Genomic DNA, 52933 nt, shown 5'->3' with positions numbered 1-52933 from the left:
GTGAAGGACGTGCTGCAGAACAACGGCTTTTACCGGGAAGTGAATGGCAAAAGGATTGACCTGTCAGAAGATAAAAAACTGGCCTATTCAAATTCTGTAAACTCTGTTATCTATTTTGCCTTATTGCCTTATGGTCTGAACGATGCCGCTGTCCATAAACAGTACCTGGGGCAGTTTAGGCTGAAAAATATTCCTTTCCATAAAATTAAGGTAACGTTCAAGCCGGAAGGGGGAGGAACTGATTCTGATGATGAGTTTGTGTATTGGATACACCCCCAAACATATAAAGTACACTATCTGGCCTATAGCTATAAAGTCAATGGAGGAGGGCTGCGGTTCAGGGAAGCTTTTAACGACAGGAAAATCAACGGCGTGGTGTTTCAGGATTATATAAATTTTAAACCCCTGTCTGACACCGCTTCGCTGGAACACTTGGACAAAGCTTTTCTAACCGATAGCCTTAAAAAACTTTCAGCCATTCAACTGGAGGATATTTTGGTAACCATCAACAAATAATGAAAAAGAGAGAAGACAACCTATGTAAACCTATTGGCAGATGCTTTGGCAAGTGTAGCAGCTGTAAGCTGTAACAATACCAGCCAACCCAGAGATGAAACCCAGGCCAAGCTGACAACAAAAGCAGATGACAAGGAGCAAATCTCTGCCTCTACGGAATCTCAGCCAGATACCATCAAGAAAAGTATTGCGTCAGAAACCAACGGAAAGATAGGCAAGGCCAACGTGCAAATTACCTATCACTCACCGGGTGTGAAAAATCGGACAATCTGGGGCGGACTAGTAGCATTTGACCAGGTATGGGTGACCGGGGCACACAAAGCAACTGCTGTCAAGTTGGATAAGGCAGTAAAAATTGATGGCAAGGAAGTGGTAGCAGGTACTTATGCCTTATTCACTATACCGGGGAGAGAAGAGTGGACCATCATCCTGAACAAAGATTATGAGCAACACCTGGCCGATGACTATGATCAGAAAAAAGACGTTCTGCGGGTAAAGGTAAAGCCGAAAACGCTTGATCAACACCAGGAAAGACTTAAGTACGAGATACATGCTACTACTACCGAAGAAGGAGCAATCACCATTTCTTGGGAGAAAGTCCAAGTTTTCTTGCCAGTAAGCACGAACTTCTAATAAGGATTGTGGCAAGGGCAAACAGGTAGAGTTCCTTTCCTAGATAGGCAAAAGTGAGGTGGTCGGGTGAAACAGGAGAGAATTGGGTGCTACCTTCCCAATTCTCTCCTGTTTCACCCGACCACCTCAGATTTCCCTTTTCGCGTGGCTGCAAATAATGGTCTCGCCATCCCTCGTGGGCGTGATTCTCGGTGGCATCGCTTGGCTTGGGTTAAAGGGGGTGCCGGGAACCGCAGTGGGATGCGTGTGCGCCGCGGTAGGCGTAGGACTGGGCATCTGGTGGGCGGAGAAGGCCCGGAGGGGTAAAGTAACAGTAGCGTTTGTATCCCGGGTTCGTCGTCATCCCGAATTGCAGGAGCAGGACCTAAAGTAGAAGCAGCAACTAGGTCTAGCCAAACGGTCGTGGCTGTTGCAGAAGTCTCGCTACTGCATCGAGCAGCAGGGCGCGGCGCGGTTTTACAACCAAAGACACTGCTTCAAACGCGTTTCATGCGGTCTCCGCTCGGTAGCGTCCCCAGAGCGCTCGTCAAAAAAGTTCTGCAACAGCCACGACCGCTTGGCGCTACTACTCGGTGTGTACAGTGATTCCGAAACCGCTGTAGTTATAACGCAGGTATAAAAGGAGAAGAAGCCCAACCAAATAATGATGGGGCTTCTTCGCTTTGCGGGAGGCCTTAAGCCTATTCCCCGATAACGTACACCGGCACGGCCTGCGCATCGACGCCCCGGCCGGTTTCCTTCTTGACCTCTTTGCCATCCAGCAGGATGGAGCAGGTGATTTCCGAGGCCGCCGTGCCCCCGTCAATGCTGGCCAGGATGGTCAGGTTGTCACCCTGCTTCATGGTGCGCTTAAACTTATAGCTCACTGGCAGCGGCGTGTTGCTGAGCGTCGTGCTGCCACCGCTTTCGTTGGTGTAGCTCAGGTAATCCGATACAGTGGCATTGGAAGTAACCTTGTATTCTACCTGATACTCTTTTGGCCCCGAGGGCGTAGCATCTTTGTCTTTCGAGCAGCTGGTGGCCAGGGCCGCGCAGCTCAGCAGTAGATAGGCAAGTCGTTTCATAAGTCAGAAAGGGTGGTTAGCGGAAGTGATACCGCAGGCCGGCACTCGCGTTGCCGGGCCATTGGTCGATTAAAGGGTTGTTGAACAGGTAGCCTTTCGTGCCGGTAGCCACGAGGGAAAGGCGGTTGCCGAGGAAGAACTCAACTTCGGCCCCGGCTTGTGGGCCGTAGGTGAAGCGTTGCGGCTCGCTGGCATCAGCAGCCAGCTCGCCCGTGCGATTTTCGTTGGTGCGCTCGTAGCCGGCCCCCGCCCCGATGAGCAGATGCACGTAGGCAAACTCCCCGATGCGGAACAGTTGCGGGGCGATGAACAGCCGGCCCTGATAGGTCGAGTATTCACCCTGAGCGCCGAGGGTGCCGGCATCACGCAGACCACTGACCCGCAGGGCCAGCTTATTGGTGAGCATGGAAGTGTAGCTCAACTCGTAGTAGTCGCCCTTTTCAGAGCGCCCGAGGTGGGCACCCCAGCTGGAGATGTGTTTAACGTGGCGTTGAGCCAGGGCCGGCGATGTGCCGGCCCCAGCCAGTACAAGCGCCACAAGCAGGAGCTTTTTCATGCGGGTTTAGCGACGGGGACGGGCGCGGTCCATTTTAATGAGTGACTGTTGAACCAACACGTCGGCGTACACCAGTTCCGCCGCCTGGCGCGAGGGACCCGGCTGCGAGGATTCGGCCAACAGCCGGTCGGCTTCCTGGCGCAGCTGCATCGCCTTTATCATGTTGTCGTTTGAGGAGTTGAGGGCGGCCATCCGCTCGCCTTCCGTCATGGCGTAGCGGCCCGGATTCTTGAGCGTGGCATTCATTTCAATGCTTTGCTGCGTCATTTCGTCGGCAATCTTGTAGTAGCCGAAGGCAGTAGCAATCTTCTTCTTCTGCATCATCTCCTCGTAGGCGAAGGTCGAAACGGCGGCTTCTTCGCGCTTGGCCTGATACTGGGAAGAACTCATGCGGCCGCCTGCGGCCGTGGCCCCCGCGCCAAAGCGGGAAAACACGTCGTACACGGTGTTCAAATCCTGCTGGGGGTTGTTAAGCTGCAGGGCCTGCCGCAGGCGTTCGGCTTTCTGAAACACCGGCATGTACTGGTTGCTCTGGCCCCGGCCCGACATGGACAGCGCCCGCGCAAACAGCTCCTGCGGGTTGGATAGGCGCAAATCCTGAATGCTTTGCACCTTCCGTAAGTCGGCCTGCACCTGCCGTTGCAGCTGCAGCGTCTGGTCGGTAATGTCCTTTACCTGACCGGTAATATCCTTGGTGACGCCGGCAATCTGCCGGGCATCTTTTACTACCTGGTAGTTCTTGACGGTTTCGGTCCATTGGGCCAGCCGTTTGGCGAAGTCGCCAATGTGAATGCCCATGTGTAGCGGGTCATTTACCACGGCTTGCGCCGAGGCCTCCTTGGAAGAGAAAACCAGCGTGACGGCCAGCAAAGCGGGCAAAAGGAGCTTTTTCATAGTCGTAAGCTTTAAGGTGAACGGAAAGGAATCAGCGGCCACTCGCGGCTTCCGGCCCCAACTGGCCGGCCGCCGCCGTGGTAATCAGGATGGGGTAGCCATCGGGGAGCAGCACGTCGCGCAGCTTGGTGCGCGTTTTGGGCCGGGAGAGCACCGTCGCCGCGACGCGGCCCCCGACACCTACTACCGAGTTAGCGGCCGAGGCCGAGCGGTCGATAGCGGTACTGAGTTCCTGCGTGGTCTGCTGCTGCAGGTCGCTGCCGGCCATGGAGGCATCTTTGGCAATGCGCTTCACCGGGTCAATCATGATGCCGGGCATGTAGTTGAAGTCGTAGATGTCGGCATCGACCCGCGTTGGCCCGAGACGATTCACTTCCAGCGTCACGTTGTTATTGCCCACCGTGGCCACGGCCGCGAAGACCATGTTTTTGGGGAAGGTCACGCCGCTGACCACGGCATCTTCCAGCAGGCGCAGAATGACCACCGAGCCGGTGCGGACCTTCTGCTCCCCGTTGATGACGCACTTAAAAAACACGTCGGGTGTGAGCTGCTGTTGCTGCTGGTAGTTGCCCTGCGCCATCATGCGCGAGGAGCTCCCGCCCACCTTGACGGTATTGAAGCCATCCATGCCAGGGGCATTCATCCGGGTGGCCAGCAGCTGTGCGGTCTGGTTGGGGTCGCGGTAGCGTTTGCCCGTCATGCGCTCGTAGGCAGCGCGGGTTTCGGGCGGGGAGCTAGCCAGCATCGCCAACACGTCCGGGTCGGTTTCAAACGGGGTACCGTCCGCGTCCCGCGCCGGCACCAGGCTACGGGCAGCCGCAGAGGAGCGCCGCCGGCCACCGCCGCCGCTGGCCGTGATACGGCGACGGGGCACCACCAGCGTTTCCGAGCGGTAAGAGCCGGTACTCGGGTCCTGAATAGTCGTCTCGATGGTATCCACGTCGGCCGCGGCCACGCGGGCGGCCTCGGCCCGGCGGGCCGCCGCCTGCGCGAAAGCCTGCGCGCGCCGCCGCCGACGCAGCGCCTGCCCGGTCGTATCGACGGCAAACACATCGACCACATCTTCATCGGTTGGGGTAGCCGGGGCCGATTTAGCGTCCATCTCGGCGCGGCGCTGGGCCTCGATTTGGGCCGAAGGCGAGGCGACGGGCGAAACCGGCGAGGTTTCGGGCGAAGCAATTTCCGGCTCAATGTTGGCCGAGGCCGCCGCTACCGGCTCCTTTTCCTGTTGGGCGGCTTCCTTCGCAGACTTCAGCCACAGAAACAGGCCCCCGACCACGAGCACCAGCAGCAGGCCGGCAAAGGCCATCCAGTTGGTGCGCAGAATTTCGGTGGGCGTGCGTTTCCCGGCCACGGCCGCGGGCCGCTGCTCCTGCTCATTATCGGGGTTAGGCGGTCGAACGGCCGGTTGATTTTGGGAGGTGATGGGTTCCATAGGGATGGGGGCCGGCGGCCTTAAATGGTGGAGGCGCGGTTAATCACCCGCGAGGGCACCGGCAGCACCAGCACCCGTGCCCCGTTGAGTTCGCGCAGGGTTACTTCCAGGTAGCCGCGTTCCGTGGCCGCGTACAGGGGAATGGCGTAGGTCAGGTAGCCGGTGGTGCGGCCGGTGATAATCTGATTGGCCAGCCCGCCCGAGGGAGCCAGCGGCCGGCGCGCTTCGTTCTTTTTGCGGGCCAGAAACTTCTTCTGAGCGTTTTCCACCAACTGGAAGTCGGTGAAATCGACGTTGTAGTCGATGTTGGTCTTGTTGATGACCTTGAAGCGCAGGTAGGTGAAATCCTTGTCGTTGCGCACGTTGGCCAGCGACAGTACCAGGTCATTATCCACCACGGCTACCGCCTGATGCTCTTCCTTGGCCTTGCGCAGCTTGCTGAGCTTGCCCTCGACCCTGCTTTTCTTCTCCTCTTCCTTATCAAGTGCCAGCTCGTTTTCCGGGGCCGAGCCGGCCGCCGTGCCGATGCCGCTCATGCCCAGGGCCCCGTCCTTTTGAAAGTCGTAGAGTTGCAGGACCGGCCGGTTGACAAACACGAGACGCCCCATCCAATACTTCGAGCCGTAGCGAATCAGCATGGGCGTAGGGGGCGCATTCTTGCGTTTGGCGCGCACGAATACCGCATTGGCTTCGATTTTGACCAAGTAATTGTTGGCCATGCCCACATCGACGAGCGACACTGGGCCACCAAACACGAGGTAAGTAGTAGAGCTGTCCGAAACGGCCACGTCCAGCAGGGTTTCATTGGCCACTACCACCGAGGAAGGCGGGCGCTGGGTGCGGGCGGTTTGGGCCGAAGCACCAGTAGCAGAAAGTAGCAGGCCCAGCAGGGCCGGCAGGATATAGTTAGGCATGGTTGAAATCTAAGTTTAGGAGTTAGCGAGTAGGAGGGCCAGATGGCGCGGGTGTCGGGCCCGCCTCTGCTTCGGGGGCCGGTGCCAGGCCTCTTTGCGCTTCCTGGAGGCGACGTTGCCGGTCAGCTTCCTGCGACTGCAGCAGCTCCTGCTCTTCCCGCGTCAGGGTGGGCGCGTAGGGGATGTAGTCGAAGTTGGTGATGAGCAGCCCGTAGGGGTTGGCATCCGAGCGGTTGGTTTCGGTCAGGTTGAACTTGGCGGCCAGCGGTAGAGGCTCCTTTTGCTGGCCGCCGATGAAAATGCGCTGCTTGATGTAGACCTGCCCGGCCCAGGGACGCTTGCTCATGTCCACGAGCACACTATCCACCGTCACGACGTTGCGGGCCGCGTACCGCTCGTAGTTCTGCAGTACCTGGCCGCGGGTGAAGCCCTCGTAAATCCGGCGGCCCCCACGGCCCTCAATCAGCGGCAGCGCCGCATCGAGGTTAGCCTTGTAGGTGTATTGGTCGTGGCCGAACATGGTTTGCATGAACTGGCGCACCAAGTTGCGGGCCTCGTAGGCGGTGTGGGCATCCGTGCCGGCCGAAAGGGCCGCTACCGAGCCGGTTTGCGAGACGACGTACACGCGCTTACCGCTGTTTTCGTAAGCCCGGTACACCAGGAAGCCCGAGGCCAGGGCAACCAGCAGCAGGGCTAAAACACTCCCCAGCGCCAGGTTGCGCATGGTGGAGAAGGAGGTACTCAAATCTTTGGCGGAATCCATCGTATAACTGGTTAGAAAGTCAGGCTGGAAGGTTGAAATCAGGTCGTTTGGGCATTTTCTTCCCTACCGCCCCATTGAGTGAGCAGCAGAAAAGACCCTTTCAGAAGGGGGGATTTAGGTAGTCCAGAGGCCCGAGGCGCGCTGCCGGTAGGAAGGGTTCAGGGCGTCCGACATGGTAATGGAGGGCAGGCCCGAGGAGGCGGAACTACTTGCTTCGCCGCCACCGCCGCTGCCTCCGCCGCCACTGGGGCTGCCTGCGCTGCCGCCACCACTGCCGCCACTGCTACCGCCGCCGCCAGCGTTGCCCATTGCCCGACCCACGGCTGAGGCCAGACCGCCGCCGCCAGGAGCTGCCACCCCGGCCACCGTCGTAGCCGCGCCCATTGCCATCCCGGCCATCTGGCCGGCGAAGCCCTGCACGGCCGAGGAGCCGATGAACATGGACGTGAGGTAGGGCACGATGATGTAGAGCATAACGAAGGCCACCGACATGAGCATGAACTTGGTGTCATCCACCGATTGGGCAGGCCCGCCGCTGGCCAGGATGCCGCCCGCGACCCGCTGGGTATCGGCAAAAAAGCCGTACATGGTATCCAGGAGCACGAACGTGAGCCCCCACATCTGCACGGCGATGAAGTTCTGCAGCCACTTCATGGCCAGCTGGCCGAAGGCCGGAATGACGGAAAGCGTCATGGCGATAGGGCCGGAAACGTAGAGGAAGCCCAGGATGAACTGTTGCAGGAACGTCATTATTTCCCGGACGATAAGCACGGTGGTAGCCGTGAAGAGCCGCGTCATAATGCCCGAGAAGGTGAAGGAGCTGAGCGTGTCGGAGATGCTGCTAATCATGGCGGCCGCCCCCGATACAATGTCGCCCATCCCGATATTGTCATTGCTGGCTGCGGCCGCCACCGCCGGCGGCGTGGTCAGGGCGCTGAGGGCTTCGGCCGCGGACTGGTCGGTCGAGAACAGGGCCGTGAAGGCCGCTATGCCGGTGCCCAGGGTATCAATCAGGCTCTGGTAGAAAAAGAGCAGGAAGAATATCCAGGTAGCCTTGATAATCGGCCCCCAGTCCATTGCCAGGCCGCTACCGCTGATAAAGCCGCGCCCGATGGTGTAGAGCAGGGCGATGCCCATCAGCGAGGGCGTCAGAAACCGGCAGGCCGTGAGCACAATGGCTAAGGTCTGGTCACAGGCGCGCAGAAACCCCGGGTCGATGCCGTAGGCCACCATTAGAAAGTTGCCCATCATTTCCCCCCGAGCTTGCGGCTCTGCTTATCTTCGACAAACTGATCCACGGCGTAGTCGAGGCGCTGCACTTTCACGTCCTCGTACTGTATCTCCCCATCGGTGCCGACCACGAGCTGGCCGGCCTTGTCCACTTTAGGGCGGCGGTTGGTCTGCTGGTAGAACTTCACCAGCTTGTTGAGGTGGTTGCGCTCCACCGGCTTGGAAGTCAGGATGGCATCGAGCTGGGGTGAGGCCTCCAGGGCAAACACCTTCCCTTTGGCTCCCTGCTTGATGAAGAACTCGCGCAGGGCATCGGTCGAGCGCACCGACTTAATCAGGTCCATCTCGTGGCCCGTCAGGCCGAGCGGGGCCTGCAGCTGGGCCAGCGAGTCGGGGTTGACATGCCGCAGGATGATTTTGGTAGCCGAATTATTGATAATGGCCGGCCCTATTTTGCTGCTGGTTATCTCGGTGATGCCCTGGGTGATGATGGTCACCGAGCCGTTGGTTTTGCGAATCGTGCGGTACATCGACTCGATGAACTCCGAGAGCACCCCGCTGAGCATCGTCCAGGCCTCATCCAGGGCGATGTACTTCACGTCATCCGGGAACTTGCGGAACAGGTCCAGGCTCAGCTCGGTGATGAGCATGGCCACCACCGGGTACAGGTCGGGGTCGGCCTGCACTTTGGCCAAATCGAAGCAGATGAGCCGGTACTCGCTCAAATCCACGTCGCGCTTGGCGTTGAGCACCCGCTCGTAGCGCCCGCCGCTGATGTACTGACCCAGCACCAGGAAGAACTGGTGCATGTCGATGTACTTCATGTTTTTTTGGTACTGCCGGCGCGCCCCGTCCAGCGGGTCCGCTTCCTGCCCTTCGCCGAGCACCGACACCGGCTTTTGCATATCGGCGTCGTAGCGCTCCACGAAGCGGTAGAAGCTCTCCATGCCGGGAAACTCCTCATCCTTCTGCCCCAGCTTGTCGTGCTCGTTGAGATACACGTAGTATTCAATCAGAAACCGGCTGAGGATGGTACGCTCCGACTTATCCAGGCCCGTATCCTTGCCCCCTTTCCAGAGGGCGGCAATCAGGGCCAGGTGGAAGTTGGTTTTCTCGTCGTTGTAGAGCCACTTGTTGCCGTTGGCTTGGTCCCGCGGGACGATGAAAGGGTTGAACTCGATGGGCCGCTGCGGGTCGTACTCGAAGTAGGTGTTGTCGAAATTCTCCCCATTCAGGGATTGCAGCACGTTGCGGTAGGTGCCGCCCACGTCCATAATAATCTGACGGGCCCCCTTCTCGTAGCGCTGCACAATCAGGTTGCCGAAGGTGTAGGACTTGCCCGAGCCGGAGGGCCCGATAACCATGGCATTCTGATTGTCCAGCGCCGTGTTGAACAGGTTCACCTGCACTAGATTGCGGAAGCGGTCAGTGAGGTATTCGCCTACCGGATCGGTTTTGTAGGTCGCGGTCCAGTGCATGTAGCAGGCCCCCCGGTCGGCGGTGGTAGTCAGCCAGCGGTCGGGCACCTGGTTGGCGTTGCCCGGCAGCAGGCCGAAGAACACCGGCAGGGCCAGGTAGCTTTCCACGACGCTCTCCGTGCCGAACATGTAGCGGAAGGCGGCCGTGGCCCGCTCCACGTTTTCCCGCCGGCTGGTATCGTTGGTATCCCACAGCATAAGCGAGAGGTGCAGGCCCACAATCTGCTTGTTTTCGGCCCGGACCTCGGCGGTAAATTCCTCGACTTCAGCCGCCCGCAGGTGGTTATCCTGGGTGGCCAGGAAGGAGAGCGAGGCATTGAGCTTGCGGTCGGTATCCAGGCTGCTCAGCTCCGCGCGGGTATCCTGAATCATCAGGGCCTGCGTGAGCACATGCGGGCACTGGAGAATATGGGTGAGCGGGTAGAGCATGGGCGCGGTGACGCCGTAGCTGTTCTTTACGGCCGGGTAAGCGTCCGAGCCCTGCCCCACCATCGACAGAACATTGACCTTCTGCTCGCCCACGCTGAACGTGCCCAGTTCGTTGCCCATCTCGCGCTCCTGCCGGGTGGGCTGAGCGTCGAAATTGAGGTTGAAATACTGCAGGTACAGCTGGTGGATTTCCTGGTTGCTGAGCCGCTCGAAGGTGACGCCGCCCAGGTTCTTGATGCCCTGAATGAATTCGACCGCGCCGCTTTCGGCCACCTCCAGGGTTTGCACTAGCTGCGCAAACGGATTCTTGAGCACGGCCTCGCCAGCGCGGGCCACCAGGGCATTGACCGCGTTGGTTTTGGGCGACTTTACCGCAGCCGGCGCAAACGAGATGAACAAGTAAGACTTCTGGAACAGCACCAGCCGCTCGAAGAAGTGCTTGTTCATCTTGTTTTCAAAGTAGGTCTGCTGGGTTTTGTCTTCGCGGTAGGGCCGGTCGTAGTAGATGTCGGTTTTCTGCACGATGCTGCCCACCGGCAGGGCCCGCAGCACCCCGACGAGGGCGGCCTGGAAGGCCTCGTAGTCTTCGATAGTCCAGCTTTCCATTTCGGCCGGCTCGACCAGGAAGCCCACGCCGACGCGCCCATCCTTGAACACGACCTTATCGCCCTCGAAGCTATGCACCGGCATCACCGCGTTAAACGCGGTGGTTTTTGGCTTTTTTGTCATGAGCGGGAGTTGGTAAAGGCCCCACGGCCAGGCGGCGGGGCTGAATGAAGGTGAAGGAGAGCCACCCCATCAGGAAGCCGGGCGCTTGCTTGCGGCTCAGGTAGCGCAGGCCCATGATGAGGCCCAGTTCTGCGACGATGACGAGCAGGTAGATAATGCGGGGGATTTTGACCGCCATCCCCAGAAATCCGAGCAGCAGCACGGAACCGATGAACAGGCCAACCATGATGCCCAGGTCCTGAATATTCATTCCCAGGACCTGGGCTGGTCGCTCAATAGACTTGTAGGAGCGCATGAGAGTGGAAACTCAGGGCTTAGCGTACGCCACCTTCGCCGCCGCCTACGGCACCTACCAAGTCGTCCTTGAACAGCTGGAAGCCGAACCACAGGATGACCCCGCCGACGAGCCAGCCCAAAGAGCCGAGCGCATCCGGGGCACCCTGCACGAACTTCATGACCACGCGAATCAGGCCGATAATCAGGATAATGGCGAAGATGACCTGCACGATGCCTACGACGGTTTCCTGCACTCCTTCGAGGGCACCTTGGGCGCTACCGCTCTGGGCAAAAGCCGCCCGGTTGGACAACGCCAGGGCCGTCAGCACGGCGTAGGCGCGTTTCTCTGCTTTGGATGGTTGGTAGGCGTGTCCGGCAACAGCCAATTTCTTGGCCAGGGAAAGGGGGTTGGTGAACATGGGGGAAAGGGTGTTGGAAATGGAGTGTGAGGGCGCTTATCTCCCCGGAAGCGGTGGAAAACGGATTAGGCGCAGCGCAACAGCGGCTGGCTTACTGGCGCAGGGCGGGCGCGCGGCAGCGCCCGGGCCAGACAGGTCTGGCCCGGTGTTTAAAAGCAGCTCGGGGCGGCTGGGGCGGGCACTGGAAGAAGTGGGAAGGCCGGGGCGGCGGGTAGCGGGGATGAGTTGGGTAGCATAGCGAGAGAGTAGAAATGAGGATGGGGTAGCGTGCTCATAAGTAGGTCGGGGGCCGGCCGCCGGGGCCGGCTTACTTTCCGGGGTACAGCCCCGTCAGCGCCGCTTTATGGCTGGCGTTCCTGGCCGCTAGGGCTGCCCGCTTGCGCTTGTTTAGCTCTACCTGCTTGAGTTGGTTGGCGCGGTCGTTATTGGTCGGGGCAGCCGTCGTAATCGGGTTGTCATAGAGGGATTCCGGCACGGCATCATCTGCCGCAGCTTCCGGGACTGGTTGCTCGGTGGCAGCCGCAGCGGCCGTTTCAGTAGCTGGGGCAGGCGCTTCTTCCATCCCCACAGTGGTCGTGCTTTCCGGCTCGTCGATACCAAGCCTATCGAAAACCGAAACTGCCGCCGTGCCCAGCATGTGAACCGAAGAGAGTACCGGCGGCGCAGCATCGGCTGGCGTGGCCTCTGATTCCTGAGTGCCCAGTACCTCTGCTGGCATAGCGGCCTCATTCTCAGTTACAGCATCCGCCGCAGATTCCGTAGCTGCCAGCTCCCGCGCCGTGATTTGGTCGGCTTCCATGCGGTCCGCTTCCGCCTGTAGCTCCTGCTCCTCTTTGGCCCGGAAATCCTCTTCGGGCATCAAGCGCGAGATGGGGTTGTCGGCCGACAAGGGCGGCGCGGCTTCGGCCGGCGTGGGCGTTGGCTTTGGCCCATAGTGAAAGGAGCGCACCGACCGGTGGTTGCTGGTGGCTACCAGTACCTCCGGCTTGCCTTTCCCGCTGCCGGTGAAGCGCCACCACACCAGCCCCAACAGGGCCGCGAGGGGTAGAAGTACCAGCAGGAAGAACAGGGCAGCTTGCATACTGGCGATGCTTTACGCCCTGTGTTCTGATAAAGTTCTGAAAGATTTCTAAAGTAATTCTTTTAAACTTCTTAAGAGTTTCTGCGTTAGCCGCAGTAGTCCGTTTCCGCAGCCTCCGCACCCATCAAGCTGACCGGCGGCTAATCGTACTATTTTGGCTTTTTGAGTTACCTGTTTGCAGCGTTTAGCTGCAATTTGTGTCTTTGTGGATTCTTTGCGTAAGCATCTGTCCACTCACACCTTTTGCACTATAACACCAACTGTTTACATGGTACCATCTCCACACATTTCGGCCCCGCTGGGCTTCCCCGACCTAAAGCTTTCCGTCCCCTATGCCGACGCCATCCGCTACGCCCAGTTCCGCCTGTTGATGCTGGCCAAAGGGGAGTTGAAGTCGTTCTGCGAACAGCACGAGCTTCCCTACACCAGCATCGTGGGCCTGAAAAACAGCTCCCTCAAACGCGAAGAGCCGCGCTTACTGCAGCGCCTGCTCCGCAGCCTGGCCGTCGATACGGAGGTAATCCGCATCCCCCCCAACAGCCAGAGTCCCCGCTTCCTGTTTCCCACGGTTGAAGCCCTGACCACTTTTCAGCAGCAGCTCAAATGCTTTGACAGTGGCAATCCTCCCCTTCCCGAATCCGAAGCCCCCACGGGCGGCGCGGAATCCCCTACCCCGTAACCACGACCGGATAGCCTTCCTGGTAGCCGAGCGGTACTTCTCACCGCTTTTCTTTCCCCGCCCGGAGCTACTGGTCATTTAAGACCACCAGTAAGCTACCCGCGATGAATGCACCCCGTGAGAACGACCCCAATGAGCTTGACCGGTTCAAGCGTGATATTGACCTCGTAGACTACGCCGAGCGGCAGGGCTACCAGATAAAAAAGGAAGGCAAGCGCGGCGACTGGCACCAACTCGAAAAAGACGGGGAGGTGCTCATCGTCACGCGCAAAGACGACCATCAGGTGTACCTCAATACCGGCGACGACCGGGACAAGGGCAGCGTCATTGATTTTGCGAAAACCCGGGGCGGTGATGGCCACGGGCTGAATTTGGGGCAGGTCCGCCAGCAGCTACGCGAGTATCTGAATGACGGGCCTGCCCCAACTCGTGCCTATGCCCCGGCCGCCGACGTGACCCGGCTGAACGCGTTGCCCGTTGGCAACCCCGACCACGAGCGCCAGGCCGAGGAAGACCGCCGGACACGGCTGATTTCCGAGGTGCTGGGCGTGAAGCGGGAACTGACCGACCGCACGTACCTGCACGGCCGGGGCATCGAGGACCAGACCATCGACAGCCCGGCCTTTCAGGGCCGCATCTTCACCGCGCAGCAGAACGAGCATAAGAACACGGCCTTTCCCTTATACAACGCCGAGGGGCTGGCCAGCGTCGAGCAGAAGAACGAGCACTATAAAAACCTGCTCCCATTGCCTAAAAACGGCATTTGGGTATCCCACCCTACCGAGGGGAAAGGCACCCAGGTGGAGCGCATCATCGTCAGCGAATCGGCCATTGATTCGTTGTCCCACCACCAGCTGAAAAGTGGTCAGGACCAGAAAAACACCATTTACATTGCCACCAGCGGCACACCGACCGAGGCCCAGGTAGCCCTGATTCAGCGGGTGATTGACAAGCAGGAGCCCCGGGAGGTCGTCTTGGCCAACGACCGTGACGCCGGGGGGCGGCAGTTCAACATGAACTACCTGAACGAGCTGCACCCGGCCCGGCCGCTGGTGCCCGTGGCCGAGCAGGAAGCTTACAAAGAGCCAACGCGGCCGGTGGAGTGGCACGCCACCAGCGACAAGTACCATACGGGCTTGAAAGTGACTTATCACCACGACTCGGCCGAAGCCGGCGCGCAGCAGGTGCAGCAGCTTAGCGACCGGGTGAGCCAGATGAACGGCACCCAGGAAGCCGGACCCACCATTGCCCTGGAGGTGCAGCGCAGTTCCGACCGCGAGACGGTGCTGCGGTTGTCGGTGGCCAAGGCCGACACCGCGCAGTTGGAAGTGCTGACCCACGAGCTATACCGGCAGCGCGAACAGCTACGCCCGGAGCCGGAGCGCCAGCAGGAGACGTTTCTGCGCGTAGACTACCCCGTAGCGAAGGACTGGAACCGGGACCTGGAACTGACCCGGCAGGGCCTGAATGCCGAGCAAATCCGCGCCCAGGCCCAGCGCGACGAGCAGCAGCGCGAAGTGGAGCGCCAGCAGCGTCTTGCCGAGCAGCACCGCCAGGAGCAGGAGCAGCGCCAACTGGCGCGCCAGCAGGAGCAGCAGCGCCGCGAGAACACCCCGGCAGCGCAAGAGCAGCGCGAGGCGGACGACCGCCGATTCAATCAAGCCGTGCTGGGCGCGGCCGTCGCCAGTGCCGGCGCGGAGCCGGACCCGCGCCCGTTCCGCTCCTACCAGTCCGAGCAGGAAGCCGCCGCGCACACCGCGCAGTTTGTGCATGCCCGCGATGCGGGGTTGGTTTTGCTGAAAGAGTACATCAACGATAACCCCGCCCCCACCGGCCGCAAGGTGGATGAAACCGAGCAGCAGGAAAACCGTGACCGGGCGCGCTACGCCGAACGAAACCCAGCCCCGGCGCTAGCCACCGTGCCGGCCGCTGAGGAGAAAACCGCGACGTGGAAGATTGACGAAGTTGCCCCCAACACCACCGGCCGCGCCGAGGCTTGGAAGGAGGTGCTGGATAACAGCTCGTACAGCTACAAGACGAGCGAAATCCGCAGTACGATTGACGAGCAGGGCATCCGCCGCGCGGAGTTCGATATGACCTATCGTAACGACCAGCCCGATATTGCCATCATCCACGCCATCATTACGAACACCAACGCCCGGGCCGAGGCCGGCCAGGAAGTATATGCCGGCGTTAGCGTCAGCGAGAGCGAGGCCGACCGTGCAGCGCGCCAGGTAGTCGCCGAGGCCGCCGCCATTCAGCCCCACAACCGCGACCGGACCATGGACCAGGCATCGGCCACGCCGGCAGCCGAGGGGTCGCCGGGGCACCGGGCCGCCGAAGCAGTACCCGCGCCGCAGGGCGACGAGAAGCAGGTCGTTATCAAGGTGGACGAGGTTGCGCCCGCGCCGGGTGCCCGCGGCCAAGCCGAAGCCGTGAAAGAAGCCGTGGCCGGCAGCGGCGCGAAGACCGGCGATATTCAGAGTACGACTGATGGGCAGGGCATCCGCCACTCGGAGATGAAGGTTTCGTACCGAACCGACCAGCCCGAAATTGCCCGAATCAGCCAAACGCTCGATGCCGTGGCCAGCCAGCAGGGCAGCAGTGTGATTGAGCACAGCAGCGACCGGGCCGAGCGCCGCGAAATCAGCAAGGGCTACGAAATGGCCCAGCCGCAGCGTACCCAGGAAATCACCCGGTAGCCGGGCGCTTTGCGCCCGTCCACCGCGCCGGGTTCGGCGTTTTCATGCCGATCAAGAAAAGCCGCCCCGGTTCTCAGGGCGGCTTTTTTGTGCCGGCCTGAGAACCGGGGCGGGTTCATTCGTTATCGTTGCCACTAGTTTCCCGTTTCTAAGCCGTGAGAGCAGTTTTTCAATAGTAGCAGCGGTGCTAAAAGCAGCTAACTAATAGCTTTTATAAGCCAAAGATTCAGCAGTTGGGCGTGTCCCTTCGGGCCGGGCTATCCAGGGCTGCGGCTACGCCTTCGGTCCTTCGGACTAAACCCTTCCTATCCCTCACGCAACGGGCCACGCCGGAAAGCAAGTCTGCTGGCTCCACTGCCGTTGGTCGTTACGACTACTGACCCGCTTTCCGGCCGCTACGCAAGCCTGCTGACTTCACTCCCGCTGGTCGTTACGAATGCAGGCCCGCTTTTTCCCTCCCGCCCGAATACCAGAATTAGTGGCCTAATGCTGCCCAAACGAAATCGGGAAACGATTGGGGCAGTGGGGGAAAAAGGTGGCATAAATCTATGCAAAATGCGCATTAATAAATGTACATAATGCAACAGTAAGGGCATGATTTGCGTTTAATAAGTATATAACAACACATACAACAGCAACCGCTTATCATGAAAAAGACCACGAAAGCCGCCGCCAAGAAAGCCACCAGCAAGGCCACCACCGCCCGCCCCGACGTGTACCAGATTGTGACCGACCGCATCATTTCGTCCCTCGAAGGCGGCATCATTCCGTGGCGCAAGCCGTGGAACGCGGTTTATGGCTTGCCCCGCAACTACGCCACCGGCCGCGTTTATAGTGGTATCAACCTGTTTTTGCTGCATTTCAGCGGTGCCCTGCCGTTTTTCATGACGTTCAAGCAGGCCCTCGAAATGGGCGGTAATGTCCGTAAGGGTGCCAAAGGCCATCAGGTGGTGTACTACAACGTTTCCACCCGCGAGAACAAGCAAACCGGCAAAGAGGAGAAAATGCCCTTTCTAAAGTATTACACCGTGTTTTCGGTGGAGGATATCGAAGGCATTGCGTTTGATTTGCCCAAAGTGGAGAAGCGCGAATTTACCCCCAGCGAGGTAGCCGAAGGCATTGTGGAGGCGTGGGACGGTAAGCCCGCTATTCAACACCTGCATCAGCGCGCCTACTACTCCCCTTCGCTGGACTTTGTGAATATGCCCAAGCCGGAGACGTTCACCACGTCGGAAGGCTACTACCAAACGCTTTTCCACGAGTTGACCCACAGCACCGGCCACAAGGCCCGCCTTGACCGCGCCGACCTGACCGCCGGCGAAGGCAAGCAAAGCCTGAGCTATGCCCGCGAGGAGTTGACCGCCGAAATGGGCGCTTCGTTCCTGAGTGCCGCCGCCGGCATTGCGACCGAGCAGACCGAGGAAAACGCCGTGGCCTATATCCAAAGCTGGTTGGAGCGGCTGAAAAATGATAAGCAGCTAGTCATAAAAGCCGCTAGCAAGGCCCAGAAAGCCGCCGAGCTCATTCTGGGTCACACCACCGAGCCGGACGAGCCGCAGGCTCAAGAGCAGCCCGCCGAGCAGCTGCAGCTGCCGGAGCCCGGCGCGGTGATGGTGGCCGCCACGAGCGAGGCAGCGCCCGAACTTGACGCCATCGGCCGCGAGTACGCCGCCGCTGAGTTGAGCTGGCTAGCCGCCGCTTAGCTCTCAGGGCTGGGGTAGCAGCAAAGCCGCTGCTACCCCAAAGCTCCTAGCCCTAGCCATAATTCTAGCCCTAGCTCTAATTCTAGTCTCTTTCCTGATGAAAGCCAGCGAAGCCCCCACCATTCGGCACCCCAGTTGGAACCAGTACCGCAACCGGATAATAGCCGCCATCGCCGACGTGGAGGTAATGATGCAGCAGCTTGGCAAGGGCATCAACAGCGAGGTGCTGACCGAGGAGGTAGCCGAGCGCCTGATGATGGAAATAGACACGCCCGAGGCGTACGAGGCGCTGCTAAAGCTGGTTCGGGCGACCCGGGCAATAGCCCGCGAGGGCCTGCGCATGACCCGCGAGGAGCAGGGAGGCCAATACGCCTTGCTTCTCGTATGATTTCCTTCTCTTTTCCATCTTATGCTACCTACCCATGCCAGAATATAAGGATTTAGCCGTAGGCGAGGCCGTGTATTACCCCTTTGAGAAGGCGGTAGGGCTGATTTATGAAACCTATACGTTCGTTGACGGACCCGACCACCGGCCCGGCGTTTCGCTGCTGCTGAGCGACGGGCGCAACGTGGGCGGCTTCAATGCCGAGGAGGCTGACCTATACTTGGTGCCGCTGGGTGATACGGGCCTGCGCTACGAATTTGCTGACGTCGGCCAACTGGCCAGCGACTACCGGCGCGGCGTGTTTGCCGAGGCCTTCCACAACGCCCACGTCCTGCACCTCTCGCGCACGTTGGCCAGCGCCCCGCAGCGCTAGGCCGCCGGCCGGGCCTGACCAGCCCGGCCGCTTCTTCATCCCTAACCAGTACCCCGATGAGCCAAGCCGAGAAATTCGCCCCCATCGCCCTTACCTACGCTGCGCAGCAGGCATATTTAGCCATTGAGCAGCAACCCCGCAATAAGGCGGAAAAGCAACTGCTGGAGCAGGCGCGCCGCTATGTGCAGGCCCACAGCCACCAGGATGATTTGCGCGACCTGGCCGGCGCAATCCGGGAACTGATGGGTGACGCTTACCAGGTAGGGTGCGGCAGTTGCCACATCTGGATTAAGCGTACCCCGGCCGACGCCGGGCAGCTTAGCCCAGAGCGGCTGGCCGTCGTCGCTGACCGGCTGACCACGGCCTACCGGGATTGGTTCGAGCCCAGGTTGCCCAGCGGCCCCCGCCGCAGCATCCGCACCGAGCAGGGCTTGCCCGTTGCCGGGGTTGCAATCACTACCAGCACCCCTACGCGATGACTAAGCGCGTGACGTGCATACTACACGAGTAGCCCCGCCGCCATCAAGCCACCGAGCGCAGCAGCCTTCCCGGTTGTTGCGCTCTTTTTTTGCCCATTCCAGCGGGGGCAGTGGGGGAAAACGAAGTATAAAATACGCCATTAAAAATGTATAAAATGCATCTATTTTGGTACGTTTTGCGTTTAATAAGTAAGTAGGAAACGCACCTAAACCCCTTTCTGATATGGAAATTACCCCCGTTCCCCAGCCCGCCGCGCAGCCTATCGTTCTGGTTGGCCCGCACCTTTTCAATCTGTCCAATGTGCAGATGTTCTACGGCGGTGCCGGTGCCGACCTGGCCGTGGCCGCATGGTGGAAGAAGCTCCCCGCTACCGTGTTTCTGCAAGTCACCCAGCGCGGCGATTCTTTGTTGGCAACGACGGTCGGCGTCACCGCCCGCGGGCAGGTGGTGACGACGCCGGCCTACTACTTAGGCCCGTTCCGCATCGAGGGCACCGAACGCGTATTTTCTACCGTCCGGGAGCTAGGCGAGTACCTGTTGGCCCAGCGTACCGCAATGGTGCCGGCCGAGGGCACCGCCACGGTGCTGGGTTTGGATGGGAGCCTGACCGAGATACGCCCGACCAAGGGCAAAACCTTCAAATTCGACCAGCTACGGCCCCTCATCGGTGCTGATACGCTGGACATTCACTATTTCCAGCACGGCCCGCTTGCCGGCTATATTCTGGTAATCGACGACAACGGCAAATACAGCGGGGCCGCGCTCAATATGCTGGCTACGGCCGCTTGGTTCGATACCTATCCGCCCGAGCAGTACAGCCCGATTGGTGTAGTAGTCGGCACCGTTGTTCTAATGAAGTCCGAGCAGCTGCGCTAGTTACTTCCGGTAAGAAAGCCGCCCCCGACCGGGCGGCTTTTTTCGTGCCCGTTCCGCAGAAACCTGCTGATAAAAAACGCATAAATAAATGTACAAAATGCATCTATTTAAGTATGATTTACGTTTAACAAGTATAGCAAAGCTGCTCACCCTTTAGCCCTCTTTCTATGCTGACCGCCCCCACTCCCGCCCCCGTTGCCACGCTTTCCAATGCTGGCCTGATGCTGATGGTACAGTCAGCCCGCAGCAACCTACGGCGCGTGCTGAACCACCCGGCTTTCACGCCGGAGCGCCGCCAGAAGGCCGAGGACCTGATTAGCAAATCCACTGACGCGGCCCAACTGATGAAGTGGAAGGCCCTAGCCATTGCCGAGAGCGAGAAATGGGAAGACGCTCAGCTTGAAAAAGAAGCCCGTGAGTTAGGCCCAGCCGCTCACCCCAACTACCTCTATTAGTCCCTACCCAAGTCCTTACTCCGATGAAAAAGACCAGCCCAGAAATGCCTGCTTCCAACCAGCCAGTTTACCATTTCCAGCACCGCGAGGACGGTAGCCTTATTGTAGTCCGGGGCGAGTTGTCCGATTTCTACGGCTTCTATGATATAGAAGAGTTTGCCGGCACCGACCAACAGGATGCCGCGCAGCGGGCCGATGTCGGCAACTGGAAAGACCTTGCTGACTTCTTATACTTGGAAGTGCCCGCCGAAGGGGCACCGCGGATTCTTGAACTCGTCGCCGGCACCGTAGACCAAGTACAGGACGTGACTGCCCAGCACCCCGGCCCGTTTCGCATTCCGGGGCGGGTGCCCTTCACGGCCACTGACCAGGCCGACGAGTACGCGACGCTGAGCGACTTGGCTGCCGAAATGAAGCCCCAGCCCGCGCAGTACCGGGGGCGCATCGTGGCGCAGGGCGGGCTACTCCGGTGGTTTGCGTTTGAGGAGGAGATGGGCGGCAGCGGGGAATGCCCGTGGGAGCAGGTGGAGTTGAGCTTGGGCACCTACCCGCACGATTCGTACGCCTACCATTCCGGCAAGCGGGCCACCCCGGAGCAGAGCCAGGGCTACGGCACTGTGACCCTGTGGCAGCAGCCAGACGGGGCGCAGCGCTACTACGTCGAAACTGCGCCCGCCGACGGCCACGCCTTTCCATATATCGGGGCGCACACGCCAGCGGAGGTGCGTAGCTGGTATGATTTCCGGTTTACGCCCTACGCCCCGCCAACGGTCTAATTAAACTGGCCCATCCCCCGCACAGACCGGGAGTTGGGCCAGTTCTTTCTTCCCCACTGCCCCTATTTTGTTAGCTAAGGAATGGTGGCGCGATTACTTATTTATACAATGCCGGCCGGAAACAGACTGCAGTTGAGGTCTGACAACACCGAGTGTGGTAATTTATTAGGGCAACTGCGCCAGCGGGCCATATTTTGCCGTATTCCCCAATGAGGAATTTACCAGTGCATCAAGCAAAGAGGTAACTTTCCGGCTGGTATTACCCTTCATCCTCCTTATGGCATCGACTTCCGCGCCCGCGCCCATTTCCTTCAAGGTCACGTTAGACAACACCGACCTGACCATCAAGGCTTCGACACTGGCGGAGCTGCTGGACGGAACCCGGATGCTGAAAAAGGATATTGTCGCCCTGTGGAACATCAACCCGCGTACGTACGATAAGCGCCACGACCAGCCGGGCGGCATGACCCAGGACGAGCTACACAAGCTTGCTGCGGCCCTGAAAGTGCCGTATCTGGACATTGCTAAACTGGTGTACCAAGAGTGCGCGGCCGACCCCAACGCTCGTAAAACGCCACTCAACAAAGCCGAGTAACCTCTTGTGCTGCGATGAACATTGACGACCTGCTAGTTCCACGTCACCCCCTCCCGCGCCTGCACGAGCAGCAGGTACAGGCGTTGCAGCAGTTGCCGGAAACGGAACGCGCCGAGCAGGCGCAGCTGCTGCGCGTGGGCAATGCGGCGTACCGATACCACCAACTAGAACGTGTGGACACCTGTCATTTTAGCCAGCACATAATGCAAGCGAGTTCAACCACGGCCCTGTACGAGGCGGCAGTCTTGTCATAGCGGGTGGCGACAGCTCGATTCTGCTTGATTTTGAGAAAGAAGCGTTCCACTTTGTTGCGGTCCCGGTACAGGTTCTCGTCGATTTCACGCGCCTGGCAGCGGCTCTTTTTGGCCGGCACCACCGCCTCGGCCCCGGCCTGGGCGATGCGGGCCAGCACGGCGTTCGTGTCGTAGCCCTTGTCGCCGACCACCGCCTGAATCTGCGCCGGCAGGGCCTCGGCTATCCGGTCAAAATGCTGACAATCGGATTCTTGCCCGCCCGACACGTGCACGTGAACGGGGTTGCCCAGCGCATCTACTGCCGCGTGCACCTTCGTCGTCAGCCCGCTACGGCTGCGGCCAAGGGCCTCGGCTTTAGCGCTGCTTTTTTTTGCCCGGCCGCTTGGGGATGGGCTTTGACGGCGGTCGAGTCGACCAGCACCCACTCCCAATCCGGCTCCTGGATGGCACGAAATAGGTGGTGCCAGACTTTCTTGCGTGCCCAGCGAGCAAAGCGGCGGGCCACCGAATTCCAATGGCCGAAGCGCTCGGGCAGGTCGCGCCAGGGAATACCCGTGCGAATCCGCCAAAGCACAGCGCTGATAAATAGACGATTGGCGGCGGTAGCCCCGCCTTGCTTGCGGCAGTGTGCATCCAATAACGGCCCTAAAACAGCCCACTCCCGGGTGGTTAACTCGTGACGACGCATGAAACAAAATTACCACAGGTGTCCACACGTTCTAGCGGATGGCCATCTCACAGAAGATGATTTTCACCACTGGCTGACTGGGCTACCGCCCCGGATGCGCCAGGCGATGACCGCCGCCGGCTTCGCGGCCGCAAACAGCAGTTGGGCTTTTCGACGCCATGCGCTGGAACGCCGTGACCTCGGATACACGGCTTTTATGCAGCAGCAGCTTTCGGCCGAGGACTGGGATTTTCTGCAGCAGCAAGACGTTGAGCCCGCTTAGGCGCTGTTCTAGCGCTGGAGTAATAAATTCGCGCTAATCTCCAACAGAGGCGGTTTTTATGTTACCCGAAGGGTAAACTCACTTATTTCTTGTAAAGTGAAAATACCTCTTATTTTAGGGTCTTGAAAGCATGGTTAAACCCTAACCCCACTCGTTGTCATGGCTATCAAACCCGGACCAAAACCGAACAAACAAGATGGTACACCCGATGAAAGAAGGCGGGTTACTCCAGAAAATCAACCGAAGCACCCCGATTTAAAGCCTCACAAGCACAAGAAAGGCGCTTGATAGAATCACATCAGCAATCGAGTTGAAGCCGTGTCGTTGGAATTCCGACGGCCGGTCTTCTCCGCCCGCAACGCAAGAACCCTCGCATCAACTCTCAATAGGTTGGTGCGAGGGTTCTTAGCATTTGGCACTTCCGCCAGGGGCCGCATTTATCGGATAGCGCTCAATACTTAGATAGCGCCCATTTGGCGTGAAGGTCAGGAAGTAGCGCTCCGGGCGAGAATGGCCTGTAAATCGGCTGGGATGGGCATGGACTGCTCCGCCGGCACGTTGGCCCCGCCGGTGTTGCCGGTGGGGATGCGGCCGAAAAGCGAGAGCGGAAAGCCGCCGATGAGGCGCACGAGCTGGCCCAGGATTTCGCGCCCGTCGCGGGTGCGCAGGCCGTGGCGCAGCATCAGCAGGTGCGTGTGGGTGTGCGGCAGCGCCCAGCGCTGGCCCAGAACGTGGGCGCGTTCGAGGTGGACGAAGGCCGCAGCCATGTTGTGGCGGCCAGCAGCGGCGCGGGCAGCCTGCAGCTCAGCGCGGTAGTACGGGCGTAGGTGGGAAGGGAGACGGAAGTTGAGCATAGGGTCGGTGGCTCAGCCGGGTGGTGCCCGCTCAATTAACGCAACGCCGGCAGAGGCTACAACTGCGTGCTGATGACCAGCATTCCAGCGAGTACATACAGGAAGAAGCGTTGCAGCTTATGGACGGGTTTATGGTGTTCACACATGCGCCTGTAACAGCGGCTGCCTGGCTGCTGGTTCAGAATTTACTGGACTGTCGTGCCAACTATGTGGCTGCGGGCTTCCTGCTCCCCCTGCTGGCTTTCGTGCTGCACGTAATATTCCAGTTGGGTACCGGGGGCGAATGCATCCTGGTCGTGGTAGGGCGAACGGGCGTTGACGGCCACCCGCTGCCAAGGCCCGGCCTCTCCGCCCACGCGGCGGAAAACGTGGGCCACTTCCAGCATTTCTTTGGAAAAGGCCAAGTGCCGGCCGGTGGGTGTCAGCGTGAGGTCAATTTTTGCGGTGTGCATAGCGAATGAAACTTAGGGGGTAAGGGTGGGATGCGTTTGCAGCCAGCGCTGAAACTGCTTGATTTCCGGCTGTTGGTCGCGTACGATGCGCCGGGCGGCCTCCCGCAGCTCGGCGTTGCGGCCAAACGCCAGCTCCGCCTGGGCCAGGGCCACGCCGCTGCGGTGGTGCAGCGCCATAAGCGTGGCAAAGTCGGCATCCGGGCTGCCGGGTAGCACCGGCAGCTGACGCAGGGGAGCCAGTGCCGCCGCGATGCGCCGTACGAAGGGGTCTTTGCGGTTGCCCGGTCGGTACTCCTGCCCGGCGGGCGGTTCGCGCTTCAAAGCCAGAGCGAGTACATGGGTATCCTTTTCGTGGCTTTTGAGCACCTGCTGAGCCATTGCGCGCAAGGTCGAGTCTTTGCCCCGCGAGAGTTGCACGGCGGCCAGGCGCTGGGCCCCGGCGTGGTGCACGGCCATGAGGGCGGCAAAGTCCTCGTCCCAGCAGCCAAGTCGGCGCACCGCATCCAACTCGCGTACCATGAGCTGCAGGGAGTCGACCAGATTCAGGGGGGCAGCCGCCGTGGCTGGAGCCGGAGCGGGCTTGGCCGGACCATGGATTTCGGCTTCGTGCGCCGCCGAATCGTCGGGCTCGGAAGTACAGCCGCTCACGGCCAGGGCCATGAGCAGGGCCGCCAGTAGCCGCGCCCCGCCGAAACGGAAGCAACGGCCGTGAGCGGCAGCCAAGAGCGAGCAACGCAGGATATGGAGCATCAGCAGCAGAGTTACATATTCAGGGCCCCCAGGCCCGAGGCGTTGAGGCAGGCTTCCTTAAAGGCTTCGGCGTAGGTAGGGTGGGCGTGCGACATCAGGGCCACGTCTTCGGCCGCCCCGCGAAAGCTCATCACGGCCACCGCTTCGGCCACGATGTCGGCAATGCGCGCTCCTATCATGTGGACGCCCAGGATTTCGTCGGTGTCGGCGGCGGTGAGCACTTTTACCAGCCCTTCGGTATCGGCCCCGGCCAGGGCCCGGCCGGAGGCGCTGAACGGAAACGAGCCCGACTTATAGGCCAGGCCCTGCTCCTTCAACTGCTCTTCGGTGTAGCCCACGCCGGCCACTTCGGGCCAGGTGTACACCACGTTGGGAATGAGCAGGTAGTTGACGTGGGGCTTCTGGCCCGCAATCCGCTCGGCCACGAATACGCCCTCATCGGAGGCCTTGTGCGCCAGCATGGCCCCGCGCACCACGTCGCCCAGCGCCCAGATGCCGGGCACGTTGGTTTGCAGCTCGTCGTTGACTTTCACCCGGCCTTTCTCGTCTACCTCCACCCCGGCCGCGGCCAGGTTCAGGCCGTCGGTGTAGGGCCGGCGGCCCACCGATACCAGGCAGTAGTCGCCTTCCAGCTGCAGGTCGGCCCCGCCGGCCGCCGGAGTGGCCGTCAGCTTCACCGTCTCCCCTTCCCGTGTTACGGCCGTGACCTTGTGGGAGAGGTAAAATTCCAGGCCCTGCTTTTTGAGGGAGCGCAGCAGCTCCTTGCCCAGGGTGCGGTCCATGCTCGGAATAATGGCGTCGGTATATTCCACGACCGATACTTTGCTACCCAGCCGGGCGTACACTGACCCCAGCTCCAGGCCGATAACGCCGCCGCCCACGATAATCAGGTGCTTGGGCAGCTCGCGTAGCGCCAGGGCCTCCGTGCTGGTGATGACGCGCTCCTTATCCAGGGTGATGAAAGGCAAGGTGCTGGGCTTGGAGCCGGTGGCGATGATGATGTTCTTAGCCGTGAGCCGCTGCTCTTCCCCACTGCCCCCGTCCGTTGGCACGACGCGCACGGTGGTGGCATCCACGAACGAGGCCACGCCATGGAGGATGTCCACCTTGTTTTTCTTCATCAGGTACACTACCCCGTCGCACACCTTGCTTACCACCTTATCCTTGCGCTCCATCATGCGCGGCAGGTCGGCGCGCAGGTTGTCGGCGGCAATGCCGTGCTCGGCAAACTGCGCCGTGGCTTTGTGGTAGAGTTCGGTGGATTCGAGTACCGCCTTGCTGGGGATGCAGCCCACGTTGAGGCAGGTGCCGCCCAGGGTGGGATATTTTTCGATGATGGCCGTTTTCAGGCCCAGCTGGCCGCAGCGCACGGCCGCGATGTAGCCGCCGGGGCCGGAGCCGATGATGAGAACGTCGTAGGAAGAAGCAGACATGAGCCGGAGCAGGTTAAGGTGAAAAAGTAGCCAGACAGTTCTTACAGGTGCGTTTCATGCCGGGCGAAGTCGCCGCGCTCCACCTGAATGGTGGCGTGCTGTACGGCGTGCTTGCCCGTCACGTAGGCATGGGCGCGGGCCAGCACGTCGTCGTGCTGGGCACCTTCGGCCAGCACGACGTGGACGCTCAGGGCGTTGACCCCGGAGGTGAGCACCCAGGCGTGCAGGTCGTGCACGGCCGCCACGCCCGGCTCGGCCAGCAGGCCCTGGCGCAGGGCTTCCAGGTTCACATCGGCCGGGGTGCCTTCCAGCAGCACGGCCACCGACTCTTTGAGCAGGGCCCAGGTGCGGGGCAGAATGAACAGGCCGATGCCGGCCGAGAGCAGCGGGTCGGCGTAGTACCATTTGGTGGTGAGCATGATAGCGCCCGCGATTATCACGCCCACGGACGTAAGCAGGTCGCTGAGCACCTCGAAGTAGGCGCCCTTCATATTTAGGCTCTCGCCCGAGCTTTTGCGCAGCAGGTACACGCCGTAGAGGTTGACCAGCATGCCCACGCCGGCCACCCACATCATGGTGGTGCTTTCCACCTTGGGTGGGTTCAGGAAGCGGAAATAGGCCTCGTAGAGGATGTAGAGTGAAATCAGAATCAGCACCACCGCGTTGGTGAGGGCAGCCAGAATCTCGAAGCGGTAGTAGCCGTAGGTGCGCTCGGGCGTGGCCGGCTTCTCGCCGAAACGAATGGCCAGCAGGGCCAGGCCCACCCCGGCCACGTCGGTGAGCATATGGCCCGCGTCGGCCAGCAGGGCCAGGCTGCCGGTCCACCAGCCGCCGATGACTTCCGCCACCAGGTAGGCCAGCGTCGTGAAGAAGACGATGGTCAGGGCGCGCTTGTTGCGCGAGGCGGCGCTGCCGCTCATGCCGTGGGACCCGCTCATGACTGGGTTGCTTTGGTAGGTGAAACGGTAGGGCCAGCCGGCGCCGGGCCGCCCGTGCCCGGCGTGGCGTAGTCCATGCGCTGAATGCGCACCGCATTGAGGATAGCCAGCAGGGCCACGCCCACGTCGGCAAACACGGCTTCCCACATCGTAGCCAGGCCGCCGGCCCCGAGCACAAGCACGATGCCCTTCACGATAAAGGCCAGCCAGATATTCTGCCACACCACCGAATGGGTGGCGCGGGCAATGCGCCGGGCGGTGGCAATCTTACTGGGGTGGTCGGTCTGAATCACCACGTCGGCGGTTTCAATGGTGGCGTCCGAGCCCAGGCCACCCATGGCAATGCCCACGTCGGCCAGGGCCACCACGGGCGCATCGTTCACGCCGTCGCCCACGAAGGCCAGCTTGCGGCCCGCGTCCTTGTACTCCTGCACGTAGCGGGCCTTGTCTTCGGGCAGCAGCCCGCCGTGGGCCTCGTCAATGCCCAGCTCCTTGGCCACGCGCTGGGTGATGCTGTCCTTGTCGCCGGAGAGCATCACGATTTTGGTGATGCCGTCGGCCCGCAGCTCCTGCACCGTTTGCAAAGCGTCGGCTTTGGGCGCGTCGGCCACGGTCAGGTAGCCGGCGTATTTCCCATCAATGGCGGCCACCACAATGCTGTCAAACACCTGGTCCACTTCGGCCGGGTAGGCTACGTTAAATTTGGTGAGCAGCTTGGTATTGCCGGCCAGTACGTCGCGGCCCTCCACCCGGCCCCGCAGGCCGTGGCCGCTGATTTCCTCCACGTTTTCCACGGGCACGCCCGCCGCCGCCGCGCCGACGTGCAGCACCACGGCTTTGGCAATGGGATGGGTGGATTTGACTTCCAGCGCGCCCACCAGGCGCAGCATCTGGGCAGCGTCCATGCCGGCGGCGGGCTGCACCTGCTGCACGGCGAACACCCCCTGGGTGAGCGTACCGGTCTTGTCCATCACGACCGTATCCAGCTCGCGCATCACGTCCAGGAAGTTCGAGCCCTTAAAGAGGATGCCCGCTTTCGAGGCCGCGCCGATGCCCCCGAAGTAGCCCAGCGGAATGCTGATGACCAAGGCGCAGGGGCAGGAAATCACCAGGAACACCAGGGCCCGGTAGAGCCAGGTGCGGAACACGTAGTCATCGACCACGAAGTAGGGCACCAGCACCAGCAGCACGGCCAGCAGCACCACGATGGGCGTGTAGACCTTGGCGAACTTGGTAATGAACTGCTGGGTTTTGGCTTTGCGGCCCACCGCGTCCTGCACCATGGCCAGAATCTTGGCCAGCTTGGTGTCCTGGTAGGTGGCCGTGACCAGCACCTGCACTAGGCTTTCCTGGTTTATCATGCCGGCCAGCACTACCTCACCCGTCTGCTTGGTCTGTGGAGCCGACTCGCCGGTGAGGGCGGCCGTGTTGAACGAAGCCGGACCTTTCGCCAGCGTGCCGTCGAGGGCCACTTTCTCGCCCGGCCGCACCTCAATCACGTCGCCCAGCTGCACGGCTTTGGGGTCGAGCACCAGCGACTGGCCGTCCCGCAGCACGGTGACTTCGGTCGCCTGAATTTCGAGCAGGGCCCGGATGCTGCGCTTGGCCCGGTTCACGGCCGCGTCCTGAAACAGCTCGCCCACGGTGTAGAACAGCATCACGGCTACGCCTTCCGGGTACTCGCCGATGGCAAAGGCCCCGAGCGTGGCGATGCTCATGAGCAGAAACTCGTTGAAGATGTTGCCGCTGGGAATGCTGAGCACGGCCGAGCGAATGACTTTCCACCCGACCAGCAGGAAGGCCACGCCGTACCAGGCCAGGCGCACGTAGCCGGTGAAAAAGCCTACTTTATAGTAATCCAGCGCGATGCCGCCCAGCAGCAGCGCCAGGCTCACGCCGGGCCAGAGGTAAGGGTTCGCGCCCACGGGGCCATGGTCGTGGTCGTCGCCGCTGGCGTGGTCGTGGCCGGCATGCTCGTCGGCGGCCTTGCCCGCCAGGTCCACCACGCGCTTGCCGGCGGGATGGTCGTGGCCGGCGTGGTCATGGCCGGGCACGTCGTGGCCTTCGGGCGCGGCGGCGGCTTCGGGCGTGAGCTGGTCGCGGCTGAGCGCGCCCACGTTTTCGAGCTTGGCCTGCTTGGCCGTGTTCAGCTCTTCGTTGGTATTAGGGGAAGTAGGGTCGGGCATAGGAAAAGGGAATGTCAGGGTAAGTAATACAGGGACGGCCAGTCGGGGCTACCAGTCCACGAAAAAGCCGGCCACGCCCACCAGCACGAGTACTGCGCCGGTCAGCTGGCGCTCGTGCCGGGCCAGCCCGTCGAGGTTCAGGCGCCGCAGACTGCGGTGGGCCAGCGCTACCAGCACGCACATGGCCGATACGGAGGCCAGCAGGTACACGCTCATGAGCAGGGCCAGCGCGGCCGGGCCGTGGGTACCGGCGGCCAGAAAAAACGTCTGGATTTCCAGGCAGGGAGCCAGAAACATGGTGGCCGCCAGCCCCAGCACCACGCGGCGGCGCGGCGGGCGTTGGCGGAGTGGCCGGGGGTCGGGGTGGGTGTGGCCGGGGCCGGAAAAGGCGTAGAGCAGTCCGATGACGATAAGCAGCAGCGGGGCCACCCAGCCGGCAAACTGCGCGAAGCGGGCCGAGAGCCGCCAGCCCAGCAGGCCCAGGGCCAAGCCGATGCCTACCGTGCTCAGGACGTGGGCCAGCCCGGCCACCAGCGTCACGCCCACCGCCCGCCGCAGGGGCCAGCCTTCGGCCCGCGCCACGGCCAGCACCGGGGCCCAGTGGTTGGGAATGGCGGCGTGCAGCAAGCTGAGCACCAAAGCACCGGTGAGGAGTTCCAGCATACGAGTTACGAACGGGGCCAGAACAGGATAACGGCCAGGCCCAGCAGCACGACGGTCCCGCCCAGCACATCGAACCGGTCGGGCCGGAAGCCATCGAAGTACCAGGCCCAGGCAATGGACATGACGACGAAAACGCCGCCGTACACGGCGTAGGTTTTGCCGAAGGAAGTGGACTGCCAGGTGGCAACCCACCCGTACACGACCAGCAGCACGGCCCCCAACAGCCCCATCCAGGCCGGGCGGTCAGCCTTGAGCCACTGCCACATCAGGTAGCCGCCCCCGATTTCACAAAGGCCGGCGAGAAAGAAGAGGAATAAGGGCTGTAGGTAGCTCATCGGTTGGGGTAAGGGGCTGTGAACGGCGTTTGCCGGCCGGGGGCTATTCCTCCTCCTCGGCGTTTTTCATCTTGGCCAGCAGCGAATACGCTCCCTCCGTGACGAAGGTGCTGGTAGCGGCCACTTCCTTGGGCAGGGTGATTTCGGTGAAATTGTCCTCGCTGCGGCCCAGCGTGACGGGTACCATCCGATAGCGGCCGGGCGAATCCACGGCAAAGGCGAAGTTCTTGCCCTCGAAGCGCACCAGGGCCGCGTCAGGTAGCGTGGGGGCCTGGGTGCGGCCGGTTTCAATCATGGCCCGCACGTAGAGGCCAGGCAGCAGCGCGGGGTCGTTTTCCTGGTCGAGGTGGCCGTGCACGCGCACGGTGCGGTCTTCGCCAATGGCTTTGCCGACGAGGTACACCCGGGCCGTGCGCTCCCGGCGGGAGCCGGTGGAGTCGCTGGCCAGGGTGAAGCGAATCAGCTGGCCCTTCTGCACGCGGGCCACGTCGCGCTCAAATACGGTCAGCTCGACGTGCAGGTGCTCGGGGTCCACGATTTCAAACAGCGCGTCGGTGGCCGTCACGGCCTGGCCCACCGTCACGTTCACGGCCCGCACGAAGCCGGCCCGCGGGGCGCGGAGGCTGGCCGTGGTGACGATTCGCCCACCTACGGGCAAGCCCGCCAGCCGCAGCCGGGCGGCTTGGGCGTTGGTTTGCACCTGCAGGGCCCGGTAGTCGGCCTGGGCGCGCTGGTAGTTTTTCTGGGGCGCAACCTCCTGCTCGTACAGCTCCTTCTGGCGGGCCAGCTCGGTGCGGGCGTATTCCAGGCGGGCGCGGGTTTCGAGGTAGTCCTGCTGCAGCGTCACGAACTCCGGGTTGCGGATAGTGGCCAGCACTTCGCCCTTGCGCACGCGGGCCCCCTGCAGCAGCTCGGTGTTCTCCACGAAGCCCCCCAGCGGGGCCGTGATATTGACGGCGCTTTCCGGCGGCACGTCCAGCGTGCCCGTCACGGCCAGGCCCGCGCCCATCGGGCGGTCGGCCAGGCGGGCGGTTTTCAGACCGGCGGCCTGCTGCTCCGCCGGGGAGAGGGTCACCACGTCGGAGGCTTCTTCGCCTGCCGCTTCACCGCCGGCTTCTCTGCCTTCGGGCGCGGTGGCTTCCGCGTCCGCGCTTTCTTTCTTATCGGCACCGCAGCCGGCCAGGGTCAGGCCAAGCAGCAGTACCAGGGATGCAATCTTATTCATGGAATTGATTTCAGGGAGAAGAGATTACTGGGCTGCCGTGCCCAGCAGGTAGTCCAGGTCGATGGCGGTTTGGTTATGCGCCAGTACGGCGTCGAGGTAGGCCGTGCGCACGCTCAGGGCGCGCTCCAGGTTGAGCAGCAGCTCGGAGTAGGTAGTTTCCCCGGCTTTATAGGCCAGTTGGCTCAGACGCACGATAACGGCCGATTGGGGCAGGCCGGTTTGCTCGTAAAACTGCACCCGGCGCTGCTGCTCCTGTAGGCGCAGACGCAGCTCATCGAGTTGGGCAGCGGCTTCGGCCTGATACCGCTGGTAGGTAGTCGTGGCGACCTGCTCCTGCAGCTTGGCCGCCTGCACCCGCGCTTTCTGGGGGCCGCGCAGCAGCGGAATGGCCACGCCGGCCTGCACGCTCTGGAACCGGTCGCCGGTGCCGTAGGTCGTGGCCTGCCCGTCCACCTCGTAGGTGCCCCGCAGCGACTGGTTGGTGTAGCCTATCGTCACTTGCGGCAGCCCCTGGGCCTGCTCCACGCGGGTTTCGGCCCGGCGCTCGGCAATCTGCTGCTGCAGTACCCGGGCCTGGGGCGTGGCGGCCAGTACCGCCGTGTCCGCCGCTGCTCCGGGAGCGGGCAGCAGGCGCAGGACACTATCGGCAATGGCGACGGGCTGCGTGGTTTGCAGCAAGGCCTGCAGCTGACGCTGGGCAATGGCGTAGTCGGCCCGGGCCTGGATGAGCAGGTTTTGCGTCTCGCCCTGCTGAATCAGGGCGTTGGCCGGTTCCAGGCGGGCCACCTCGCCGGCTTTGAAGCGCAGCTGCGCGGCGCGCAAAAACTCGGTGTAGATGCTGTCCTGCCCGCGCAGCGTGCGCAGGCGGTGGCGGGCGTGTACGGCCTGCTCGTAGCTCAGGCGCACCTGCCGGCGCAGCTCGGCCTGCACCTGGGCCAGCTGCTGCTCCCGGCCCCCAATCTGGGCCTGACTCAACCCCGCCTGGGCTTTGTAGTAGCCTGGCAACGCCAGCGACTGGCCGATGCTGAGCACGTTGTCCGAAAGCGGGGAGTTGACCTGCCCGTAAGTGCCCAGAATCGTGGTACGGCCCACGTCAAAGGAAGTCCGGCGCAGGGCCTGTTGGGCTTCCAGGGAGCGTTGGGCGGCCTGCACCGTGCCGTTGGCCTGCAGCGCCTGCCCCACGGCCTGCGTGGATGTAAGCGGCCCCTGCGCCCGAGCCGGTACCGCGGCCAGCAATCCACCCAGCACGAGCAGCAGCACCGCAACCGGTACGGCCGCCGTCGGCCGCGGCTTTTCTTCTCCCGTTGGTTTGGACTTGCGCTCTGACAGGGCGTAGAGCACCGGCAGCACCAGCAGGGTGAGCAGCGTGGCCGTGACCAGCCCGCCGATGACGACGGTAGCCAGCGGGCGCTGCACCTCGGCCCCGGCCGACTGGGACAGAGCCATCGGTAAAAAGCCCAGCGAGGCCACGGTAGCCGTCATCAGCACCGGCCGCAGGCGCACCTGCGTGCCTTCCAGAATACGCCGGTAAAGGTCCGTGTGGCCTTCTTCCTTGAGCTGGTTGAAGTAGCCGATGAGCACGATGCCGTTGAGCACGGCTACGCCGAATAAGGCAATGAAGCCCACCCCGGCCGAGATGCTGAAGGGCATGCCGCGCAGCCACAACGCCAGCACGCCCCCAATGGCCGAGAGCGGAATGGCCGTGAAGATGAGGATGGACTGCTTAAAGGACTTGAACGTGAAGAACAGGAGCACAAAAATCAAGAGCAGGGCCACCGGCACGGCAATACTGAGCCGTTCGGAAGCCTTGCGCAGGTTCTCGAACTGGCCGCCGTAGGTGGTGTAGTAGCCCGGCGCGAACTTCAGCTGCCGGTCTACTTTGCCCTGCAGTTCGGTCACCACGCTTTCCACGTCGCGGCCCCGCACGTTGAAGGCCACCGTGATGCGGCGCTTGGCATCGTCGCGCTGAATCTGGTTGGGACCTTCCTGCAGCTCCACCGAGGCCACCTGCTCCAGGGGGATTTGCTCGCCATTGGGCGTCGCCACCAGCAGCTGGCGCACGTTGCCGATGTTCTGGCGCAGCTCCGGGGCCAGGCGCAATACCACGTCAAAGCGGCGCTCCTGCTCGAAAAGCTGGCCGGCGGTCTGCCCGGCAAAGGCCGTTTGCACGGTGCGGTTGACGTCTTCCGCGTTGAGGCCGAAGCGGGCCAGGCGGTTACGGTCCAGCTTGACCACGATTTGGGGCAGGCCCGTGACCTGCTCCACGTACACGTCTTCGGCCCCTTCCACCTGCCGCACCAGGCGGGCGGCCCGCTCGGCGTAGGCAGCCAGTTGGGTCAGGTCCTCGCCGTAGATTTTGAGCACCACGTCCTGCTTGGCCCCCGAAATCAACTCGTTGAAGCGCATCTGGATGGGCTGCTGGAAGCCGAAGGTGACGCCGGGAATCACGCTCAGCGCTTCGGCCATCTTGCCGGCCAGCTCCTCCTGGGTTTTGGCGGAAGTCCACTTTTTCTGGTCTTTCTCCAGAATCACCATGACGTCGGCCGCTTCCACGGGCATGGGGTCGGTGGGAATTTCGGCCGCCCCGATTTTGGCCACGACCTCCTTGACTTCGGGAAACTGCTTCTGCAGGATGGCCCCGGCCTGCAGGCTCCGGTCCACGGTGTAGCTGAGCGAGGAGCCGGTGAGCGTGCGCAGCTCAATGGCAAAGTCCCCTTCGGCCAGCTGCGGAATGAACTCCCCGCCCAGCGTGCGGAACAGCAGCAGCGCCCCGACGAACAGGGCTACGGCCGAGGTGAGCACCACGGCTTTGCGGCGCAAGGCCCACTCCAGTACCGGCCGGTAGCGGGCTTCCAGCCAGCTCATCATCCGGTCGGAGAAGTTGCGCTTCACTTCCGTCGAGCGGCTCAAAGCCAGCGCCGACATCATGGGCACATAGGTCAGACTCAGGATAAAGGCCCCGATGATGGCAAAGGCCACGGTCTGGGCCATGGGCCGGAACATCTTGCCCTCAATGCCGACCAGCGCCAGCAAGGGCAGGTACACAATCAGGATGATGATTTCGCCAAAGGCGGCCGAGGAGCGGATTTTGCTGGCGGCGTGGTACGTTTCCTCGTTCATCTGGTCGGTGCTGAGGCGGTTACCCGGAACTTGCAGCTGCCCGCCGTGCAGGCGGTGCACGATGGCTTCGACGATAATCACGGCCCCGTCTACCACCAGCCCGAAGTCGATGGCCCCGAGCGAGAGCAGGTTGCCCGATACGCCGAACAGGCGCATCATGGCGATGGCAAAGAGCATGGCCAGCGGGATGACCGAGGCCACGACCAGGCCGGCGCGCCAGTTGCCCAGAAACAGAATGAGCACGAACAGCACAATGAGCGCGCCCTCAATCAGGTTGGTTTTCACCGTGCCGATGGCGCGGCCCACCAGCTCGGAGCGGTCCAGGTACACGTCGATGGCCACCCCCTCCGGCAGGGATTTCTCCACCGTCAGCATCCGGGTTTTCACGTCCTTGATGACATCGTTGGCGTTGGCCCCTTTCAGCATGAGCACGATGCCGCCGGTCACTTCGCCTTCCCCGTTGCGGGTCATGGCCCCGTAGCGGACGGCGGAGCCCAGGCGCACGTCGGCCACGTCCCGCACCAGCACGGGCATGCCGCCGGCGGTGCTGCGCACCACGATATTGCCCAAATCGGCGGCGTTTTCGGCCAAGCCCTCGGTGCGAATGAAGTAGGCCGTGGGCTTCTGGTCGAGGTAGGCCCCACCCGCGTTCTGGTTGTTGCGCGAGACGGCCTGGTAGACCTGCTCGGTGGTGACGTTCAGCGAGCGCAGGCGCGTGGGGTCGAGCCGGATTTCAAACTGCTTGAGCTGGCCGCCGAAGCTGGCCACGTCGGCCACGCCGGGCGTGCCCAGCAGCTGCCGCCGCACAATCCAGTCCTGAATCGTGCGCAGCTCGCGGGCGTCGTACTTCTTCTCGAAGCCGGGCTTGGCCCGCACCAGGTACTGGTACACCTCGCCCAGGCCGGTGCTAACGGGAGCCATTTCCGGCCGGCCGATGCTCTCGGGTATCTGGCTCTCGGCCTCCCGCAGGCGCTCGGCGACCTGCTGGCGGGCCCAGTAAATGTCAATCTTGTCCTCGAAGACAATGGTCACGACCGAGAGGCCAAAACGGGAAAAGGAGCGCACTTCCTCGCGGCCGGGAATGGTGGCCAGGCTCTGCTCGACGGGGAAGGACACGAGGCGCTCGATGTCGCTGGCGGCCAAGGAGGGGGCCACCGTGTAGACGACAATCTGGTTGGTGGTGATATCGGGTACCGCGTCAATCGGCAGCCGGCTCAGCGAGTAGCCGCCCCAGGCCACCAGGGCCAGGGTCAGAATCCCGATAATGAGCTTGTTGTGAATGGAAAAATGAATCAGCCGGTCAAACATCCGTTGCTGTGGGGGTTAGGTCTAACACGTTCAGTGAATACCTGCTCGCCCGGCGGTTCCGGCTACTGGGCGCGGGAACGGCGGGGATGAAACGCACCCGTAGGAGCCAACGCCACGCGTTGGCAAGCTCCGATGAGCCGGCTCCGCACGGAAGCAAGCCGCCCGGGCAGGGTGGTCAGCAGGAAAAAAAGGAAAGTATTAGGCCTGGGGCGGCTGCCACACAGAACCGAGGGCCCGCGTCGGGGAGCCCACTAGCAGCCGGCCGTGCTGGGGGCTGGTGCCCCACTCAACCGACTGGGGGTAAACGGCTACGGCCGTGCCTGGCAGCGTGACCACGATGCCCCCGCAGCAGTGGCACTGACAGAGTGGCGAGCACCAGTCGCCCAGGGCGTCCGTGCTGTAGTCCGAGTGCGTAGCCGCTGCCACCGTCGATTGCGCCTGGTCCTGACACACGGCTACCTCATCCGTGCAGGTTATGCAGGAGAGGAAGGCAAAGTAGCAGGCAAAAAATAGGCTGAGCAGGCGCATGAAGCGGCAAAGGTACTAAATCCCGGGAGCCGGAGTTGCTTCTACCGCAAAACGCCGGGGAAGGTTCCCAACCAGATAATCAGAAAGCATTAACGGTCCCACAGCCAGAGAACGGTTATAGCAACGTGAGAGAAGACTTTAGCTCAGCCATACGGTGCATACACAGAAACGGGATTTTACGGCGTATTTATTTCTTGTCAAACCCCAGCGCGGCTTGCACCACCTGCCGGGCCAGCAGAGCATCCTTCTTCTTCTCCTCGCTGATTTGCTTGCCGACCCGTACGAAAACGGCGTTGCAATATTTCTGCTTGTCGTCAATCTTCTTCTGGCTGTTCTCCTTGAGCTGCCACTCCCGCAGCAGCTTGCGGGCTTCGACTACCTCCATCACTTTGAGGTAAAGCGCGATGTTGCGGTCAGTTACTTTGAACTCCCGTAGCCGGTCAATAACCGGGCGTAAGATTTCGTCGGCCAGCCACGAGGCCGGGATAACGGTAGACTGCTTGTGCAGCAGCTCGAAGCGCAGGCCCACAATCTTCTTCCGGCCCCGGCCCGCCCGGTTGGCTTCCAGGATAGGATTGTAGACGAAGGCGCAGGGCGTCCTTTCCAACTCCTTTTGTGCCCCCAACACCGTTTTCTTAATCAATTCGTTGGTGTCGGCGTGCTTCATCACCGGGTTGCCTTTCCGGTCCTTTTTGGGGGAGCCGTACTTATCCATTTCCTGGCCGCAGTCCATGAGCAAGCGGTATTCCTCCAGTGATACTTCCCACCAGCCGGTATCCCGAAACGCGGATAGTATCTCAAAGAACCGCATGCTGTACCAGCTATGCAGGCCCATATAGCCATCCAGCTTATAGGTCGAATACTGACCAGCAATCTGAACGAAGTAAGGGGCGAGCTGCGGGTTCAGAATGATGGTAATGATGCCATCCTTGAAGCCTACGCGTCGTTCCTTGGTCGTATCCAGCAGGTGCCGGATGTACCACTCGCTCCCGTCCAGGCTCTCAAATTCCCAGGTGACGTGCGCCAGTTCGTAGATAGCCTTTTTCAGGAAGGAATATGCCGTGTCCGTATCAATGTCGGTGCCCTCGACCACGGAGGAAACCCGCAGCTGATAATAGTCGCGCAACTGCAAGTCATCTTCCTTGATTTGCTCCATCACCCGCGCCATAATGCGCTTGCCGTACACGGAAATTCTACGCTGATGGGCGAAGGTGGCCGCCCAATGCTGCTTGACCCGCGCCAGCGCTTCGGGCTCATACTGCAGGTCTAGTTCCAGCATGGGAACGGGCAGGGTAACGCGGGGTAGTCGGTTTCCTAACATCTAGCCGATAGGTTACGGTTGCAGCCACCAGAGACACTTTTGCCTCATCCAGTGATATCAGGCCGAAACATACGGCTAAAAAACCAGCTTGTGTAAAAGTGCGCAGGTTTATTACCTTAAAGAAGCAGGTTTATTACCTTAAAGAAGCAGGTTTATTCACTCAGATTCACCTTAAAGAAGCAGGTTTATTACCTTAAAGAAGCAGGTTTATTCGATTTACTCCTTATTAGTTACTATTAGAGTTTAACTTACCATCTTCTTAAAATAACCTACAACTTTGTTACGCGAGAACGAGAAGCATTTAGGGTATAAAACTGTGTGGACAAGTCGAGAATCAACAAAACAAGACAGTCCAAAAAAGCATATACGCGAATAAACCTGTTTGTACTTTTTCAAGATTTAATTATCTTTTATTGCTATATGCAATTGGCTGTTGTACTAGCTTAATTACTACTCCAGCCCCCACCTTACCGTCGGCCGGGACCAGTCGAGCCGGGAAGAGCCAAATTAGTGCCTCAAGAGGCTGCAGAATCGACTCGCAGCTGCTCAAGTAGCGCTGCTACCATCCGACCGCCAAGCCGCGCACAGGGCAAGTTTTAGCTATTCTCCGATGAAGCCAAGAACGGGTGCGGCATTCACTACCCATGGACCTTGGTTACAACTGTAGTCCAAAAGTTAAATGAGCGGCCATACTGCCTGCTGAAGCTAGGCTTATTGTGAACTCACCTAGTGGTACTCTGCAAGTCAAGCGTAGCAATCAGGGCCAGGATTTTCTTTTCCTGTCGCGTGGCGTCCGGCTGAGAAAACACCTCGTGCAGTAAAGCTCGTCGGTCTTCGGCTTTGCAGGCGTTAAACGACGTCAACACACCGGCGTCGTCTAGGCAAGCTAGTACCTCGGCTTCGCGGACCAATACTGGGTTAGGCTCACGGTAGAGCGTGACGCGCACCGTGTCGCCAGCTTGCTCTCCGTGAATGCTGGCGGATGGCAGCATTCACGGAGAGCATTTTGTCTTGATTTTTGCGCGAGGCCAAATTCCGTGATTCAACCGTGTAGTCATCTATTGTGCCCGACACCTTGATGTGACCCCACGTACCGGGAATATCACGCGAGTTCGGGATGATAAGGTGATAAGTCCAGGCTCCTTTGCCCGGCCAGTGCTGAAGCACTAACTCTTGGTCTCTCACGATGTAGCTCATAGCTACCAAGACCCCCAGAACGGGGGAAATGTTGCCAGACAACCAGAATGGAGGATTGAGCAAAATCTTTCACTTGGCCACGGTCCGTCAACTCTTGGTTCAAGCCACAATGAGATCAATACCACCATGCACTAGCCTACTTGGGGGCAGTGGGGAAAAAAGGCTGAACAATATTAGTAAATCATGCTTTTATAAATGTATGTTTTGCAAATGAGGGTGCGTCTATTACGTTTAATAAGTATAAGCAACAACGTAATAAAACGCCCATTTAGCCATGGAAAGTACCAATCTGTACCGCCCCGCCCGCCGCATCCCCACCACTCGTCTGGCTAAAATGCGCGCCACCCACGCCGCCAAGAAGGCCGCAACTGAGCAGGCCCGCCAGGAAGCGGCCCAACTGCGCCTGGCCACGCCCGAGTTTACCGCCGTGCCCAGCCTGAAAGCCTTGCCGGGCGGGCTGCATTGGTCGGCCCAGCAGCCGGTGCCCCCAGTCGGGGTGTACGTGAGCGCTAACCAAGGCGGGAAGGTCGAAACGGTGAAGGTGTTGGGCTACTGCCACGCCGCCGGCTTTATCGGCCTCGTGACCCAGCCCTTCCACCCCGGCAGCCGACGTGCCCACAAGATGCACCCCCGCGCCCACTGCGTTTTCGGCAGCCAGCTTGCCCAGGCAGCCTAGCACCAGCAGCCGGATAGCTCCCAATCTATTTTCTCAATAGGAAATCTACCGCTATGAATACTACTCCCGCGCCGAAGCAGCCCCAGATTAGCCCCTGCCAGTGGCTGAATTCCGTGACCCCTTGCCCGCAGTGGCTGGGCTATCCAACCCGCCTGAGCCTGCCAATCAACCTCGATTGGTCGGGAGATTCGGCCGTGCCTGAAATCGGCTCACGCGTTCATATTCACATGAACGGCTTTGGTCCAGCCGTCGTGCGGGCCTATTTCCACGCCGACGGGTACTTGGGCGTAATCTGCCAGCCGGACGAAATGCCCGAATGGTACCAAAAGCAGGCACCCGGCGTAACGCTAGGCCATTTCTTCGGCCGCGAGTTGGAGCCACGCCGGCCTCAGTCCCCGCAGCAGCCTGCGCAACCCGTGCCCAACTGCCAGGCCGAGGAAGCCCTCACCGGCACCGCGCAGGATTGGATACCGGAGTACCCTCCCCAGGAGGAGCCGGACGACAACCAAGACAGCGGGGAGTACCCCGAGCATCCCGGCGACGAGCAGCGCGACCAGTAGGTAAGCCGCAGGGGTTTCCTCCTTTTTCCCCAACTGCCCCTCCCCTCTTTCAGTGCCTGCTGGCCGGTTGCTGCACTCATTTTCTTGGGCAAAATGCCACTACTTTACCCGCGCTTGCGTTATATTCGTGTACCCTTTGCCTCCTGCCATGAACTCCCCAGTAACCAACTTTCTCGCCCAGCTGACGACGCCGGAGTTTCAGAAATCCATTGGGGAGCAGTTGCGCGCTGAGGCAGCTGCCGCGAACACCTTCCTCTCCTACCGGGACGAGCAAGGCCGTTACGTGCATGAATACCCTGCCACCGGCGAGGTGTACGAGGTTTCGCTGACCCAGCCACAGACGCGCCGGCTACTGCTTGACGCTGTAGGAGCCTAGTGAGCGAAGCGCGGCCGGTGGAGCAGCAACCAGTACTCTATGTGTTCGCCGGCCCAAACGGCGCAGGGAAAAGTACCTTGTTCAATGCAATGGCGGCTCGTAGTTCATCGGTGGAACAGGTGAACGGCGACGTATTGAAACAGCAGAATCCCCAGCTCAACGGCTTTGACGTGGAATCGATGACCGCCCAGCGCATCAAAGAGCTACGTGACAGCAGGGTTTCTTTCTCGGTTGAGAGCAACTTGGCCCAGACCAACGATTACAAGCTGATTCATGGCGCTAAAGCAGCCGGCTACCGCGTTGAGCTGGTGTACGTCAGCTTGGAGTCGGTGCGCGAGTGCCAGGACCGGGTACTGAGCCGAGTAGCCAAGGGCGGGCACGACGTGCCCCCGGCCATCATCGAGCAGCGGTACCACCAGTCCCTTTCCCTGTTAAAGCAGAACTACAAGGAGTTTGACCGCATCGAGCTGATAGACAATACCAGCCGGCCATTTCAGCCGGGTGCGCTCATCGAAAAAGGGCTGATAGCTCCTTTGCAGTCACCGCCGCCGGAGTGGGTGAGGGGTGTCGTAACCCATGTCCAACGGATGGAGCGGGTTAATCAGTTGTTAGCTCAACCGGCAGCGGACATGCAGCAGGCAACTATTCGGGTTACGGAAGCAGCGCGGGCACCAGGCGCCCGCGGCCAGGCCGAGGCGGTACAAGCGGCCGTTCGCATGAGCGGGGCACAGGTAAGCGACGTGCAGCCCGCTGCAGCGTCAGAGCAGGGCCAGCGGGTTAGCTACCTGAACGTGCAGTACAGCTTGAAAAGCCCGGAGCTAGAGCGCATCAGCACCACGCTTGACGCGGTGCACCGGCAGTCTGGTAGTGAAGTGATGGAAAGCGCTAAAGACCAGCAGCGCCGCTGGGTCCCAGGCCAGGCGCGGGAGGCCGGGCAGAGCCAAGCAACTGAGCGTGGCCAGGACCAGCAAGAGCGCTGACCTCTCCCCTCCCCTACTCAGGTGCATCAACAAAAAGCCCCGGCTTGTCCAAGCTGGGGCTCTTCTATGTCAGGAGGTGCATTGACCTCAGAAAGCAGGTTTTTACTGCTATTCCAACAACAAGGGCAGCCCTGGTAGGAACTGCCCTTGGTTGGCGCTACAGCGCCAGAAAGGAGAAGCCAGGTGCCGGCGACCAAACCGACGACTTACCCCTAACCAGTGCTGCAAATTACGCTATTTACTTTCCGCTGGCTTAGCCGGTAGCTTGCCCTGCTTGCGCAGCTGCGCCTCATAGTGCCGATGGGCGGCGACCAGGTACGCCTTTATGCTGACCGGGCTATCCTCCCCTTTGGGCAGCAGCACCAGCGCCAGCCGAATCTCATTCCAGACGCTTTCCGGAATTTTTACCGAGCGTTCGGTTTCCATCAGTACGGCATCCGGGGCGGCCGGCTTGCGCCCACGCCGGGGCCGTGCAACGGGGCTAGCTATCGGAGCGGCTGCCGGCAGCGTGGGAGCCACCGTGGCCACCGATTGAACAGGCGATGCTGGCTGGCTGGTCGATGCAGCTGAAGGCTCAGGAGCCGCTACGGGAGCCAGCGTTGGCTTGGGGGCCACCGGGGCATCGACCGGAGCCAGTGGGGCTACTGCAGGGTCGGTTACTGCCGGCGCAGCGTCAGCAGTCGTGGCACTGGTTGATTTGACTAGCTCCCCATCCATGCCCGCCCGGGCCTGATTCCGTCGCTCAGCAGAAACGGGAATACGCTGCCGTGGCTCGATTTTCGGTTTCTCGATACCCATTGCTTAGTTGGTTTTAGTGGTTGACGTATCGGCCGACTCGCTGAGCTGGCTCCCGGCTTTGCGCTGGGGCAAGCCCAGGCGTTCTATCAGTTCCTCACACACGCGGCGTATTTCGGCATCCGTGTCCTTGTTGCCGCCAGCGTAGGTGCGGTAGGTAGGGTTGAGCAAGCTATAGAGCGTCGAGGCCCGGCTGTAGGCGGTGCGCAGGCCCAGGGAGGAGTTGAGGCGCGAGAGGCCCAGCCCGTCGATGTACTCATCCATGTCCTTTTCTTCCCGCCGGCCGGCAACGCGCTTGGTTGGAAGGCCGAAGTATTGGAAATCCAGTTGGGCCTCCTCCGCAGACTGCTTGATAGCTTCCAGAATGCCCATAAACTCCGCCGTAGACGCCCGGTCCAGGTAATCCGATACCAGAGGCACAATTACAGCGTCGCAGGCCGTGAGCGCGTTGAAAACATCGTCGCCATCGGCCCGGCCGGGTACGTCGATGATGATAAGGTCGTATTCCTGATTATCGGGATTGTCGATGAACTCGAAAATCTTATCCAGGGCCAGCGGGAATACATCGTAGGGGTACTTAGCCGCAGGGTCGGTTTTCTGAAGGTTAGCCAAATTGTGCGCGTCCAGTTGAGCACGGGTTTTGACGATGCTCTGCTGATAGTCGCAATCCAGAACGGCAATCTTTAGCCCATACTCAGTGGCCAGGGGAGCGGCAAGCACGAGTAGCAGGGTTGATTTACCGGAGCCGCCTTTTTGAGTGGCAAAGCTGATAATTTTGGGCATGGGTTTACTGGTTAGGGTTAATGAACTTTGTGCCGGGTGGTCAGTCAGGCGGATAGCACAAACATACAGGAAAAGTGGCGAAGTATTTATGTGGCGAAGTAGCGAGGTAGCGACGAAGTGAGGTAGTTAAGTAGCGACGTAGCGATAAATCTAAGTAGTTAAGTAGCGACGTAGTGAAGTAGCGAATTAAATATTATAGTAAGAGGTGGCGAAGTAGTCAAGTGGTGAAGTAGCGAGAAAACGAGAGTGTTGACACAGTGTCGGTAGCGAAGTAGTTAGGTAGCGAAGTAGTAGACTTGTTCCTAAATAAGGTTTGTTTTTTTCTGCGTCAGATGCCAGTTCCAAATACCGCAGGCAATGGCCATTATCCGGTCGTTAAATGAGTTGGATTTGTTGCGGTACGTTTGGGCGACGCAGCCCAAGCGTTTGGCCCCACTGATAGCGTGTTCAACCTTAACGCGGCGGCGCGCGTGGGCGCCGTTGGCGGCGCGTTGCGCATCGGTCAGCGCCGCGACGGGGCATTTTTTGCTGCGGCGGGGCTTGCGGTGCGGCAAACTCACGGGGGGCAGGTCGTAATCCGCCACCAGCCCCAGGTAGCCCAAATCGGCCAGCAGCTCAAACAGGTCGAGCAGTCCCAGGTTTACATCAAATTCATTTTTAAGCAGTTGATAGTCATGGGTGGCCCCGTTCGTGGTGGGTCCCAGGTAGTGAATGTAGCGGCTGGGGTCGGCGATGAGCGTGTTTTTACGCGTCAGTCTTTTTTTTGCCCGAATAGTCGGCCTTCTGGTCTACCAGGGCCTGCGGCCGGTGATGGGGCCGTTCGGTGGCATCGAGCAGTAGAACGGGCACGTCGGCAAACACGGCTTGCATCTGCGCCAGCGAGTCAATGGCACGGGCCGGCAGCACGTTCAAGGTGCGCAGGGTCCGTTCCAGGGCTTTGGCCAAGTGGTGGGCATGTTCACAGGCTTTGGAGCGGGGCAAGCCAAACGTGGCGGCCAATACATCGAAGGTGGGATACGTTTTCAGGTAGTACAGGATGAATAAAAGCTTCTGCTGCGAACTGGCTAACACGCCTTTACGCCCGCCACCCGCCTTACGCTTCCGCGGATGCTGGTCTGTGAAACGTGCATCCGCTTCTTGCTGGCAGCCGCTAGTAAAGGGCTCAGCCAAAGCGCAAAAAGTGGCCATATCCAGCCCCGTCAACGCCCGCATCTGGCGGTCGTCAACTATCGTATTCACGTCAAGCATGCCCAAAAATACTATTTGGGAACAAGTCTAGTGAATAAAAGATAGTTTATTGGTATTATAAGTAGCGAAGTAGCCAAGTGGTGAAGTAGTGAAACATTAGACAGTACTTTACCAACCCTTTGGCCTTTGTAGGTAGCGATGTAGTTAAGTAGCGATGTAGCGAAAAAATCAATAGCAAATCGATGTCTGATATTTCCAGGTAGCGAAGTAGTCAAGTAGCGAGGTAGCGATTGCGTACTCAGGAGGTGTAATAAGATGCGTATTTTGAAGTAGCGAAGTGGTGAAGTAGTGAGTAAATGGTTAAAGAGGGATTATAGCGATACTAAGGGTTTCTGACTGAAAGGTGGGGAGCGGTTAGTAGAAGGCTAGGTAGGCTATTCTCCCAATGGCCCATCTGGTTCAACATATCACATAGAAGGTAGCGCGTCAGGGGGTATCAGTCTAGGCCCTGGTATAGTAATTCTAACTCGTAGCTTAGCAGCAGTCTTAGCAATAGTGGCAGCTGATGATTTCACGGCCGTAGACAACATCGGGCAGCTAAAGCCGTACTGATAGTCGTTCAATTCTTTTTAGCAAGAAGAGTAACACAAATGCAGTGCTAAAGCATTGTATTTGTGTTACTTGGATTTCAGCAGAGCTGAAATAATGTGATTATTAGACTTAACGGTCTGATTTATAGCATGTGTTTGCTCACAAGATGTCGTTGAATCGTAGTTTTAGCCACTGTTTCAGCTGTAGAAATGGCCAAAGAGCAGAAACCGCAGATTCGGGTAAATGCAACCAGCCACGGGGCCGCCGCTAAAGCCGCCACCCGGCTGAAAATGAGTCTTGGTGAATACACCGAGGCGGCGTTGGACTACTTCACAAGCCGGCAACTCAACCCAGCGGACGACGTGGCTCGCGAGGGCCAGCTAATCATGCAGCAGGTGAAGAAGCTGGGCGACCGGGTTTTCAGCTATATGCAAGAGGAGGAGCGCAGCTTGCTGCTCCCGATGCTGGAAGAAATGCTGCGTTCCCGTATCACGCTAGAGCGGGTTCTACGAATGAATGAAATCTTGGTAAACAACCTGAACGGACAGTTGAGCCTACTTAACGAAGGCCAGTTGGCGGCGCACCGGGAGACGCTGAAGAAGCTACGGCAGCAGAATGACGAGGCGGTAGAGCGGCAGCTAAAAGAGGCGCTGACCGGTGCTCAGCCCGTTGGTTCAGGCAAGACAGTAGGGGAGGGGCAGCCGGGGAAAAAGGATACCGAACCGAGCAGCTAAGCCAGTATGTACGTTAAGCTAATCAATCCTTCGACGCACGGTAAAGCCGCTTATGACAACAGCGGCAGCAGCGCGCAGACGCTCAATTATCTGAAGCAGGAAGCGGCTAAAGATGGACAGACAGCAACGTTTTTTGGGGCTGACCGCGACGGCATAGAAGCGGCAGAACTGATGTATGAAATCGACACCAACGTGAAAGGATTGCGGGCGGATGATGCCAAGTTTTACTCGTTGGTGATTAGCCCCAGCGCCGACGAGTTGGAGCATATCGGTAACGACGAACAGAAGCTGAAAGCCTACACGCGGGCAGTGATGGAGCAGTACGCCGGCAACTTTAAGCTAAAGGAAGGGCGGCAGCTGCGCAGTGAGGATTTGGTATGGGGGGCCACCATCCATCAGGACAGAAGCTACCGGGGCACTGACCCCGAGGTGGCCGCCGGCCAAGCTCAGACGGGCGAGAAGAAGTCCGGCCTGCAAACGCATATTCACGTCATCGTGAGTGCCCGCGACCGGAGCCAGAAGATAAGCCTCAACCCCGCCGGCCGGCGGCAGCGGTTCGACTTAATCAACTGGCAGACCCAGGCGGGCAAGCAGTTTGAGAAGCAGTTTGCCTACACCGCGCAGGAGCACGAAAAGGTGAAGGTCAAGCCGCGTGACGCCAGCCGCGATGCCAGCCGCGCCGCCAAGATTGGAGAGCGGATTGCGATACTGAACAAGCAGGTGCCGAAGGCGCAGCAGCTTGACCCAGCGCGGGTGCAAAAGATAGCCCAGGGCCGCGAGTACGATAAGACCTTTTACCGCTCACTGGCTACCGTCGAACGCCGGGCGAAGGCGGGGGAGCCCATTGATAACGCGTACCACCTGTTGACCACCGGCCGGGAGCAGCCTCAGCAGCAGCAAGCAGCCACCAGTGCCCTGCGCGCCTTGCAACAGGCGGTCCGTTCCGGCAGGGGCCGCGAGGAGCAGACCGAGAGCATCGGCGAGAAGCGAGGCCGTACGTCCGGGGAACTTGATATTGAAATGTAGCGCCACCACCTAAAACGCTTATCCTTTCCAATAACCATCTACACAGTTATGTCTAGCCAACCACCCAGGGCTGCACCCAACACCCAGAACGTCGGGCTGATTTTCGTCCTGCTACTGCTGGCCATCATCGGCGGCGAGTATTACACGCTGCTTCATCGTGACGAGATAGCCCAGGCCCGCGCCGTGCAGCTCACCCAGCCCGAGATAAAGGCCCTTACTCCCAAGGAAAAACTAGCCGCCCGGATTGCCGCCATCAACGAGCGCCAGCGGCAGCGCAAGATTGCCAAGGCGCAGCTCGAAGCCGGCCAGGTAGTAGGGGAGGGGGGCGCACATGCTGCCGTTTCCGCGACTCACGCCACCGACCAGGCACTGAGTAAAAGCGTGGCCCGCGCCGAGGCCGTAGCGAAGGCGGGCCAGGGGTTCAAGTCGAAGCTTCTAGTGAAGGCGGCTAAGTTCTACGGCCCGGCCGGTGTATGGCTACGGGCACTGCTGCTGCTGGCGGGCCTCGTGTTAGTGTTCGTGCAGAAGGCCACGGCCACGGTGCCGGGCAAGCCAAAGCGCAAGCCCATCAATCAAAAGGCATTCCGCGTGGTGGCCGGAATAGGCGCGGCCGTGTTCCTGATTGCCGGCTACGTGCTGCTGAATATGCACCACTACACGCCCGGCTTTATCACGTTCGGGTATCCGGGTGCCGCCGCGGCCGTACTGGCCAGCGGTGGGCTGGTAGGGCTGCTGTGGGCCACTACCAAGCGCCCAGCCTTCGGGCTGACCACCGAGCGCAAGAAGATAGAAACGCCGGACGGCATCTATTTCCGCACGGCGGATGGCGGTTGGATAACCATTGCCAACCCGTACCGGGGCACGCTGGTACTGGGCGGGGCCGGCGCGGGCAAGACCTTCTCGATAGGGGAGCCGATGGTAGAGCAGTTTGCCTACAAGAATTTCGCCGGCCTCATCTACGACTTTAAGTTTCCGGTGCTGGCGGAAACCGCGCAGAAAGCGTTGGTTCTGGCCGAGCGCCAGCGGGAGAAAGAGAAGCAGCAGGCGGCGAAGTACGCCGGCAGCATGGTGGGCAAGGCCGCAGCTAAGCTGACCACTGCCGAGCAGGAACTGGATGAGCCGCCGGTACAACTGCACATCATCAACTTCCGGGACCTGACACGCAGTGAGCGGGTGAACCCGCTGCGGCCCGATGATATGCCCGTGGTGGCCTTTGCCGAGGAATACAGCCGGGCTATCATCAATAACCTGAATCCATCCAGCATCCGCAAGATGGAGTTCTTCGATACCAGCGCCGTGGCGTATCTGACCAGCATCATCTGGTTTTACCGCAAGCACTACCCGGCGCTGTGCACCATTCCCCACGTCGTAGCTACGGCGATGCACGACGACTTTAAGCACGTTTTGAGTATGCTTGACACGGACCTGGAGAGTGGCGACCTGGCTAGGTCCATCATTACCGCCGTAAAGCAGAAAGCGGAAAAGCAGATAGCCGCCGTAGTGGGCACGCTGCAGGTGATTCTAACCCGGATTAACAGCCCGCAAATCGTGTGGGTGCTGACGCCCAACGAGGCGGAGGGGGAAGGCTTCTCGCTTAATCTGAATGACCCGAAGGCCCCCAAGCTGCTGTGCATCGGCAACGACCCAACCCTGAAGGAGACGTTCTCGCCGGTGGTGTCGTGCGTGATAACGGTAGCGCTAAAGCTGATGAACCAGCAGCGCAAGCACCGCAGCTACGTGTTCCTCGACGAGGCCGCGACCATTTACGTGCCCGGCCTGGAGCTGATACCGGCCACGGCCCGTAGCAACAAGGTAGCGATGGTGTACATGACGCAGGACCTGAGCCAGATGACGGATGCCTACGGCAAGGAGAAGATGCAGGTAATGGTGTCGAACCTGAACAACCAGTTTTTCGGCAAGGTGAACTCACTGGAAACGGCCAAGTTCATTTCGGAGCTAGTAGGCCGCGAGGACAAGGAAATGATAAGCACCAGCACCGGCACGAGCCAGGGCGGGACCGGCCGCCGCAACAGCAACTCCAACCAAAGTACCAGCTACCAGGAGCGCAACCTCGTCCGGGTGCAGGATACCATCGGCCTGCAGCAGGGGGAGTTCATCGGGCAGACGGTGGAAACCGAGAGCACCTTTTTCCAGGGTACTATCACCCGGCCCGAGTGGACGGGGGACCAGTTTCCCCTGCACCCGATGGTGAGCTTTGGCGGGCCAGATGACGACCCAGAGAAAGCCCTGGCCGACGCGGTGCAGGAGAATTTCATGCGGGTGCGCCAGGAGGTAAGGGATACGTTGGCCCTGCACGTAAACACCTTGGCATGAGGTGTAAAAATCGCTGCTGAATAACCCGAAAAAGGGCCAAAAAACGACGTTCAAGACATGTTTTTCGTTTAAGTGATATCCACTCTCTCTTACCAGAATTCTATGCAAGTACCTACGTTTGCCCTCGCCGCTGCTGGCTTAACGTCCGAGCAACTGCGCGCCCGCCAGGAGCGGGAGCGCCACGCCTCCAACTCGGTTTCTATTCTGATGAGCAACGGCCCTGCGCCCAGCGAGGAGGTAATGGCCCTGATGCAGCGCTACGTCGATGGGGAACTGACCTTAGACCAGGTGGACGAGCTGAACCGCGCCCGCCTGCAGGCCACGTACGGCACGCCGGCCTCAACTGAACAGTAACCTGCAACCATCCAGCGAATGGCAGCCAACGACAAGTTCAGCGACGAAAACGGGATACTACTCAACAAATTCGGCATCAAGGATGCCGAAGTGCTACGGCAGGTGGAGAATGATAGCGCCTTGCCCAAGCTGGCCAAACTCAATGAGTCGGGCGGTATCCAGGGCGGGCAGTTTGACCATGCCCACTTGAAAGAGCTACACAAAAAGCTTTTTGAGGACGTGTACCAGTGGGCCGGCGAGACGCGGGCCGACCGGGGATTTCAGGGTAACAAGGCCACCTACGTTACCGGCTTCAAGGAAACTATGACCTATGCCCCGCATAAGGAGATTGAGCAGCGGCTAGGGGCCATCGGGGAGCAACTGGGTAAGGAGAACGGCTTGAAGGGCTTGGACCAGGACAAGTTCACCGAGCGGGCTGCCTACTACATGGACCAGTACAACCACACGCATGCTTTCCGCGAGGGCAACGGCCGCACCCTGCAGGCAATGGTTACCCAGTTGGGCAAGGAAGCCGGCTACCAGGTGGACTTTGGGAAAATATCGCCCGAAGTGCTGAACCGTAGCCGCGACGAGGCGATGGTACGGCTGTACCCCCCCGCCGAGGCTGATAAGAACCTCAAGCCACTCCGGGAAATGTTGCAGCAGATAACGACGCCGGCACCGGGAGCCGCGGCCGAGAAGCTGCGCGACCCCAGCCTGGCCGCCGCGACCCCGGAACTGTCGTCGGCAATGAAGGCAATGGATGCCCGGCGGGAACTGGAGGTGACGGGCTACCGGGCGGCAAACGTCATTGCCAATATGCCCGGCCCCGGCAATTATGACCAGGGCGTAAAGCTGGCCCAGCGGGTTTCAGCGGTTACCCATGACCCCGTGGCCATTAAAGGTCCCGGCATTATTGAAATGCAGCTGGCCGCTGACAAGATTCTGAAGCATCCCGGCATGAAGGACATGACGTTGGACTTGGAAGACGCCAGGCGGCTACGTGCTTCGTCGGTGCAGGTGGCGCAGCTAGCCGAGGGCAAGCAACTGGTGAGCCCCCAGCGGCAGCCGCAAGCCGCCGCGCCGGCCGCCGCTGAGCGCACGGCCAACCCGGCTGCCATTGTGCCCAAAACCCACGAGGAGGCCCAGCCGCTCTTTATTAAGGCGGCTCGCGAGGTGGCCAGGGGTCTAGAAGAAAACGGCAAGGGACTCGATGCCGCCCGCCTGCGGGAGGTAGCCAAGTTTGTGGAGCGCAGCCCAGCAATTGCGGGCATGAACCAGGAAAACACCCATAAGGCCATGCAGGCCGCCAGCAGCATTCCGAGCCTGAGCAGCAACAAGTACACCGACGAGCTGCGTAATTCAGTCAGTGTGCTGGAAAAACCACCTAAAACGATTGAGCGTGGTGGCCCCGGCGCCGGCCGCGAGAGTGGCGGAATTGAGCGCTAATTCAACTTGAAGCCCCGACTATGGAAGACGACGAGCTACACTTTATGCAGGATATGCTAGCTGGCACCGAGCTACTAATGTGCAGTGCTTGCGGCGAGGAAACGCTCCATGCCCACGAGGAGGTACTGGACGTGTCGCCCGTCGCCACGGAGTTGAAAATGCAGTGTACTTGCTGCCAGACCACCCGCACATGGACGGACTGGACGCCGCCCCACCAACGAATCCAATTGAACTGAAACCGGCCCCGTTGCTAGCAGCGGGGCTGGTTTCCTGCACTACTTTTTGACAACTATTTAGGGCCTGACCAGCGAAATAGCTTCCGGGTCCGGGTTTCCGCCCCCAGCCGCTATCCGTTCCTTCAGGCCCGCAATCCACCGCCCGGCCCCGTGGTTGTCCTTCGGGTTAATCAGCACCAGGAACTCGAATAGGGCCAGCGCTTCGGCCCACTTCTTCGCTTTTTGCAACTCCATGCCCATGGCGTAGTAGGCCGTGAGCACGAAGCCGTTACCCGTGGATTCGTAGAGCAGCACATCCCGACCTTCCTCGAAGGCTTTGGGAAACAAGACCCGGGCCTGCATAAACGCCTGCATTTGGTATGTGAGGCCCAGGCCAGGCGTCCGGTTGTTGAGCAGCATTCCCAGGTGCGAAACGGCATCCAGGTGCAACTCCCCGCAGGCGGCCATGATGCGCCGGTAGATTTGCTCCGCTTCCAGGGGCGCGGCCGTGTGCAAAGCTTTGCCCTGCTGAAACAGCGCCTCGTGCTGTAGCACTATGGCCGGATACACCACGCGCCAGTGGCGCGGCTGGTACTCTATCATGCGAAGCTGGTCCATGCGCGGGGCCGATAGGAGGGGGGAACTCAAAAATACAGAGAAGCGGAACACCGCTCCCTTAGCGGGAAATTGTGTTCCAACTTCAACGGCCCGTAAATAGGCCAAGACTATGCTTAGCGTATAAATCCGCCCGATTGAAAGATGGGTTGATGCCCCAGTTGAGCTACTAACCCTATACCTCCGCGTCGAAGGCGGCCAGCTCCTGTTGAAAGCGGCCCAGACGGCCCTTTGTCTTCAGGAAGAGCATGTAGCGCGTCTTGCCCCGTATCGGCCCGACATCGAAACCCAGTAGCCTGGCCTGATAGCCGAAAATGCCCAGCAGGCTCTGAATCAACTTGGGCTCCTGCTTAACAAGGGGGCCATAGTACACCTGGTGCAATTGTTCGGTGGCGATGGCCAATTTCAGGTCCGTGCAGCGCTCCAGTAGCTCCGGTAGGGCCGTCGGCTCGTAGGAGCGCAGATACCCCCGCACCAAGCGTAGCGCGTCCTCATACGTTACGGCAAACGAGGCGTCGAACGAGGGGAAATCGGCTTCAAATCGTTCGGCGGAATCATCATCAAACGTCATACAGTCCGGGGCAGTAGTAAAATGATGGCAAAGGTAGCAGGGGAAATGAAGCTTGTTTTGCCGGTGGCTACGGCTCCAGCCACATGATTTCCTGATCCCAGCCGGCCGGGAACCCCATGTGCTGCCGGTGCAGGCCCGGAGTAATGAGGTTGTATTCGCGCAGCAGCGCCACCACGCGCCGCCCAAAGCTGGACGTCTGGCTGACCTGCACCATCAGGAAGTTGAAGATGGAGAGGGTGTAATAGATTTTGGAGTTGATGGCCGTGACGTTAGGCTCGGTGAGCCAGTAGCCGGCGTGGCCCCGCTGGTTGGAGAGCATCGGCTTCATGGAGATGTCCCACAGGCGGTCGTGATGCGCGCACTTGTTGCGAACCACGTTGATGCTTTGCATCCAGGAGTCGAAGACCCGTAACGCTAGGTTGAAGTGGTTGGCAATGGCCAGCTTGGGCGTGGTATCCACGAATTGGGTGAACACGTTGTAGAGCGTCCCAAAGGAGAGCAGCTCCAGCACCATCCAGGCGGGCGGGTTGCGGGGTTGGTCGTAGAAGCGGTAGTAGTCGGCGATAAAGGTTTTGCTTTTGGCCCGGTCCAGTTCACCCCGAATGGTGGAGAGGAGTTTAGAGGAGGCCGCCTGCTCGGCCGGGGTACTGCGCTTAAAGAAGCGGGCTTGCTCGTACCAGTTGTTGTCGCCGGTGTAGCGGGTGATGTGGTAGATAATCTGGGTGCGAAACGATATTTCCAGCCGCTCAATG

Annotated in this window: 55 protein-coding genes and 1 pseudogene; 23 read left to right on the top strand and 33 right to left on the bottom strand. The window is 60.4% G+C overall.

Going from position 1 to position 52933, the window contains the following annotated elements; translation table 11 throughout:
- On the top strand, window positions 1-516 hold a 516-nt coding region (locus tag BLW21_RS21660; protein WP_175471063.1), incomplete at its 5' end, for a DUF6503 family protein.
- A gap of 33 nt (window positions 517-549) precedes the next feature.
- Window positions 550-1149 carry a DUF2911 domain-containing protein gene (locus BLW21_RS19780; protein ID WP_092743654.1) on the top strand — a complete coding sequence of 200 codons (600 nt, stop codon included), beginning with the start codon at window positions 550-552 and terminating at the stop codon, window positions 1147-1149.
- A gap of 680 nt (window positions 1150-1829) precedes the next feature.
- Here BLW21_RS19780 and BLW21_RS19775 read toward each other — a convergent pair.
- From BLW21_RS19775 to BLW21_RS19725, 11 genes are all read right to left on the bottom strand, one after another.
- Window positions 1830-2213 carry a hypothetical protein gene (locus BLW21_RS19775; protein WP_092743652.1) on the bottom strand — a complete coding sequence of 128 codons (384 nt, stop codon included), beginning with the start codon at window positions 2211-2213 and terminating at the stop codon, window positions 1830-1832.
- A gap of 16 nt (window positions 2214-2229) precedes the next feature.
- A complete protein-coding gene (locus BLW21_RS19770) occupies window positions 2230-2769 on the bottom strand; it encodes a hypothetical protein (RefSeq protein WP_092743650.1) in 540 nt (179 codons plus the stop codon).
- 6 nt (window positions 2770-2775) lie between these two features.
- Window positions 2776-3663, bottom strand: a complete 888-nt coding sequence (locus tag BLW21_RS19765) for a hypothetical protein (protein WP_092743648.1) — start codon at window positions 3661-3663, stop codon at window positions 2776-2778.
- Window positions 3664-3694: 31 nt separating this feature from the next.
- Window positions 3695-5098: a conjugative transposon protein TraM gene (gene traM / locus BLW21_RS19760; RefSeq protein ID WP_092743646.1), complete on the bottom strand. Its 1404-nt coding sequence runs from the start codon at window positions 5096-5098 to the stop codon at window positions 3695-3697.
- 20 nt (window positions 5099-5118) lie between these two features.
- Window positions 5119-6012: a DUF4138 domain-containing protein gene (locus tag BLW21_RS19755; RefSeq protein ID WP_092743644.1), complete on the bottom strand. Its 894-nt coding sequence runs from the start codon at window positions 6010-6012 to the stop codon at window positions 5119-5121.
- 22 nt (window positions 6013-6034) lie between these two features.
- A complete protein-coding gene (locus tag BLW21_RS19750; RefSeq protein ID WP_092743642.1) occupies window positions 6035-6775 on the bottom strand; it encodes a hypothetical protein in 741 nt (246 codons plus the stop codon).
- A gap of 114 nt (window positions 6776-6889) precedes the next feature.
- Window positions 6890-8026: a hypothetical protein gene (locus BLW21_RS21655; RefSeq protein WP_092743640.1), complete on the bottom strand. Its 1137-nt coding sequence runs from the start codon at window positions 8024-8026 to the stop codon at window positions 6890-6892.
- A complete protein-coding gene (locus BLW21_RS19740) occupies window positions 8023-10641 on the bottom strand; it encodes a VirB4 family type IV secretion system protein (protein ID WP_139255341.1) in 2619 nt (872 codons plus the stop codon). Before BLW21_RS19740 ends, BLW21_RS21655 begins: the two co-directional genes overlap by 4 nt.
- Window positions 10610-10936: a hypothetical protein gene (locus BLW21_RS19735; RefSeq protein WP_139255340.1), complete on the bottom strand. Its 327-nt coding sequence runs from the start codon at window positions 10934-10936 to the stop codon at window positions 10610-10612. Before BLW21_RS19735 ends, BLW21_RS19740 begins: the two co-directional genes overlap by 32 nt.
- A 19-nt stretch (window positions 10937-10955) precedes the next feature.
- Entirely contained in the window at window positions 10956-11336 is a 381-nt protein-coding gene (locus BLW21_RS19730; RefSeq protein ID WP_092743636.1) for a hypothetical protein, read from the bottom strand.
- Between the two features lie 307 nt (window positions 11337-11643).
- On the bottom strand, window positions 11644-12417 hold the full coding sequence (locus tag BLW21_RS19725) for a hypothetical protein (protein WP_092743635.1): 774 nt from the start codon (window positions 12415-12417) through the stop codon (window positions 11644-11646).
- Window positions 12418-12685: 268 nt separating this feature from the next.
- Between BLW21_RS19725 and BLW21_RS19720 the strand changes: the two genes are divergently transcribed.
- The 10 genes from BLW21_RS19720 to BLW21_RS19675 all read left to right on the top strand — a co-directional run bounded on the left by BLW21_RS19720 (window position 12686) and on the right by BLW21_RS19675 (window position 21441).
- Entirely contained in the window at window positions 12686-13096 is a 411-nt protein-coding gene (locus BLW21_RS19720) for a hypothetical protein (protein WP_092743633.1), read from the top strand.
- 104 nt (window positions 13097-13200) lie between these two features.
- Window positions 13201-15798: a toprim domain-containing protein gene (locus BLW21_RS19715; protein ID WP_092743631.1), complete on the top strand. Its 2598-nt coding sequence runs from the start codon at window positions 13201-13203 to the stop codon at window positions 15796-15798.
- Between the two features lie 647 nt (window positions 15799-16445).
- Entirely contained in the window at window positions 16446-17501 is a 1056-nt protein-coding gene (locus BLW21_RS19710; RefSeq protein ID WP_092743629.1) for an ArdC family protein, read from the top strand.
- A gap of 97 nt (window positions 17502-17598) precedes the next feature.
- Complete coding sequence (locus BLW21_RS19705) at window positions 17599-17889, top strand: hypothetical protein (RefSeq protein WP_092743627.1); 291 nt, start codon at window positions 17599-17601, stop codon at window positions 17887-17889.
- A gap of 34 nt (window positions 17890-17923) precedes the next feature.
- Window positions 17924-18259, top strand: coding sequence for a hypothetical protein (locus tag BLW21_RS19700; protein WP_092743625.1), 336 nt, complete (start codon window positions 17924-17926; stop codon window positions 18257-18259).
- A 56-nt stretch (window positions 18260-18315) separates the two neighbouring features.
- A complete protein-coding gene (locus tag BLW21_RS19695) occupies window positions 18316-18738 on the top strand; it encodes a hypothetical protein (protein ID WP_092743623.1) in 423 nt (140 codons plus the stop codon).
- Window positions 18739-18961: 223 nt separating this feature from the next.
- Window positions 18962-19615 (top strand): hypothetical protein, encoded by a 654-nt coding sequence (locus BLW21_RS19690; RefSeq protein ID WP_092743621.1) that lies wholly within the window; start codon window positions 18962-18964, stop codon window positions 19613-19615.
- A 167-nt stretch (window positions 19616-19782) separates the two neighbouring features.
- Window positions 19783-20070, top strand: a complete 288-nt coding sequence (locus BLW21_RS19685; protein ID WP_092743619.1) for a hypothetical protein — start codon at window positions 19783-19785, stop codon at window positions 20068-20070.
- A gap of 44 nt (window positions 20071-20114) precedes the next feature.
- Window positions 20115-20846 carry a hypothetical protein gene (locus BLW21_RS19680; RefSeq protein ID WP_139255339.1) on the top strand — a complete coding sequence of 244 codons (732 nt, stop codon included), beginning with the start codon at window positions 20115-20117 and terminating at the stop codon, window positions 20844-20846.
- Between the two features lie 277 nt (window positions 20847-21123).
- On the top strand, window positions 21124-21441 hold the full coding sequence (locus BLW21_RS19675; RefSeq protein WP_092743615.1) for a hypothetical protein: 318 nt from the start codon (window positions 21124-21126) through the stop codon (window positions 21439-21441).
- 32 nt (window positions 21442-21473) lie between these two features.
- On the opposite strand, the gene BLW21_RS22015 is transcribed toward BLW21_RS19675, so the two are convergent.
- Both BLW21_RS22015 and BLW21_RS19670 read right to left on the bottom strand, forming a co-directional pair.
- Window positions 21474-21602, bottom strand: coding sequence for a hypothetical protein (locus BLW21_RS22015; protein WP_262490461.1), 129 nt, complete (start codon window positions 21600-21602; stop codon window positions 21474-21476).
- 23 nt (window positions 21603-21625) lie between these two features.
- A pseudogene (locus tag BLW21_RS19670) lies at window positions 21626-22390 on the bottom strand (IS5 family transposase); the annotation flags it as partial.
- Here BLW21_RS19670 and BLW21_RS19660 point away from each other — a divergent pair.
- Window positions 22382-22645: a hypothetical protein gene (locus tag BLW21_RS19660; RefSeq protein WP_092743611.1), complete on the top strand. Its 264-nt coding sequence runs from the start codon at window positions 22382-22384 to the stop codon at window positions 22643-22645. The pseudogene BLW21_RS19670 and the gene BLW21_RS19660 overlap by 9 nt on opposite strands.
- Before the next feature lie 485 nt (window positions 22646-23130).
- On the opposite strand, the gene BLW21_RS19655 is transcribed toward BLW21_RS19660, so the two are convergent.
- The 13 genes from BLW21_RS19655 to BLW21_RS22175 all read right to left on the bottom strand — a co-directional run bounded on the left by BLW21_RS19655 (window position 23131) and on the right by BLW21_RS22175 (window position 38955).
- A complete protein-coding gene (locus tag BLW21_RS19655; RefSeq protein WP_073112506.1) occupies window positions 23131-23499 on the bottom strand; it encodes a DUF3703 domain-containing protein in 369 nt (122 codons plus the stop codon).
- 185 nt (window positions 23500-23684) lie between these two features.
- Entirely contained in the window at window positions 23685-23951 is a 267-nt protein-coding gene (locus tag BLW21_RS19650; protein WP_073112507.1) for a hypothetical protein, read from the bottom strand.
- A gap of 12 nt (window positions 23952-23963) precedes the next feature.
- Window positions 23964-24701, bottom strand: a complete 738-nt coding sequence (locus BLW21_RS19645) for a DUF305 domain-containing protein (protein WP_092743610.1) — start codon at window positions 24699-24701, stop codon at window positions 23964-23966.
- An 11-nt stretch (window positions 24702-24712) separates the two neighbouring features.
- Window positions 24713-26134, bottom strand: coding sequence for a dihydrolipoyl dehydrogenase (gene lpdA / locus BLW21_RS19640; RefSeq protein ID WP_092743609.1), 1422 nt, complete (start codon window positions 26132-26134; stop codon window positions 24713-24715).
- Window positions 26135-26175: 41 nt separating this feature from the next.
- On the bottom strand, window positions 26176-27072 hold the full coding sequence (locus tag BLW21_RS19635) for a cation diffusion facilitator family transporter (RefSeq protein ID WP_073112513.1): 897 nt from the start codon (window positions 27070-27072) through the stop codon (window positions 26176-26178).
- Window positions 27069-29258: a heavy metal translocating P-type ATPase gene (locus tag BLW21_RS19630; protein WP_092743607.1), complete on the bottom strand. Its 2190-nt coding sequence runs from the start codon at window positions 29256-29258 to the stop codon at window positions 27069-27071. The genes BLW21_RS19635 and BLW21_RS19630 overlap by 4 nt, the downstream gene beginning before the upstream one ends.
- Before the next feature lie 48 nt (window positions 29259-29306).
- Window positions 29307-29921 (bottom strand): hypothetical protein, encoded by a 615-nt coding sequence (locus tag BLW21_RS19625; RefSeq protein WP_073112515.1) that lies wholly within the window; start codon window positions 29919-29921, stop codon window positions 29307-29309.
- Window positions 29922-29926: 5 nt separating this feature from the next.
- A complete protein-coding gene (locus BLW21_RS19620; RefSeq protein WP_092743606.1) occupies window positions 29927-30256 on the bottom strand; it encodes a YnfA family protein in 330 nt (109 codons plus the stop codon).
- 43 nt (window positions 30257-30299) lie between these two features.
- Window positions 30300-31481, bottom strand: a complete 1182-nt coding sequence (locus BLW21_RS19615; RefSeq protein ID WP_092743604.1) for an efflux RND transporter periplasmic adaptor subunit — start codon at window positions 31479-31481, stop codon at window positions 30300-30302.
- A 24-nt stretch (window positions 31482-31505) separates the two neighbouring features.
- A complete protein-coding gene (locus BLW21_RS19610) occupies window positions 31506-35909 on the bottom strand; it encodes a CusA/CzcA family heavy metal efflux RND transporter (RefSeq protein WP_092743602.1) in 4404 nt (1467 codons plus the stop codon).
- A gap of 198 nt (window positions 35910-36107) precedes the next feature.
- Window positions 36108-36437 (bottom strand): DUF6660 family protein, encoded by a 330-nt coding sequence (locus tag BLW21_RS19605; protein ID WP_092743600.1) that lies wholly within the window; start codon window positions 36435-36437, stop codon window positions 36108-36110.
- 187 nt (window positions 36438-36624) lie between these two features.
- A complete protein-coding gene (locus BLW21_RS19600; protein ID WP_245711972.1) occupies window positions 36625-37716 on the bottom strand; it encodes a replication initiation protein in 1092 nt (363 codons plus the stop codon).
- Between the two features lie 966 nt (window positions 37717-38682).
- Window positions 38683-38955 (bottom strand): DUF1905 domain-containing protein, encoded by a 273-nt coding sequence (locus BLW21_RS22175; protein WP_217633894.1) that lies wholly within the window; start codon window positions 38953-38955, stop codon window positions 38683-38685.
- A 274-nt stretch (window positions 38956-39229) separates the two neighbouring features.
- Here BLW21_RS22175 and BLW21_RS19590 point away from each other — a divergent pair, with 274 nt between their 5' ends.
- The 4 genes from BLW21_RS19590 to BLW21_RS19575 all read left to right on the top strand — a co-directional run bounded on the left by BLW21_RS19590 (window position 39230) and on the right by BLW21_RS19575 (window position 41547).
- Entirely contained in the window at window positions 39230-39631 is a 402-nt protein-coding gene (locus tag BLW21_RS19590; protein ID WP_092743597.1) for a hypothetical protein, read from the top strand.
- 53 nt (window positions 39632-39684) lie between these two features.
- Window positions 39685-40191: a hypothetical protein gene (locus BLW21_RS19585; protein ID WP_092743594.1), complete on the top strand. Its 507-nt coding sequence runs from the start codon at window positions 39685-39687 to the stop codon at window positions 40189-40191.
- Between the two features lie 148 nt (window positions 40192-40339).
- Window positions 40340-40567 (top strand): hypothetical protein, encoded by a 228-nt coding sequence (locus BLW21_RS19580; protein WP_073112424.1) that lies wholly within the window; start codon window positions 40340-40342, stop codon window positions 40565-40567.
- Window positions 40567-41547: an ATPase gene (locus tag BLW21_RS19575; RefSeq protein WP_092743592.1), complete on the top strand. Its 981-nt coding sequence runs from the start codon at window positions 40567-40569 to the stop codon at window positions 41545-41547. The genes BLW21_RS19580 and BLW21_RS19575 overlap by 1 nt, the downstream gene beginning before the upstream one ends.
- A gap of 234 nt (window positions 41548-41781) precedes the next feature.
- Here the strand turns inward: BLW21_RS19575 and BLW21_RS21370 are convergent, their stop codons facing one another.
- The 4 genes from BLW21_RS21370 to BLW21_RS21650 all read right to left on the bottom strand — a co-directional run bounded on the left by BLW21_RS21370 (window position 41782) and on the right by BLW21_RS21650 (window position 44196).
- Window positions 41782-42345, bottom strand: a complete 564-nt coding sequence (locus BLW21_RS21370; protein ID WP_139255337.1) for a hypothetical protein — start codon at window positions 42343-42345, stop codon at window positions 41782-41784.
- Between the two features lie 3 nt (window positions 42346-42348).
- Window positions 42349-43125, bottom strand: coding sequence for a ParA family protein (locus BLW21_RS19565; RefSeq protein WP_092743590.1), 777 nt, complete (start codon window positions 43123-43125; stop codon window positions 42349-42351).
- 302 nt (window positions 43126-43427) lie between these two features.
- Window positions 43428-43829 (bottom strand): transposase family protein, encoded by a 402-nt coding sequence (locus BLW21_RS19560; protein WP_245711973.1) that lies wholly within the window; start codon window positions 43827-43829, stop codon window positions 43428-43430.
- 40 nt (window positions 43830-43869) lie between these two features.
- On the bottom strand, window positions 43870-44196 hold the full coding sequence (locus tag BLW21_RS21650; RefSeq protein WP_175471060.1) for a helix-turn-helix domain-containing protein: 327 nt from the start codon (window positions 44194-44196) through the stop codon (window positions 43870-43872).
- Window positions 44197-45113: 917 nt separating this feature from the next.
- Between BLW21_RS21650 and BLW21_RS19550 the strand changes: the two genes are divergently transcribed.
- The 6 genes from BLW21_RS19550 (at window position 45114) to BLW21_RS19525 (ending at window position 51016) form a co-directional block, all read left to right on the top strand.
- Window positions 45114-45638, top strand: coding sequence for a BfmA/BtgA family mobilization protein (locus tag BLW21_RS19550; protein ID WP_092743584.1), 525 nt, complete (start codon window positions 45114-45116; stop codon window positions 45636-45638).
- A gap of 6 nt (window positions 45639-45644) precedes the next feature.
- On the top strand, window positions 45645-46664 hold the full coding sequence (locus BLW21_RS19545) for a DUF5712 family protein (RefSeq protein ID WP_092743582.1): 1020 nt from the start codon (window positions 45645-45647) through the stop codon (window positions 46662-46664).
- Between the two features lie 48 nt (window positions 46665-46712).
- A complete protein-coding gene (locus tag BLW21_RS19540; protein WP_092743580.1) occupies window positions 46713-48998 on the top strand; it encodes a TraM recognition domain-containing protein in 2286 nt (761 codons plus the stop codon).
- 102 nt (window positions 48999-49100) lie between these two features.
- Window positions 49101-49352, top strand: a complete 252-nt coding sequence (locus tag BLW21_RS19535) for a hypothetical protein (RefSeq protein ID WP_092743578.1) — start codon at window positions 49101-49103, stop codon at window positions 49350-49352.
- A gap of 18 nt (window positions 49353-49370) precedes the next feature.
- Entirely contained in the window at window positions 49371-50780 is a 1410-nt protein-coding gene (locus tag BLW21_RS19530; protein WP_092743576.1) for a Fic/DOC family protein, read from the top strand.
- A gap of 20 nt (window positions 50781-50800) precedes the next feature.
- The gene (locus tag BLW21_RS19525) at window positions 50801-51016 is read left to right on the top strand and encodes a hypothetical protein (protein WP_092743574.1); all 216 of its coding nucleotides are present in this window, start codon (window positions 50801-50803) and stop codon (window positions 51014-51016) included.
- 57 nt (window positions 51017-51073) lie between these two features.
- Here BLW21_RS19525 and BLW21_RS19520 read toward each other — a convergent pair whose 3' ends face one another.
- The 3 genes from BLW21_RS19520 to BLW21_RS19510 all read right to left on the bottom strand — a co-directional run.
- A complete protein-coding gene (locus tag BLW21_RS19520; protein ID WP_139255336.1) occupies window positions 51074-51643 on the bottom strand; it encodes a hypothetical protein in 570 nt (189 codons plus the stop codon).
- A 142-nt stretch (window positions 51644-51785) separates the two neighbouring features.
- Window positions 51786-52181 (bottom strand): hypothetical protein, encoded by a 396-nt coding sequence (locus BLW21_RS19515; protein ID WP_092743570.1) that lies wholly within the window; start codon window positions 52179-52181, stop codon window positions 51786-51788.
- A gap of 67 nt (window positions 52182-52248) precedes the next feature.
- A partial coding sequence (locus tag BLW21_RS19510; RefSeq protein ID WP_139255335.1) for an Abi family protein occupies window positions 52249-52933 on the bottom strand: 685 nt, incomplete at its 5' end.

It is taken from the genome of Hymenobacter psychrophilus, assembly GCF_900107135.1.
Taxonomy (GTDB): domain Bacteria; phylum Bacteroidota; class Bacteroidia; order Cytophagales; family Hymenobacteraceae; genus Hymenobacter; species Hymenobacter psychrophilus.
The sequence above is the reverse complement of the archived record's forward strand: the minus strand, read 5'-3'. Positions and strand labels throughout refer to the sequence as shown.

What these genes read in the sequence shown, in the direction of transcription:
- BLW21_RS19775 (WP_092743652.1), bottom strand. Translation starts at nt 2,213, where the DNA reads ATGAAACGACTTGCCTATCTACTGCTGAGCTGCGCGGCCCTGGCCACC.
- BLW21_RS19770 (WP_092743650.1), bottom strand. Translation starts at nt 2,769, where the DNA reads ATGAAAAAGCTCCTGCTTGTGGCGCTTGTACTGGCTGGGGCCGGCACA.
- BLW21_RS19765 (WP_092743648.1), bottom strand. Translation starts at nt 3,663, where the DNA reads ATGAAAAAGCTCCTTTTGCCCGCTTTGCTGGCCGTCACGCTGGTTTTC.
- traM (WP_092743646.1), bottom strand. Translation starts at nt 5,098, where the DNA reads ATGGAACCCATCACCTCCCAAAATCAACCGGCCGTTCGACCGCCTAAC.
- BLW21_RS19755 (WP_092743644.1), bottom strand. Translation starts at nt 6,012, where the DNA reads ATGCCTAACTATATCCTGCCGGCCCTGCTGGGCCTGCTACTTTCTGCT.
- BLW21_RS19750 (WP_092743642.1), bottom strand. Translation starts at nt 6,775, where the DNA reads ATGGATTCCGCCAAAGATTTGAGTACCTCCTTCTCCACCATGCGCAAC.
- BLW21_RS21655 (WP_092743640.1), bottom strand. Translation starts at nt 8,026, where the DNA reads ATGATGGGCAACTTTCTAATGGTGGCCTACGGCATCGACCCGGGGTTT.
- BLW21_RS19740 (WP_139255341.1), bottom strand. Translation starts at nt 10,641, where the DNA reads ATGACAAAAAAGCCAAAAACCACCGCGTTTAACGCGGTGATGCCGGTG.
- BLW21_RS19735 (WP_139255340.1), bottom strand. Translation starts at nt 10,936, where the DNA reads ATGCGCTCCTACAAGTCTATTGAGCGACCAGCCCAGGTCCTGGGAATG.
- BLW21_RS19730 (WP_092743636.1), bottom strand. Translation starts at nt 11,336, where the DNA reads ATGTTCACCAACCCCCTTTCCCTGGCCAAGAAATTGGCTGTTGCCGGA.
- BLW21_RS19725 (WP_092743635.1), bottom strand. Translation starts at nt 12,417, where the DNA reads ATGCAAGCTGCCCTGTTCTTCCTGCTGGTACTTCTACCCCTCGCGGCC.
- BLW21_RS19720 (WP_092743633.1), top strand. Translation starts at nt 12,686, where the DNA reads ATGGTACCATCTCCACACATTTCGGCCCCGCTGGGCTTCCCCGACCTA.
- BLW21_RS19715 (WP_092743631.1), top strand. Translation starts at nt 13,201, where the DNA reads ATGAATGCACCCCGTGAGAACGACCCCAATGAGCTTGACCGGTTCAAG.
- BLW21_RS19710 (WP_092743629.1), top strand. Translation starts at nt 16,446, where the DNA reads ATGAAAAAGACCACGAAAGCCGCCGCCAAGAAAGCCACCAGCAAGGCC.
- BLW21_RS19705 (WP_092743627.1), top strand. Translation starts at nt 17,599, where the DNA reads ATGAAAGCCAGCGAAGCCCCCACCATTCGGCACCCCAGTTGGAACCAG.
- BLW21_RS19700 (WP_092743625.1), top strand. Translation starts at nt 17,924, where the DNA reads ATGCCAGAATATAAGGATTTAGCCGTAGGCGAGGCCGTGTATTACCCC.
- BLW21_RS19695 (WP_092743623.1), top strand. Translation starts at nt 18,316, where the DNA reads ATGAGCCAAGCCGAGAAATTCGCCCCCATCGCCCTTACCTACGCTGCG.
- BLW21_RS19690 (WP_092743621.1), top strand. Translation starts at nt 18,962, where the DNA reads ATGGAAATTACCCCCGTTCCCCAGCCCGCCGCGCAGCCTATCGTTCTG.
- BLW21_RS19685 (WP_092743619.1), top strand. Translation starts at nt 19,783, where the DNA reads ATGCTGACCGCCCCCACTCCCGCCCCCGTTGCCACGCTTTCCAATGCT.
- BLW21_RS19680 (WP_139255339.1), top strand. Translation starts at nt 20,115, where the DNA reads ATGCCTGCTTCCAACCAGCCAGTTTACCATTTCCAGCACCGCGAGGAC.
- BLW21_RS19675 (WP_092743615.1), top strand. Translation starts at nt 21,124, where the DNA reads ATGGCATCGACTTCCGCGCCCGCGCCCATTTCCTTCAAGGTCACGTTA.
- BLW21_RS19660 (WP_092743611.1), top strand. Translation starts at nt 22,382, where the DNA reads ATGAAACAAAATTACCACAGGTGTCCACACGTTCTAGCGGATGGCCAT.
- BLW21_RS19655 (WP_073112506.1), bottom strand. Translation starts at nt 23,499, where the DNA reads ATGCTCAACTTCCGTCTCCCTTCCCACCTACGCCCGTACTACCGCGCT.
- BLW21_RS19650 (WP_073112507.1), bottom strand. Translation starts at nt 23,951, where the DNA reads ATGCACACCGCAAAAATTGACCTCACGCTGACACCCACCGGCCGGCAC.
- BLW21_RS19645 (WP_092743610.1), bottom strand. Translation starts at nt 24,701, where the DNA reads ATGCTCCATATCCTGCGTTGCTCGCTCTTGGCTGCCGCTCACGGCCGT.
- lpdA (WP_092743609.1), bottom strand. Translation starts at nt 26,134, where the DNA reads ATGTCTGCTTCTTCCTACGACGTTCTCATCATCGGCTCCGGCCCCGGC.
- BLW21_RS19635 (WP_073112513.1), bottom strand. Translation starts at nt 27,072, where the DNA reads ATGAGCGGGTCCCACGGCATGAGCGGCAGCGCCGCCTCGCGCAACAAG.
- BLW21_RS19630 (WP_092743607.1), bottom strand. Translation starts at nt 29,258, where the DNA reads ATGCCCGACCCTACTTCCCCTAATACCAACGAAGAGCTGAACACGGCC.
- BLW21_RS19625 (WP_073112515.1), bottom strand. Translation starts at nt 29,921, where the DNA reads ATGCTGGAACTCCTCACCGGTGCTTTGGTGCTCAGCTTGCTGCACGCC.
- BLW21_RS19620 (WP_092743606.1), bottom strand. Translation starts at nt 30,256, where the DNA reads ATGAGCTACCTACAGCCCTTATTCCTCTTCTTTCTCGCCGGCCTTTGT.
- BLW21_RS19615 (WP_092743604.1), bottom strand. Translation starts at nt 31,481, where the DNA reads ATGAATAAGATTGCATCCCTGGTACTGCTGCTTGGCCTGACCCTGGCC.
- BLW21_RS19610 (WP_092743602.1), bottom strand. Translation starts at nt 35,909, where the DNA reads ATGTTTGACCGGCTGATTCATTTTTCCATTCACAACAAGCTCATTATC.
- BLW21_RS19605 (WP_092743600.1), bottom strand. Translation starts at nt 36,437, where the DNA reads ATGCGCCTGCTCAGCCTATTTTTTGCCTGCTACTTTGCCTTCCTCTCC.
- BLW21_RS19600 (WP_245711972.1), bottom strand. Translation starts at nt 37,716, where the DNA reads ATGCTGGAACTAGACCTGCAGTATGAGCCCGAAGCGCTGGCGCGGGTC.
- BLW21_RS22175 (WP_217633894.1), bottom strand. Translation starts at nt 38,955, where the DNA reads ATGAGCTACATCGTGAGAGACCAAGAGTTAGTGCTTCAGCACTGGCCG.
- BLW21_RS19590 (WP_092743597.1), top strand. Translation starts at nt 39,230, where the DNA reads ATGGAAAGTACCAATCTGTACCGCCCCGCCCGCCGCATCCCCACCACT.
- BLW21_RS19585 (WP_092743594.1), top strand. Translation starts at nt 39,685, where the DNA reads ATGAATACTACTCCCGCGCCGAAGCAGCCCCAGATTAGCCCCTGCCAG.
- BLW21_RS19580 (WP_073112424.1), top strand. Translation starts at nt 40,340, where the DNA reads ATGAACTCCCCAGTAACCAACTTTCTCGCCCAGCTGACGACGCCGGAG.
- BLW21_RS21370 (WP_139255337.1), bottom strand. Translation starts at nt 42,345, where the DNA reads ATGGGTATCGAGAAACCGAAAATCGAGCCACGGCAGCGTATTCCCGTT.
- BLW21_RS19565 (WP_092743590.1), bottom strand. Translation starts at nt 43,125, where the DNA reads ATGCCCAAAATTATCAGCTTTGCCACTCAAAAAGGCGGCTCCGGTAAA.
- BLW21_RS19550 (WP_092743584.1), top strand. Translation starts at nt 45,114, where the DNA reads ATGGCCAAAGAGCAGAAACCGCAGATTCGGGTAAATGCAACCAGCCAC.
- BLW21_RS19545 (WP_092743582.1), top strand. Translation starts at nt 45,645, where the DNA reads ATGTACGTTAAGCTAATCAATCCTTCGACGCACGGTAAAGCCGCTTAT.
- BLW21_RS19540 (WP_092743580.1), top strand. Translation starts at nt 46,713, where the DNA reads ATGTCTAGCCAACCACCCAGGGCTGCACCCAACACCCAGAACGTCGGG.
- BLW21_RS19535 (WP_092743578.1), top strand. Translation starts at nt 49,101, where the DNA reads ATGCAAGTACCTACGTTTGCCCTCGCCGCTGCTGGCTTAACGTCCGAG.
- BLW21_RS19530 (WP_092743576.1), top strand. Translation starts at nt 49,371, where the DNA reads ATGGCAGCCAACGACAAGTTCAGCGACGAAAACGGGATACTACTCAAC.
- BLW21_RS19525 (WP_092743574.1), top strand. Translation starts at nt 50,801, where the DNA reads ATGGAAGACGACGAGCTACACTTTATGCAGGATATGCTAGCTGGCACC.
- BLW21_RS19515 (WP_092743570.1), bottom strand. Translation starts at nt 52,181, where the DNA reads ATGACGTTTGATGATGATTCCGCCGAACGATTTGAAGCCGATTTCCCC.